This is a genomic window from Fodinibius sp. (genome assembly GCF_034521915.1).
In the GTDB taxonomy this organism is placed as follows: domain Bacteria; phylum Bacteroidota; class Rhodothermia; order Balneolales; family Balneolaceae; genus Fodinibius.
Window position 1 is genome coordinate 52730 of the sequence record NZ_JAXHLU010000002.1, and the last position, 57671, is coordinate 110400.

Sequence of the window (57671 nt, forward strand, 5' to 3'; positions counted from 1 at the left end):
AAAAGATAAACTCATGTAACTATGGATCAGGATTACAGCATTGATCTGTCGAGCATTAAACAAAAGTTCAAAGACCTCGATGCCAGTATTGAAAAGAAAGCCGAAATGCTGGCCGAAAAGGTCGCTCGTGATATCATTAAACATGCTCGAAGCCTGACCAGTGAAACGAAGCCCGGTGTAAATCCCGGTGATGGACCACGGAAAAAGCACCCCGGGAATTGGGCTGACGTGAGAGGACAGCTGGCTAACTCGATTAAACAAAAAGTATTAGTAAAAGGGTTTGTAGTATCGGCCATTGTTGAGGCTACGGCCGAATATGCCGAGGCGTTGGACGATAAAACTGGCTACGATGTATTGGGAGGAGCTGAGACGATTGCTCGTAAGGCATTGCGCAAATACCAGCATTTAATCTTAGAATAATGGCAATTCGTGAACAACTTACGTTAGATACCAGCAAGTACCGCAAAGAGCTGGATAATGCCAACCGTGCTACGATCAAGTACGCGCGGAAACAGGAGCGTTTGCATGAGCAAAACAAGCAGTCGCTTCAATCAATACAAACCGAGCTGCGTCGACTAAAGGCCGCCCGCGAAGCCTCCAACAATCCCAAGGCGGTACGCAAGTACACCGATACCATTCAGAAGCTTGAAGAGCAGGAGCAACTTGTCGAGAAGGAAACGGAACGGTACTGCGGGCGCTGTCAAGAGCTCGTGCGAACCCAGTCGCCCCGTCCAGCATTTCAGAAGATGGGAAAGTCTGCCAAGCGCTGGATTGGCGGCGTTTCGGCGGGAGCATTATCGGCTGCTGGCGAAGCCTTACGGCGCATTAGTGCAGAGCAGATACGATTCGATCAGAAGATGAATGAATCTCTAGCCATTATGGGCGACGTGTCAATGAGAACACGTCGGGAAATGGAAGAAACAGCACGATCTGTATCCACTGATCTTGACATGGCAGTAGACAGGGCCGCGGAATCTATTCCTTGCCTCGGCTGGAACGAACTGCCTATCAAGCATGTAAATGCATCGCCTGCTGGGGCTTGGGTGTGCCAGAGTGATGTTTATATGGCCACGGCTGCTGACCTTGCCACGGCTATCGCGCAAGTGCGCTTGGGTTTGGCGTCTGCAAGATGCCGCTGAAAATCTTAGATACCTTCGACGGGTAATGATGTGCCCCCGTAAACTGGCAATCAGGAGGCCATGCTTTTGTATACAATTTGCGGAAGCCTTAGCAATGACAAGGTGCTACCGGATCGGGCAATGTGAACAAGGCACTTGAGGAGGGGTTGCTGTATTACAGGCGTATGCTGCTCAAGGTATTCAGGAGAAGGCGAAGCCGTTGAATGTTCGCCTCTGGACATTGCGGTTCTTAGCGCGTGCCGCACCAGATGTACAGAGGAGTTCAAAGAGCTTTGGCCATTATTACTGACGAGGGCAACTGGGCGGACTTTCGCGACGATTACTCGAGGCATGAACAAGCTCAGCTGGCTAGGGCTCTTCGGATACAGCCATGACCGGCCCGATGCCGAGCAAATGGGTCTACAGCCGAGGTTCAAGACGCTACGCAAACCGCTGCTTGGTCTTAGCTAAGCGAATACAGAAGTCGCCAAGATAGTGCTTACGGAGCCGCAGGTGCTAGAAAGGAAGTTGCGCAGAATCACCTAAACTCATTCTCGCGAGCAGGCTGGACAACTTTGGAAAACGCTTAAAACAGGCTCGGGCCATGCGTTAATTTGTTATGGATGGCCAGTTTGCCAGGAAGAGATGCTATGCAAGATTGGGTTGACGTGCCGGTCTCTGAGGAGCTGGAAAAGAGCGGGTTAGAACTAAACTCGCTGGTCATGCGGGATTGCCGTCACTGCGGCCTACACGAGTCAGGGAGAAACGAAATGATCTTAATTGACGACGTGACAAACAGAGTATCCAGACTTTCTAGGTAATCTCGATGCCGAAACAGCCTCCAACAAACAGTTGGCAAGTCGGCTGCAAGAGGTCAATGAAAAGTATGCCGAACGTATAATTGTACAGAAGCAGGCAGAGAAAGTTTCTAAAGCAGTAGAGGAGCGTGCAAATGCAATGTCATCTGTTGCAGAAGAACGTATTGCTCTAAATAAACAGTTGGCCAAGGTTATGCAACAGCAAGGCTTAGACCTTGATCTAAGTGGCATGACCGAACTTGAACGATTAAATGCCGTGCGGGAAGAGCTGCGTAAAACAGCAGAGTTTGGTAAAGCTGATACCCCATTTGGTGACCCCAAGCCATTGAATGAATCAGCTAAAGCATTACAAAATTTAAAATTGGAGGGATTGGCTCTTGCTGATGCTCTAGATGAACAGCGAAAGGCCGAAGAAAACCTTGTAGATGTAGAGGAGCATAGAAAAAAAGTATTAGAACAGCTTGGCATATCTGCCAAAAAAGCCAATGAACATCTTCAAGAAAATAGAAGCAAATTTGGCGGAGGGAAATCAGGTGCTAAGTCTGGCGTTACCAAACAGGACTTTCAGTCGTGGGAGTATGGCTATCTGCAGGTGTCAAAAGCTAATGATGTATTAAATAAGTTTTTAGATAATGCTTCGCAGTCCGATATCATCGGCACCTTTATGAAAGAAGCCTCCCGCAATGTCGAGCAGTACAACCAGGCACTGACCGAAGCCCATAATGAGCTGAAATCCGGAGCTATAACCCAACAGGAGTACGAACGGCGCGTGAAGAGCGCTACTGAAACCTTCCGGGGCAATTTGGAGCGCATCTATAAGATGCTGAAGGATAAGCTAACGCCCGAGCAGGAGAAGTTCTTTAAAAAGCTGTTTAATAATTTTGAGGATGCCAATGAAGAAAGTGAAGATATGGGCGATCAGCTTGAAAATATCGCTGATATGGCCGACAGTATCATTAATTTGGCCGATGCTTTTGGCGCTATTGGAGATAACGCGCGTCGATCGTTGACGGGAGTATCTGACCTGCTTCGCAATGCCAGTAAATTGAGTAATCTCGAGTCCGGTGCAGGTTTCCTAAAAAAGGCTGTGCCAACTATTGGAATTGCTTGGGATTGATTACTACGTTTGCAAGTATTCTCCATGGCAGTAGTAAGTCGTATATCCAGCAAGAAATTAAAGACCTTAATGAATCTATCTATGAAAACAAGCTGTATTGCCGGTGTTACCGGAGGTAGTTCAGGGCCGGATCCTAACGAGATTGACAAACTTGAAAACAGCATTAAAGAAAATATTCGGGCTTTAGAGAGAAACACAGAAGCGATATTAGAGTCTACCGTTGTTGGCGGCGATATGTCGAGAGAGCAAGTAAAACAGCTTAAAGATCTTGTATCCACGCTTCGGATGTTCGCGGACTTAGATTCTTATTCTGAGGGTGGTTCGCACTCCCAAGAGTTTATTAACACTCAAATTGAGGATATGCTAACGCAGCTGGAGGAGCAATTCCCCGATTTGTTTTCTGGCGTTACTGATTTATTTGAAGACTTGATAAAGTCGGGCATGTCACCACAGGAAGCTTTAAATGAGCTGCTTACCGGAACAGGTAATTTTGAGGGCATAAACGAGGCCTTTGAGACATTTATAGATAATTTCGGCGAATATGGAGATACCCTTGAGGGAGCTATACAGAAATTCAGGGATGCTATAGAATATGGCGGTAAATCTGTTGAAGAAGCCTTTGACCAGTTTATGAAAGACATTGCAGATGCTGGGCTGGATTTTGGTAACCAGTTTTACTCGACACAAGTTTTTGATGAAGAATTAGGGGTCAATGATACGCTGAGAAATCTGCTTGAAGAAATAGCGGATCCCGAGACAAGCGAAGAACGTGTCGATAATATCATTGCGGCTATATTCAGGAACCGCGAAAGCCTGCAGGGAGACATGAGTGCCAATGAGTTTTCTAAATTTCTTGACTTCCTTAGGGGAATGAGAGATGACTTGGGCGATTCCGCTACCGGCGAAGAGGCCAGCGAGTTTTCAACATCCGTACAGGCCGCCCGGACGATCACTGATGTGCAAGCCAACGAGATCATCATGTTTTTGGAACGTATCGAGAAGTGGACCCGAGATACCGCTGCGGCCCTGGGCAGCGATACGGCTATATCAGTTAATGACAGCGGCGGCATGATGCCCAGCTTCGATATCCCTATTCCACTGCCGGTAACGATTGTTGACGATATGCCGAGTGGCGCGAGTACTACAAATGTTTCCAAGAGCAATTTTTTAAAGAACTTCAACTTTAACGGCGATATCAGCCTGGGCGGTGGCGTGACAGAGCAGGATATTGACGAGCTGACCAGGGAAATGTCGAAAAAACTGAAACAGCAACTCAGAGGTAGTCAGTTTTAATGCCTAACATTTTATCTGAAATACAACTGTGGAAAGCCGACCGATCGGCGCAGATATCTTTGCCGGATGGGAATGGTATTCATAACTACATGGAAAGTGATGCCGAGGTAAAGCGACTGCTTGGCGACGTGGATACCTTAACGCTTACCTTAACGCCCGGTAGTAAGCTGGCCACGGCCACAAGTGACGATGCCTACGAGCTCACTCAGGGAAAAATTGTGCGCTTTGTCTATGATGATGGATCCATCGAGGAGTGGCGCATAAAGTCCAAGAGCAGAGAGTTCTCGGGAGAGAAAAATCCGAAGGTTCGCTGCGAGCCTATTGTCCAAGATCTTAAAACCTATACGGTCCGCAAAACGCTGGCTAACGGACACGCCCGCGCTTCTGTAAGCTTCTATAACCAGAGCTTTACCGATATCATAACAAACCTGCTGTCGAGTGAATATAATTGTCCGGACTTGTTTACGGTGGGATCGATCGCCTCCGGACTGAATGATCAGACGTATAACCTGGTGCTGAACGCCTCCTATATTATGGAGGGGCTGAAAAAGATCTGTCAGCTGGCGGAGGCCGAGTGGGGCGTCTCTTACAATGCTAACAATGACAACTACGAGATTAATTTCTATGAGTCCGGCGGCCTTGGCGGTGGAGAGAGCGAAGCGGCCGACCGACCTATCGCCATGGGGGAGGAAAGGGTAACCGTCTTACGCTTGAAAAGCGCGATGAAACCGAAGAGTATTTTTCGCGCGTCGTACCGCTAATGGGAGAAGGTTCGGAGATCCAGACCGTCGGTGATGCCAAGTGGAATGTGGATACGGTTAACTACAACAGTACCGCCGGTGAAAGTACGGTAACTCTCGAGGAACCGGCGATCGTAAAAGATGGCTATGGCCTTATCGATGGCAAGACGATCTATTTCGGTAATGAAACCGAGGGCTGGCAAGAGGTACTTTCTACCAGCAAGCCCAACCAGCTTACGGTATCCGGGGATGCCTCGGCTATTGCAGAGGGATACTTTAAAGAGGGAGCCAATAAGAATGATGTTATCTTCCTCGAGGACAAAGAGGCGCTTGATAACGTCGGCCTCAAAGAAGAGAAATTCTCTCGTCCGGATATCCCGCCCTATGCCAACTTGACTGATGATGCGGGCATTGCTGCGGCCATGAGTGATTGGAGCAATGGCCTGCCGGTAGGAATAGAAAAGATTGACGGGGCCGAGACGGTATCTCAGGAAGGCAGCGACCTATTTGTGAAGCATGGCACTAACTCGGCCAAGGTGGAATGTAATGCCGAGCAGGGTCTGCAGACTATTGATATTGATCTGAAGCCCGAGGACCTGAATCCGTATTTCAGTACTACGGTGTACCTACAGGTGGAGACCGGCGGCGTGCGCATAGAGCTGATTGATGCTGATGGTAAGACGCATCCGACCGACCAGCTGGCCGAGACCAATGTAAATGAAACCCGGGCTATAAAGATTGGCGGCGCTGAACCTGCTGCAGGGCCGGCCAAGATTAAGATTATTGCCCAGAGTGATAACACGGTATTTTATCTCGATGCGATTACGTTAACGCAAAGCTCGTATGCACTGCCATACGCTCCGCTGATGGGGCCGAAGGCGCTGTGGATCGAGGCCGGCAAGCACCTCAAGAAATATGGTGGTGACCGACCGGATGTGTGGAACGGCCAGGTAATGGATGATGCCTATTTCGGATCCGGATCCAAAGAGATCGAGATCGGCTCGTTTGTAAAGGTGCAAGAGGATTGGAATGAGGGTACGCAAAGCTATGACAGCGAATTTACGGTCCGCGTGGTGGAGCTCTCCTACAGCGAAGATCGTAATAATGGCCGATATAAAAAAACGGTTCGATTGGCTGACAAGAATACGCAGGCCAGCCGCTTCTTCCAAGAGCAGTATTTAACCACTGAGAGCCAACAGCAGAGCCTTGGCGTCCGCGACGTTCCGAACAAGCCTATTATTGACCGCGATAATGCGGTTATCGAAGGCGGTACACCTCGGTTTGAGCAGGTGGAAATTTATCCGGATACCGGCAAGCCGCCCTTAGTGCTCGGATCCAATGCCCAGGGAGAGCTTGTTACCGGGTTTAACGCTGATCTGTTGGGTGGATATCATGCCGCTGATTTTATACGCGAGGATATTGAAAATACTTTTAGTGCGAAGCAAACCTTCAATGATGAAGCGCGGTTTAACTCTTTCGCTCGCTTTAAAACCGACGGCCGTATCCAGGGCGACGGCGGGGGCGCGGTAGAAGTGCTGGCCAACGACGGTACAAATACCGGTATCCTGCGGGTGGATAAGATTATTGTGAATAACCTCGAAGTGGCTGAGGATATCGACCAGACGAATACCAATGAGCTGCGCGTTGAAGATCAATATATTGTTGTTAATGAAGGACAGACAGGAACGCCCTCCCTCGATGGCGGTCTGTATGCGGAGCGCGGCGACCAGTCGGACGCCTACCTGTACTTCGACGAAGGTAACGACGACTGGGGCAAGAAGTTCGGTTCGGCAGGCACCTTCGACAAGGCGATATTCAAAAGTGATATCTTCCCAAATGATTCAATACAGGGGCTTGGGGCAAGTGATAGTCCAACATGGGCTGGGGCTACGTTTACAGGATTTGTAGAGATAACAACTGGTGGAAATCAAAACCTAAATCAGCGAAGAACAAATTGGGATGCAGGTGATTACTTTGGAACTCATGTATCAGGACAGCCTACAAATGCAATATTACAACATAGATTTTGGGATGAATCCGTTTCCTCATACATCAATATTGTTGATTTTAAGCGAAATGGAGATGCTGATTTTTATGGTGATGTAACCACGGAAATGCTTTACACCACAAGCTCCGAAGGTGGATTTTACATTAAAGATTCACGTTCTACACCTAAGTGGTTTGCTGACTTTTTACTCAAGACCACTTCAAACGGCATACCTTATCTTTCTATTGATACTGATAAAACAGAGAGAATTAAAATAGATCATAATTCGGGTATTGTAAATATTATTGAAGGCATTGACATAGCAGGCAATCCTTTTGTCGATAGTGCTTTAGCCTTAACGGCAGGCACGGGTGATTTCAGTGATGATCTATACACTGCAGGAGCGTTGACCGTTGACTTGGACGCTTCTTTAAAAGATGATGTGTTTACCCATGCTACTATTGGAAGCCCTGATTTTGCTTCAAAAACAACAGACTGGCAAATAACGAAAGCAGGACATGGAGATTTTCGAAGTATCTATTCTGATGAAATACGCACCGAAGCCTTTATTGCAGAAATATCAGAAGCCTTAGCAGGAGCTGATTTTTTAACGAAATCACGAGGCGTACTATCTCGAAATTTCCAAGTTCCATCCAATGGGAATACAGGTACGCTCTATGTTGAAGATTTGGAGGGATTTCAAAATTCACGAGTATTCTCTGCTGGTAATACGATACGACTCCGAGTCATTGATAAATCAGGCGGTGGACTTGTTGTAGCCAATATTTGGGGAACAGTATCTAATTATTCTGATCTATCAGGAGGGGAACAAAGCTGGACATTCACCACTACGGATGATGGCGGTTCGGCAGGAGGTACGATCTATGCTGGTTCTGTGGCTCTTGATTACGGTGTTTCAGGAGATGGTTATATTGAACGCACGACCTTAGATCAATCGGGAAGTCCGTATTCCCAAACAGTTACATGGGAAGACACGACAGGGAATAATATTCCTGATAGCTATACGGTACTAACAAGGATTGGCGTTCTTGATGGATTGGCAGGGCTTTCAGGTGCTGGAATGTATGCAAAAGATAACGTCTATTTTGAGTTTGGTAGTGGCGATCTGTTTATCGTTGGGAAAAATGCAGGTGGAACAGGCAAGCATGGCGTTCATATAGATTCAAACAATTACCATTACGGCACGGGAGAATGGAAAGTTGGAGATGGAACTTATTACCTGCAAAAGAAAGCTGATGGTTCGTTAGACTCTCAACTGCAATCCTATCACTGGGATGCTCAAGATCTATCTATTGATAGCACCTATGGCATTGAAGTAGCCAATACACATGAACTTTTAAATGATGGAACCTTTGACTTTGCTGGGGGAATACTCACGGGTACAACTACTTCCATAACAGGCGCTGGCTGGGATTGGACAAGTAGTTCATTAAAGAAGGGTACTGATATTGTCCTTGATGCAACCAATAAACGTATAACTTTAGCAGAAGGTACAACAGATGAAATGTCTTTCGGGTATGGAGTGGGGGGAACAGGACTTCACGGTATGCACTTGGATTCTAATAACTACTGGTATTCAGGAAAGGATTTCAAAGTGCATGTTGATTCCAACAATTTTATATCTGTTCTGCAAGGGTCGGGAGTAAATGTAAAAGCCACTCAATTTCTGCTTGATTCCAGTAATGTTCAAATTGGTGATACTTCGGGCTGGTTGGGAGCTTCAAACATTTTAAGCTACTCAAGTAACTCTGTAGGGTTCGCAGGATTTACAGCTGATAGCAATAAGATTTCAGCTAACACAGGAAGCGATTTTTGGGATGGTGCAAATAATGAGTTTCAGTTTGGTGGTACAGATGGCATAAGTTTTCCTGTAAATGGTAATGTCAAGGTTGGTTCTGGCGTAGATATATTTGGTAATCTTGATGTTTCTACACTTCCAAGAATAAATGATGATGGGCTTGTTGGACTATGGCGATTTGATGAAGGAGATGGAACTACGGTAATTAATTCAACGGGAAACAAAAATGGTACTATTAATGGTGCCACCGATGCAAAAGGTATTTCAGGAAGGAGTTTAGATTTTGATGGTACTAATGACTATGTATCTATTCCAAATTATAGCCAATTAAACAATATTTCTTTCACTATTTCGGCATGGATATATCCAACAGCATCTACAGGAGATCATGTAATATTTTATAAAATTGATGGGGGTAATTCGGGATATGGATTAAGATTGCAAGGTCTTACACCACAATTTTTTGTAATGGATTCTGGGTCTTCATTAATATCATCGACAGAAGATGTTACTGTAAATAAATGGAATCATATTATAGCTACTTATGATGGTAGCAATACTGAAATATTTGTTAACGCAAAATCTACTGCTACTGGTACGGGCACTATCACAACGAATGCTATAGATGCTTCTATAGGTGCAAGGAATGATTCATTATCTCAATATTTTGAAGGAAGAATAGATGAAGTAAGGTTTTATAACAGAGCTATTGATCTATCCGAAGTTAAATCTTTATACGCCAATCCATCTGGCACAAGCGGTGGTCTTATATCTGCCAACCAACTCCGCACAGGACGAATTGAAAGCACGAACCTCAGCTACACAGGAGGAACCTATACTGCTGATGGAATGCTTATTGATCTGGATGCAGGAGTATATTTGCGGAAGAGTTCAGTATCATAAATGGGAATGCTTCATTTAAAGGAGTCTTGGAAGCTCCCAGCGGTGATATCGGAGGATTTCAAGTAGGTGGCAGTGTGATAGAATCCTTTGGAGATGGACAATCATTCGTGAAGATGATATCAGGCACTCGACCTGAATTTCGGTTCCAAGCACAAAATGGAGAGTTGCTCCATATTGGCGGTGATTACAGCTTTGATCAGGAAGATGATACCGCTTATGGAGGGTCTGGGATAGCAGAGTTTAATGCTTTAGTTAGTGTAATAGGTGAAAACAATGATACCACTACTGAAACAAGAAGCTCAACACAAAATATTAATGCTTCGGATATTGGGAAAAGTCTTGATTACGTAGCTACGTATGATGTAAACTTAGATGAGAATGGTACAGCTTCGGCATCAGCAAAAATCACTATTACTATCCAATTTCGTGATAGTAATAACACTGTTTTGAGTTCTGCAAGCAATAGTGATACTCGAACATCAGATGGATTTGGGTTTACAACAGGAACATCAGGACAAGTTCCTACCAATACTGATCATGTAAATGTCATTGTTGAGTTACAAGCAGATGCCACGAGCTTTGACAAGGATGGGAGTGCACAAGCAGAAATAACATTTAAGTCTGATGATATTAATGCGATTGGAGTAAATGAATTTATTTCACCACTCGGGTTCAGCTTTGTAAATGAAGGAAGCACCGCAAGCAGAAAACCACGTATCTTAGGCGATCGTGATATCGGACAGTTGCTTTGCCATGAATTTGTCGTCGAAAATCAAGACGGTGATCAGTTCACCTTAAAGGTAACGACAGGTAGTAATCCGCAGTTGAAGATTTATGATGAAAACGGCGGTGAAGTTCAAGCCTTTGGGTAATTATTTGCAACCAATACCTATTTCTTCAACAATATCGATCATGCCATCAACCCGTATATTATACACGGTTTTTTCTGTGCTGTCTGGACTTAGATATGTCATATTAAGATATTCCTGATTTGACTGAAACTCACCACAGTTTCGGTTGAATACAGCAGTCGCTGTTAATTCAGGATCAGAAAAGCCCGAGCTGTTTGTTTCAGCATCAAAGGCCGTGCTATCAGTTACATATTCGATACTCCATCCGCCCCAGCCATCATAGGGGAAGTTTTTATCTCGTAACTCTAATAATAGATCGTGGTTTATGCTTTCTGTTAAATCATTTTCGGTGATGCTGATATTAATACGGCTATCATCGTTTATATGGAGAGTATCAACGTCAACGGTATCTGCACTGGTAGAGAAACCGTTGCTCTTGGCAAGCATCTGTACCTTGCCCTGGGAATCGATACCTCGGTATTCACCACGATCACTCGATACCTTTTCCCAGGCACCGAAGCGGCCATTCCCATCATCTCCAGAGATGCCGCAGCCTGCGATTAAAAGGGTTATACATAAAGCGCTCAGTAACTTCTTCATAATAGTCTAATTGGTTACGATTCAATAGGTAATCTATAAAAAGTAATGCGAAAAATCCCATAAAAACGGCACTGGTTTTATCTAAAACCCTTGCCTTATTGTTTTCATATAGAAAAATATTACCTTTAAACAGAATATTAATATTAACTATATGAAAAGTCATGGCTAAAGAATCTGATGAGCGTAACGACATAGCAGAGGAGAAGCCCGAAGAAGGACAGGTGGAAAACGAACTCAATGAGCTGCAGCAGTTAATTGATGAGGTTGATCAAAAAGCGAAAGAGTTTGAAGAAGAAAAAAATAAATCGAATCCGGATGGCCGGCTGTCTTGGAATCAGCTATACCAGATGTTTCAACTTATCGAGGGATATGACCCACGGGGCCGAAAACCGCAACAGGTACAGCGCGGAATTATAAACCGGCAGTATCCCAAAAGTGATTTGTTTGCCTCTAAGCTTAAAACAAATAGTACCGAGGTCAGGAATAGTTTTGTCGTGCTTAATGAGGTGATGCCTAAATTTGAGGATACTGATAAAGCCCAGGAGTTTTTTGATAAAAGGGAAGAGCTGCTGCAAGAATATATCGGTGTTAATGATATCTCCAATTTTACGGACCAAGAGATTGAGCGGATGCTTAAAAACCAAAATAAGCTTGAACGGTTTGAAGGAGAGTTTGAGCATCTGCAGTCAGAGTATGAAGATATCGCTGATACATTGGAAGCCCAGCAGGATTTCAAGCGGAAACCGCTTGCCAAATGCGATTTTGATCTAATAACTAAACAGGATACAGCAGGCACTGGGTTAAGTGCTAATGAACTTCGGATATTAGATCCTATGCTTAAGTTTTAATTGCGATAATTTGCAAGGCTTTATAAAAAGAAAACCCCGGCGCTGCCACGCCGGGGCGAAAGCCAAGCAAACCCTTACGAAATCACTCTCATGAAAGTAAGAGCCTACCTGGCCGAAGAGGAGGACATCTTAACGTGTTCCGAAGATTCGGCTCGTCATATCGATTTTACTACCAGCACGGATGATCCCGAGCGCGTGCAATGGATCGTCGAGCTATTATTTGATGATCACGTCAGATATCTTGATCGATTCTGCGACTCCCACGAGCTCGAGCGTTACTGCAGTGAGCATAAGGTTATCCACCACAAACTGTTCTGGACCGGTGCGGGAATGTATCTGCTTTGGCGCCGGATGATCTATCGGTCCGACATATTATTGCAGCGCGAGATTGAATTTATGATAGCACTGGAAGAGAACCTGGACTACAACGATGCCGGTGATCTTGACTATCTTTTCAAAGAGCTGTAAAAAGCTAAAGAAAGTGTTGCATAATCCCCCAAATTCTACGGATTTCTTACCCTATACTTACATGGTATATGCTAAGTCGTTGCGAGCCAATAACTTGAAATCCCCTGCTAAGGGAGTATACCCCCATAAGGGGTATCGAGGGTTCGAATCCCTCCCTCTCCGCTCAACTACGCGCAAGGCTTCGTTGAGCAGGCTCGGAAAAGCTTGCTCGGCGAAGCTTTTTTTAGTTTAAGACTTATTCTTATCTGGATGCAACGCTCTGCGTTGCATCCAATTTTACTCACTCCATCAACAAATCTCGTTTCGAAGCACCGCTGCGGAACATACTTTATTTTTCGCCTACCGATGGAATCAGTGGGCTACATATGTTAAGCTTGCTTAAGCAGCCTGATTTTTAAGGATATCACAGGATGAAATAAATTCCTGATTTGTCATCTTAAACCAAGTTACTGTTCCCCATGCAGGGTGACTACAAGTTTCCGGTTTCCTCCATTATTACGATGCTCACAAAGATAGATCCCCTGCCAGGTCCCCAAATTAAATTTGCCATCAGTGATGGGAATACTAACTGAATGTCCTAATAGCGAACTTTTAATATGGGATGTCATGTCATCGGGACCTTCAAGGGTATGTTCGTAGAGCGAAGTATCTTCGGGAACCATCCTTTTAAAATGAGTGGCAAAGTCACGTCTTACCGATGGATCTGCATTTTCATTGATGGTGAGGCTGGCACTGGTATGCTGAATGAAGATGTGGGCAATGCCTTTGCTTATATTCTCGATTTCAGGAATTTGTTTTAACACTTCATCAGTGATGATGTGAAATCCCCGTGATTTAGCCGAAAGTGTAATTTTTGTCTGATGCCACACAGTGTTCAATTAAGAATTTAAAATGGAGAATTAGGATTTAAGATTGCAACTTACCAATAGTTATGAGCTTTCAGCATCATCCAAAAAGCCCCTGAATATTTCCTCCATCGTGACTGATCGTCTGTCCTGTAACATAAGAAGCATGAGGTGATAAGATCCATCCCGCCAGTGAGGCGATCTCTTCGCCTTTTCCAAAGCGTCCTACCGGGATAGAAGCTTCCATTTCTTCGCGGACTTCCTCCATGGATTTATCAGATTCGTCCGACGCTTTTTTAATTACACGCTCAATAGCGGGTGTATCGTGAGATCCCGGCGCAAGTACATTTACTGTAACACCCTTTTTGGCAACTTCTTGCGATAACGACTTGGCAAATCCCACCATGCCGGCACGGAATGAATTACTGAGCACCAGCGAAGGAATCGGTTGCTTTACTGACTGACTTTCAACAAATAGAATGCGTCCATATTCTTTAGAAGTAAAATAAGAAACCAGCCGCAGTACCAATTCGATTTTCCAGCGCATGACATTCTCATAAGCTTCATCCCAGTCGTAAATAGCTGTTTCGAGCGGACTCAAGGCTGGAGGTCCACCCGCGTTGATGACCACGCCGTGAAGCTGATTGTTACCAATGGCAGCTTCAATTTGGTTATGAGTATCGTCATCCGTTAAATCACCGGCTACAATATCAACTTGGGTATCGTACGCTTCTTTTAGCTCATTGAGTTTCTTCTCGCGACGGGCAACAGCGATTACATTAGCACCTTCATTTAGCAAAAGCTCTGCAATAGCACGTCCAAATCCGCTGCTTGCGCCACAAACAATAAAGCGTTGATCGTCAATTTTTAAATCCATGTAATTGTAGTCTTGTGAGCATTCTTATGACAAATCGATATAAATGGTATATACCAAATCGAGCATCGAGGAGCAACGGTAGAAATGAACTCAAATTAAAAAGAATAATAATTGCTAATAAGGAATTGGATAAATAAAGCCGTATCTTTGCAGGCTAAATTTTATAGGATTGTCGGTACTCATTAACTCTCATCTTTGTCTCATTCTAAGATAAATTCAGGATGGTACTATAGCATCGAAGAGATATCTGAGTCATACAATCCGACTTTAATCAATACCAGTATATGTACGAAGATATCAGAAATATTGCGATTATTGCTCACGTTGACCACGGCAAAACAACGTTGGTCGACGAAATGTTAAAACAGAGCGGAACTTTTCATGAGCATGAAGAAGTGGCCGAGCGGGTGATGGACTCCGGTGATCTGGAGAAAGAAAAAGGCATTACCATTAGCTCTAAGAATACTGCTGTTAAGTGGGGCGATACCAAGATCAATATTGTTGATACGCCCGGTCACGCCGATTTTGGCGGAGAAGTGGAACGTATCCTCAAAATGGTGAATGGGGTTATTATTCTGGTAGATGCCGCAGAAGGTCCGCTGCCACAGACAAAATTTGTGCTCCGAAAGTCACTTCAATTGGGATATGAACCTATTGTCGTGATTAATAAAATTGACCGTAAGGATGCTCGTCCTGATGAGGTGCTCAACGAAATTTTTGATCTCTTTGTGATGCTTGATGCCACCAATGAGCAGCTCGACTTTCCCATTATTTATGCTGAGGGGATAAACGGGATTGCTAAGCATGAGCTTGAAGACGACAGCGACGACTTAAGTCCACTTTTTGAACAAATAATTGAAACCATCCCGGCTCCTGAACAGGTGATGGATGCTCCTTTTAAAATGTTGGTGAGCAGTATGGATTGGAACGACTATGTGGGACGTATCGCCATCGGACGTGTGGAGCAGGGAACCATTGAGCAGGGACAGCAAATTGCACTGCTCGATCGCAATGGAGATCTCAAGGAAAAAGCCAAGGCGACGAAACTTTATACGTTTAACGGATTAAAGCGTGAGCCTGTAGACAAGGCAATAGCCGGAGATATTTTTGCGCTGGCCGGATATGAAAAAGTGGATATTGGCGATACGCTCACCGCCACCGCCGATATGACATCACTGGATTATTATGATATCGACCAGCCGACGATGGCGATGTTTTTCCGCGTGAATGATTCGCCATTTGCGGGATTGGAAGGAGATTACGTTACGTCCAATCAAATTAAAGACCGACTAATGCGTGAGACCCGTACCAATGTTTCTATTGAGGTGGAACAGACCGAAGATCCGGATGTCTATAAAGTTTCTGGGCGTGGTGAGCTCCAGTTGGCTATTCTTATTGAAACAATGCGGCGCGAAGGATATGAGTTTTCTGTATCTCGTCCCGAAGTGCTGTTCAAAGAAATTGATGGTCAAAAGCACGAGCCTTTTGAAGAGGTGGTTGTAGATGTTCATGAAGATTACAGTAATCGTGTGATCGATAACCTTCAGAAGCGGAAGGGAATTATGACATCAATGACACAGGAAGGGGAAAATAACCGACTTATATTTAAAGTGCCTTCACGCGGGCTGATTGGATTTCGTGGCGAAATGCTTACCGAAACCCGCGGCACCGGTATAATGCATCAGCAGTTTGATTCCTATGAACCATTTGCAGGAAAAATTCCGGGTCGTAACAGTGGAACATTAGTTGCCCTTGAAAAAGGAGAAGTAACCAGTTATGCGCTCGAAGGATTGCAAGATCGCGGTACGTTTCTGGTTGAGCCCGGCGACAAGGTTTATGAGGGACAGGTTGTTGGTATCAATAACCGTTCTGATGATCTGGTAGTTAATGTAGTCAAGAAGAAAAATCTGACGAATCATCGTGCGACACAAAGTGCTGATGATGTGAAAATTGCTCCCGCTAAAAAGATGAGTTTGGAGCAGTGCATTGAGTTTGTTGATGATGATGAGCTGCTGGAAGTCACGCCCAAAAGTCTGCGCATCCGTAAAAAATATCTTGATTTCAACGAGCGGAAGCGGGCAAAAAAGAATAAAGAGTTTGCGTAGATAAAGCTCTAATACGTAACAGTGTGTATGGATGCCATTACTTAAAAAGTGATGGCATCTTTTATTTTTGATGTTCTAACACTACAACGATATTGTCTTTTTTGAGATAAGAAATTAAAGGCAACAGTGTCATGCTGAATTTATTTCAGCATCTATAATAATTTAGTTTATAGAGATCCTGAAACGAGTTCAGGATGACATATTGGTTCGATACTTTCCCGAAGATATCTATATAATCTATTACTTGTACAGACTAATTTGGTACACATAAGCTTTTGGGAGCAGAGTAGATTTTTAGATTTCGATTTTCGATCTAAAGAAATATACCATGACAAATAAAGAACAAACACCTACCAAAGAGTTTGCTACACTTCTCGACAGCAAATTTACCATCCCCGGCACCAATATTCGTTTTGGGATTGACCCTATTGTAGGACTCATTCCTGGTGCTGGCGATGTGTTAGCTGGTGGCATTTCCCTATACTTTTTGATTCAAGCAGCCCTTCTTAAAGCAAAAGTTTCTGTGCTGACCCGCATGTTTATCAACATTTTGTTGGATGTGTTAATTGGGTCGATCCCAGTGATTGGTGAGGTGTTTGATGTCTATTGGAAAGCAAATTTACGAAATGCCCGCATTTTGGATGACCTGCAAAAGCATCCCGAAAAAACAACCAGCGAAAGTCAATGGTGGATTTGGTTCTTGGTAGCACAGTTTATGGCTATACTTATAGGGATGATTCTACTCATTGGATGGGCACTTGCCGAAATTATTGGACTGCTGCTATAAGTTGTTGCAGTTTATCATTGATAATTAATAACAATGCACCGGTCATCTGTTCACCCAATTCCGTACAGTTTACTTCTCTCTTTATAATAGGGCATAAACACTTTTTTTAATTCCTGGTGCTCCGACTTTTGTAGGTCAGGATCATCGTCCATAACCTCCCAAGCTGCTGATTTCGCCTGCTCCAGGATCCACTGATCTTCAATAATATCGGCCACACGAAATTCCGGTAGCCCGCTTTGCTTGGTACCCAGAAAATCGCCCGGTCCCCGGAGCTCGAGATCCGCTTCTGCGATTTCAAACCCATCACTTGTTTGTGCCATTTTTCGAAGGCGGAATTTTCCTTCTTTACTCACTTTTTGTCCGTGAATCAAAATACAGTAGCTCTGTCGCTTGCCGCGACCAATGCGTCCCCTTAGCTGATGGAGCTGAGAAAGCCCAAATCGCTCGGCGTGCTCCACAATCATGATGCTGGCATTTGGCACGTCAACGCCTACCTCAATGACAGTCGTTGAAACAAGTACCTGAATTTCATTATTAATAAACTGCTGCATTACAGCTTCCTTTTCCTCGGATTTCATTTGTCCATGGAGCAATCCGACTTCAAAATCCGAAAAACGTTTTTTGAGTTTCTTATATCCGGCAGTAGCATCTTTAAGATCCATTTTCTCTGATTCCTCCACTAACGGATAAACCACATAGGCCTGTCCCCCTTCCTCGAGTTCTTGTTCTACAAAGTTATAAATATCATCGTGTTTGCTTTGATGACGAACAGCCGTCTTAACGGGTTTGCGTCCGCCGGGCAGCCCTTTAATAATAGAGATATCTAGATCACTGTACAGCGTCATGGCCAGTGATCGGGGAATAGGGGTAGCTGACATAACCAATACATGCGGATGCGATCCTTTGGTAAGAATTTCGGCGCGTTGCTTTACACCAAAGCGGTGCTGCTCATCGATGACCGCCAATCCGAGGTTATTAAAATTAACCTCATCTTGAATTACGGCATGTGTTCCCACAACGATATTACAATTCCCGCCTTCAATATCAGTGAGGATATCGGTTCGCAAGCTTGCTTTCTGATTACCAACCAAGAGTCGCACATTTATATCAAGCGGATCTAAAAAATTAGAGAGTGTGCGAAAGTGCTGCTCAGCCAGAATTTCCGTCGGAGCCATAAAAGCAGCCTGGTAACCATTATCCAGTGCCATCAAAATAGCACCAAGAGCAACGATCGTTTTTCCGGATCCCACGTCGCCCTGTATAAGTCGATTCATTTGTTTGCCCGACCGCACATCTTTTTTGATATCCGAAAGGGCCAACTTCTGCCCATCGGTTAGTTCAAACGGGAGATGCTCGTTAAAAAATCGTTGCGTGTAGTTACCCAAATCATCAAAAAGAGGACCTTGAGCTTTTTCGATAATTTCATGTTTGGTTTTGGCCACACTTAGCTCAAAAAGAAACAGCTCCTCAAATTTAAATCGTTTAAAGGCCTGTTTGTATTCCGATTGGGATTTGGGAAAATGAATCATGCGGTAACCTTCGTGCCGCTGGGGAAGATTATGTTGATTCCGGACTTTATCAGGTAAAAATTCAGGCGGATGCTCATGTTTCAGGATAACCTTTTGCCACTGGTGTATAAGTTTGCTGGTGATACGGCGTTTCGAAAATGCTTTATTACTGGGATAGATGGGTACTATTTGTTTTAGATCCTGTATATCTGTCGTGTCATCAATTTTATCCCATTCTGGATGGGCCATCGATACATAGCGTCCATACTGTTTGGCCTTTCCAAAAAAGGCAACTGCATCGCCTTCAGAAAACTGCTTCTTTATATAATACCCTCCTTTAAACCATACGCCTTTCAGAGATGCAGTATCATCCTGTAAAATCACTTCTAGTCTTTTCTTTTTCCCGTATCCCTTTTGCTGTATTTTTTTGATGCGTCCAACGACGGTTACTTCTTCGCCCTGACCTTTAACTTGGCGAATAGGGAGCACGGTTGTACGGTCTAAATACCGGTTTGGAAACCAATTTAACAGGTCCAGCAAGGAATCGATTCCACTCTCAGAAAGAGCCTTTAATCGCTTGGTACTTAAGTTTGGAAGATCGACTAATTTCAAAATAGATATACTGATATATTACTTTATACTACTTATTTGAGCAAAATTGAGCTACATTATGGGTGTTTTGCAAACCAAAGAGTCCGATGGGATAAAAATAGAAATAAATCACATTTTTTTCTTGCATGTATAGGTGCAAAATCCTTATCATTGGCAACTCTTGTTCGACCGAAAAATCAATTAAGCGTTTATAAATCGTGCCTACAATACAACAACTTATTCGCAAAGGTAGAAAAAGCAAGCCGAGTAAAACAACGGCGCCTGCCTTGGAAAACTGCCCACAAAAACGTGGGGTCTGCGTTCGAGTTTATACTACTACGCCCAAAAAGCCAAATTCGGCTTTGCGTAAGGTTGCTCGTGTGCGTTTGACAAATGGATATGAGGTAACTGCATATATTCCCGGTGAGGGACATAACCTGCAAGAGCACAGTATTGTGCTTGTTCGTGGCGGTCGTGTTAAAGACTTGCCTGGTGTTCGTTACCATATCGTAAGGGGAACACTCGATACTGCTGGTGTTGAAGATCGTAAGCAGGGTCGCAGCCTTTACGGTACCAAAAAGCCTAATTAGAAATAATTGTTGAGTAGGAAATAAACCGATAAGAATATGAGAAGAAAGACAGCAGATAAGCGTGATGTTCAGCCGGATCCGGTATTTGGTGATAAGCTGGTAACGCGCTTCGTAAATAATCTGATGAGAGACGGTAAAAAGAATGTTGCCCGAAAAATTCTTTATCAGGCTTTTGAAATAATTGAAGAAGAAACCGGTGAAGAGGGTATGGAAGTATTTAAGGAAGCTCTCAGTAATGTAACACCGGTTGTTGAGGTTCGCGCACGACGAGTGGGCGGTTCGACATACCAGGTACCTGTGGAGGTTCGTCCCGATCGCGGTACTGCGCTTGGAATGCGTTGGTTGATTTCGGCCAGCAAGGGGCGAAATGATAAGTCGATGGCTAAACGAATATCTCGTGAGCTGTTGGATGCATCAAATAATGAAGGCGGAGCGGTAAGAAAGAAGGATGAAGTTCACCGCATGGCTGAAGCAAATAAAGCATTTGCACACTTTAGATTTTAAACGATTTACGATACTAATTTATAGTAATGGCTGAGACGAAGACAAAAACAGATCCAAAAGTAGTAGACCGCATTAAGCGTACCCGTAATATTGGTATTGCGGCTCACGTAGATGCGGGTAAAACCACGATTACAGAACGTATCCTGTATTATACAGGTATTACTCATCGTATTGGTGAAACACATGATGGTGCCTCCCAGATGGACTGGATGGATCAGGAGAAGGAACGAGGTATTACAATTACATCTGCTGCTACGCATTGTATCTGGAAGGATCATCGCATTAACATTATTGATACTCCCGGTCACGTTGACTTTACCGTAGAGGTAGAGCGTTCGCTTCGTGTATTGGATGGTATGATCGGTGTCTTTGACTCGGTTGGTGCTGTTCAGCCACAGTCTGAAACGGTATGGCGACAAGCTAATAAGTACGGTGTGCCTCGGATGGCCTTTGTAAATAAGATGGATCGGGTCGGTGCTGATTTCTTCAATGTTGTTGAGGAAATGAGGGACAAGTTGAATGCGAATCCCGTTCCAATTCAGATTCCAATCGGAGTCGAAGATACGTTCCGTGGGGTTGTTGACCTTATTAAGATGAAAGGTATTATCTGGGATGAGGAGTCGCTCGGAATGGAATATGATGAGATTGAAATTCCGGATGATCTTAAAGAGAAGGCCGCGGAGTATCGCAAGTTAATGATCGAGTCTATTGCTGATCATGACGATGCTCTCATGGAGAACTATCTCATGGATGAAGAGATTAGTGAAGAAGAAATTGAGAATGCTCTTCGTGAAGCTACACTGAACAGAGATATTACTGTGGTAATGTGTGGTTCTGCTCTTAAGAATAAGGGTGTGCAAACGGTGCTTGATAAAGTGATTAAATATTTGCCGAGTCCGTACGACATACCTCCAATTGTGGGTAAGGACCCTAATGATCATGACAAAAAATTAGAGCGTAAGCCGAGCGTACAGGAACCGTTTTCTGCTTTGGCATTCAAAATCATGACTGATGCTTATGTGGGTAAGTTGACATTCTTCCGTGTGTATTCGGGAGAATTGGAAAAGGGTTCTTATATATATAATGCCACGACGGGTGAGAAGGAGCGAGTTGGTCGCATTCTTGAAATGCACGCCAATGAGAAGAAAGATCTTGAAATTGTACGTGCCGGTGATATTGCGGCAGCAGTTGGGGTAAAGCAGGTGAGAACAGGAGATTCTTTCTGTGATCTGGATAACCCAATACTCCTTGAGGATATTACATTTCCTGAGCCGGTTATCAAGTTGGCTGTAGAGCCTAAATCAAAGGCTGATGCCGAAAAGTTACAGAACGGATTAATTAAATTGGCTGAAGAGGATCCTACATTCCAGGTAAATACTGATGAAGAAACGGGCCAGACCGTTATTGCTGGAATGGGAGAGCTTCATTTGGAAATTATTGTTGATCGATTGAAGCGCGAGTTTAAGGTTGAGGCTAATGTTGGTGCTCCCCAGGTTTCTTATCGGGAGACTATTACCTCAAGCGTTACCCATCGCGAAACATATAAGAAGCAATCTGGTGGACGTGGTAAGTTTGCCGATATGGAATTTGAAATTGGTCCGCTCGAGCATTTTGAAGAATTTGATCCGGAGGATAAAAACGTATCGGTTGATGAAGAAGAAGGATTTAAATTCATCAATGAAATTAAAGGTGGTAATATCCCAACTGAGTTTATTCCTTCTGTAGAAAAAGGATTTAAGGAGGCTATGAATTTTGGTATTCAGGCTGATTATCCGGTCGAAGATATTGGGGTTAGGTTGTATGACGGTTCATATCACGATGTAGACTCTGACCAGGTGAGTTTCGAGCTTTGTGCAAAAATGGCATTTCGACGCTCAACCAAGAAGGCTTCACCGAAGATTCTTGAGCCGATTATGGATGTCGAGGTAATTACTCCCGAAGATTTTATGGGAGATGTGATTGGTGATCTTAATGGACGGCGAGGTATTATTGGGAAAATGGATAACAACAAAGAAGGTTCAGTTGTGAAAGCCAAAGTACCTCTGTCAGAAATGTTTGGATATACGACTGATCTTAGATCAATGACTCAGGGACGTGCAACTTCCACAATGGAATTTGCTGAGTTTAAGATTGTCCCTGACAATGTAGAAAAAGAGATTCTGGAAGAACGATCTTAAACATCATTAACTAATAGTATTATGGCAAAAGAGACATTTCAGCGAAACAAGCCACACGTAAACATAGGAACGATAGGTCACGTAGACCACGGGAAGACGACCCTGACGGCGGCGATTACGACGGTAATGGCCAAGCACCACGGCGGGGTGGCCAAGAAGTTTGTCGACATCGACAACGCCCCCGAGGAGAAAGAGCGGGGGATAACGATCTCGACGGCGCACGTCGAGTACGAAACCGAAGCGCGCCACTACGCGCACGTGGACTGTCCGGGCCACGCCGACTACGTCAAGAATATGGTGACGGGGGCGGCCCAGATGGACGGGGCGATTTTGGTGGTAGCGGCCACCGACGGTCCGATGCCGCAGACCCGCGAGCATATTCTGCTGGCCCGCCAGGTAGGCGTCCCGCAGATTGTGGTCTTCATGAACAAGACCGACCTGGTCGACGACGAAGAGCTGATCGAGCTGGTGGAGCTGGAAGTCCGTGAGCTGCTGAGCTCCTATGAGTTTGACGGGGACAATATTCCCGTAGTGCAGGGATCGGCCCTGAAAGCCCTGGAGGGCGACGAGGAGGCCGAGCAGAACATCCTGGATCTGATGGACGCCGTCGACGAGACGATTCCGACGCCCGAGCGCGACGTGGACAAGCCGTTTTTGATGCCGGTCGAGGATATCTTCTCGATCACCGGCCGCGGTACTGTGGCGACAGGCCGTATCGAGCGCGGAGTGGTGAAGCTGAACGACGAGATTGAGATTGTAGGTATTATCGAAGACCCGATGGAATCGGTCGTCACCGGCATTGAGATGTTCCGGCGGATGCTCGACGAGGGCCAGGCCGGCGACAACGCCGGGATCCTGCTGCGCGGGGTGGACAAAGAAGAGCTCCAGCGCGGGATGGTACTCTGCGAGCCGGGCTCGATTACCCCGCACAAGAAGTTCGAATGCGAGGTATACGTGCTGAGCAAGGACGAAGGCGGCCGACACACCCCGTTTTTTGACGGCTACCGCCCGCAGTTCTACTTCCGGACCACGGACGTGACCGGATCCTGCGAGCTGCCCGATGGGGTAGAGATGGTGATGCCGGGCGACAATGTGACGATGGAAGTGAGCCTGATTCAGCCGGTAGCGATGGAAGAAGGCCTGCGTTTTGCGATCCGCGAGGGCGGCCGCACGGTAGGCGCCGGTGTTGTAACTGAAATTATAGAATAAAAAAGTTCTGATAAGTGGCTACTCAACAAAAAATCAGAATTAAACTTAAGTCGTACGATCACAACTTGATCGACAAATCGGCTGAAAAGATAATTCAGACAGTAAAGTCAACGGGAGCTGTGGTATCGGGTCCGATACCGCTTCCGACGAAGAAAAATATTATTACAGTGAACCGATCTGTTAATGTTAACAAAACTGCCCGAGAGCAGTTTGAGTATCGTTCTCACAAACGTTTGATCGATATTCTTTCAACAGGATCGCAAACTGTAGATGCATTAATGAAGCTGGAGTTGCCCTCTGGTGTGGACGTAGAAATTAAAGTGTAACATTTATAATCACTGAACAATGAGTAGTGGTTTGATAGGAAAAAAGATTGGCATGACCAATGTCTTTGATGACAATGGTAAAAATTATGCCGTAACGGTTATAGAAGTTGATCCCAATGTTATTACGGAGATCAAAACCAATGAAGAAAACGGCTATGAAGCTGTACAGCTTTCTGCTTTTGATAAAAAGGAGAAAAGTACCTCAAAACCGTTAAAAGGACATTTTGAAAAGGCTGGAACATCACCAAAAAAATACATCAAGGAATTCAGGGATTTTATTCCTGAAGATGCTGAACTCGGAGACGAGTTGAATATTGAAGATGTATTCAGCATTGGTGACAATGTTGATGTTGTTGGTGTCTCAAAAGGAAAGGGATTTACCGGTGTGGTAAAGCGACACAATTTTAAGGGTGTTGGCGAAGCGACACACGGTCAGCACGACCGACAACGACATCCGGGATCTATTGGTCAGGCCTCTGATCCATCTCGAGTATTTCCGGGAATTAAGATGGGCGGCCGAAGTGGTAACGAACGTAATAAGATAAAGAACTTGACTGTAGCTAAGGTATTTAGTGAGTCAAACTTGATGATGGTTACTGGTTCTGTACCCGGTCCTAATGGACGATTTGTTGAAATTTACAATAGACAGTAATAGATAATTTGCAATGAAGCTTTCGATATTAACAACTGGAGGTAAAGATAGCGGAGATCAGATTGAGTTGGCTGATTCTATATTTGGAATCGAGCCGAATGAAACTGCTATCTATGAAGATGTTCGCCGATACATGGCTAATCAGCGCCAGGGAACATCAAATACGAAAGAACGTGGACAGGTTCGCGGTGGTGGTCGTAAGGCTTATCGCCAGAAGGGAACGGGACAGGCTCGACGAGGTTCTATCCGATCCCCGCTCTTGAAAGGTGGTGGAACGGTATTTGGTCCAAGTCCGCGAGATTATTCGTTTAAAATACCTAAAAAGACAAAACAATTGGCTCGGAAATCAGCATGGTCTGCAAAGGCAGCTGATAAAGCGATCAAGATTATAGATGATTTTACATTTGATGAGCCCAAAACCCGAAAAGTTGCTGATATTCTTAAGAGTCTGGATATAGAAGAACAAAAGGTACTCATTTTGACTGCAGACACTGATAAAGTGCTTTATAAGTCTGCGAGAAATATTCCAAATGTAGAAGTACTGGAAGCAAACAAACCAACGACATATCAGATTCTTGATGCTGATGTTATTTTAATTCAAAAAAGTGCTGTTGAAGTACTGCAAGGATCAATTGAATCTGCTGAGGAGGCTGTAGCATGAAACAAGTATTAAAGAAACCATTAATTACAGAAAAACTTACTCGGCTTCAGGAAGAAGGCAAGTATGCTTTTAAAGTAGATAAGCATGCATCAAAAGCGGATATCAAGCAAGCTGTTATTGATAGATATCCGGAAGTGAAGATTAAGAAGATCAATACTATGATTATGCCTTCTAAGCCTAAAGGTCGATATACCCAGAGTGGATATATCGTTGGCCGAGAAAAAGTTTGGAAGAAAGCAATTGTAACACTTAAAGAAGGTGAGATAGACTTCTTTAGCGAAATTTAGAAACTAATAGTTCAATGGCTACTAAGAAATCAAAACCATCTACACCCGGTTCCAGACACAGAATTTCACCTGTGTTTGACGATGTGACCGTTAGCAAGCCGACTGTTAAACGGCTTGTTAAAGGTAAAGGTCAATCCGGTGGACGAAATAAGCAGGGACGGATGACATCACGCCATCGCGGTGGAGGTCATAAGCGTCGCTATCGTCAGATTGATTTTTATCGCGATAAGCATGATATCCCTGCTAAAGTTCAAACTATTGAATACGATCCCAACAGATCAGCACGAATTGCACTTGTTGCTTATGCTGATGGAGAAAAGCGCTACATTATTGCTCCTAATAAGTTGAGTGTTGGAGATACTATTATTAGTGGAACAACAGGTGTTGAGCCGGATGTAGGAAACGCAATGCCTATGAAGCATATGCCGCCCGGTACTTTTATCCATAATATTGAGTTGCACCCTGGACAGGGAGCACAATTATGCAGAAGTGCCGGTACGTCTGCACAAATGGTAGCAAAGACAGATCGTTATGTAACAGTTAAGTTACCTTCGAGTGAAGTACGAATGATTTTAGGTAACTGTATAGCAACTGTTGGATCAACCAGTAATCCCGATCACTTTAATACAACAATGGGTAAAGCGGGACGAAATCGTTGGAAAGGGAAGCGACCTCATACACGTGGTGTTGCGATGAACCCGATTGATCACCCAATGGGTGGTGGTGAAGGTAAAGCTTCAGGTGGACATCCGCGTTCACCTTGGGGGCAATCTTCTAAAGGATTGAAGACAAGAAAACGCAAGAAACTCTCGGATCGATATATCGTTCGGAGTCGCAAAAAGTCTAAAAAGTAATTAGTTATGCCAAGATCGCTAAGAAAAGGACCTTACGTATATTACAAGTTGCAGCGTAAGATCGATGCAATGAATGAGAGCGGCAAGAAGAATGTCATTAAAACATGGTCGCGTAGCTCTATGGTTACGCCTGATTTTGTTGGACTGACATTAGCTGTTCATAACGGGAAACAATTTATACCCGTATATATTACTGAAGAAATGGTGGGTCACAAGTTGGGAGAATTTGCTCCTACAAGAACGTTCCGTGGACACCCAGTGAAGTCTAAAGCAACGCGTGAAGCACCGAAAAAACCAGGACAATAAAGTATTATGGCTGAAGAAAAATTTGAAGCTCGAGCTACGCAAAAACATCTTCGCAGGTCGCCTCGCAAAGTACGATTAGTTGTTGATTCTGTGAGAGGAGATCGTGTAGATAAAGCCCTTAAGAAACTTGAATTTACCAATAAAGGGGCTGCAGATGAAGTAGCAAAAGTTGTTAAGTCAGCAGCTGCAAACATACGCGATAAGTTTCAGGAAGCACGACTTGATAATCATGAGATTTACATTACAGAAATTTTTGTAAACGAAGGTGCGACACTGAAACGCATACAGCCAAGAGCAATGGGCCGTGCTAATCAGATACGCAAACGTACAAGTCACATCACTGTTGTTGTGGCTAATAACAAAGAATTAGTTAATCAATAAACGAATAATACCTTGGGACAGAAATCACATCCAGTAGGTTTACGACTCGGAATCATTCGCGGTTGGGATTCCAATTGGTATTCCGAAGAGAATGAACCCGAAATTTTATACGAAGACACGAAGTTGCGCGAGTATTTGCACACGCGACTTGAAAATGGAGGGCTTTCTCGAGTCATAATCGAACGTACACCAAAACGAATACTCCTTACACTTAAAACCAGCCGCCCCGGTGTTATTATCGGTAAAGGCGGTGAACAAATTGAGCTTCTGCGCGAAGAGCTTAAAACAATTACTGATAAGGAAGTTCAAATTAATGTAAGTGAAATTAAACGACCCGAAACAGATGCAAGTTTGGTTGCTCAAAATATTGCACAACAGCTCGAGGCTCGGATTTCATTCCGGCGTGCAATGAAAACAGCAATTTCCTCTGCCATGCGTATGGGGGCTGAAGGAATTAAAATTCGCTGTGCTGGTCGATTAGGCGGTGCTGAAATGGCACGTACTGAGCAATATCGCGAAGGACGTGTGCCATTGCATACACTCCGTGCTGATATTGACTATTACAATACAACAGCGAACACTATTTACGGATCAATTGGTGTAAAAGTTTGGATATTTAAAGGTGAAATACTCGGAGATATTGAGTTGACACCTGGAGATGCTCATACCCAGCAGAAGGATGATTCACGAGGACGACGTGGAAAAGGAGGCGGTAAGCGCCGATCTCGTCGACGTAGAAGAAATTAAAATTAATACTGTAAATAAATAGAATCATGTTAGAACCAAGAAATGTACGACGCCGCAGGCAGCATCGTCGCAGCCTTAAAGGTACTGCGCAACGTGGACATACGCTTGCACATGGCGATTTTGGTTTAAAGGCAATGGAACCTAAGTACATCACTTCTCGGCAGATTGAATCATGCCGTATTGCAATTGCTCGTCAATTGCAGCGTGATGGGCAAACCTGGATCCGAATTTTCCCGGATATGCCTAAAACTGCCCAACCCGCTGAAACACGAATGGGTAAGGGTAAAGGAGCTGTTGAGGAATATGTTGCTGTAGTAAAGCCAGGTCGCATTCTATTTGAGATTGCTGGTGTACCAGAGGATTTAGCTTGGGAAGCAATGCGTCGAGCAGATTACAAGCTTCCTATTAAAACGAAATTTATTGTTCGTCGAGATTACGATGGACCATAATTAATAAGGTATTTGATAAATCATGAAAGCACACGAATTACGAGATAAATCAATTGCTGAATTGGAGGCCCGGCTGGATGATGAAAAGCAGGCGTTGCAAGATATGAAGTTTAATCGTGCAATTGCTGGCCAGCTAGAAAATCCCGCGCGTATTACGATGACACGCCGCGAGATTGCCCGAATTCATACGATCATTACTGAAAAACAACAAGAAAGTGCTGAATAATTAATACAATGGCACAAACTGAACGAGTACAACGAAGAGAAAGAAAAGGTCGCGTGGTCAGCAACAAAATGGATAAGACCATTACCGTTGCTGTAGATCGAAAAGTAAAACACGCGATTTACGGAAAATATATTACAAAGACGACGAAGTACATGGCCCATGATGAAAGTAATGAGGCCAATGAGGGTGACTTAGTACAAATCATGTCAACCCGTCCGCTTTCAAAGCGTAAATCTTGGCGTCTTGTAGAAATAATTGAACGAGCAAAATAACTGGATATATTTTAGGAATCTGCAATGATACAAGCACAAACACAATTAAATGTTGCTGATAACAGCGGCGCTCGTCAGCTGAACTGCATTAAGGTTCTTGGTGATTCAAAGCGTCGATACGCAAGAATAGGCGATATTATTTCCTGCTCAGTAAAAACTGCTATCCCTGGAGGTAATGTTAAAAAAGGGGAAGTAGTAAAGGCTGTAGTTGTAAGAACGAAAAAGGAGATACGTCGCCAGGATGGCAGCTACATTCGATTTGACGAAAATGCGGCTGTTATTATTAATAAAGAAAGTGAACCGGTAGGTACGCGAATATTTGGACCGGTAGCTCGCGAACTTCGTGAGCGAAATTACATGCGTATTGTATCACTTGCTCCAGAAGTGCTTTAAAAACGAATTTTATTATGCCACGTACTAAAAACAAAAAGAAGAAATTACACGTTAAAAAAGGCGATGAAGTACGAGTAATCGCTGGTAACGAAAAAGGGAAGGAAGGCCGTATTTTGGCTGTATTTCCTGAGAAAGAACGCGTATTGGTTGAGGGAATCAACATGCGGGTCCATCACGATCAGCCAACCCAGGAAAATCCCCAGGGAGGCCGTATTGAACGAGAAGTAGCAATACATGTATCCAATGTGATGTTGTTAGATCCTGCAACAGGAGAACCTACTCGTATAGGCCGCAAACGAATTGAGGATGATAGCGGTGGCCGGTGGGTACGATACGCAAAGAAAAGTGGCGAGATCATTGATAAATAAGAAGGAATTATAGAATGTCAGAAGCAAGACTTTATACACAGTACAAAGACGAAATTATTTCGAACTTGTTCGAACAGTTTGACTACGAAAACGTTATGGCTGTTCCGAAACTCGAAAAGATTGTAATCAACAGTGGTGTTGGTGAAGCAGTGGAAAATGAGAAAGTGTTAGACACTGTTACTGATAACCTTGCAAAGATTACAGGGCAGAAACCGGTAACCACAAAGGCAAAGAAATCTATCTCTAATTTTAAAACCAGAGATGGAATGCCCATTGGTTGTAAGGTTACTCTGAGAAAGAAAAAGATGTATGAATTTTTGGATCGCTTGATTAATCTTGCGCTACCAAGAACGCGAGACTTTCAAGGAGTGCCCGATAAAAGTTTTGACGGTAGAGGGAATTATACACTTGGTGTTAAGGAGCATACAATATTCCCTGAAATTAATACAGATGATGTTGAAAATATTCATGGAATGGATATTACGTTTGTAACTACAGCGGATAGCGATGAAGAAGCTTATGCTCTGCTGAAGGAATTTGGAATGCCGTTTCAGAAACGAGATTAAATTAACAAGCATATACAATTATGGCTAAGAAATGTTGGATAGCACGTAACGAAAAAAGAAAAAGAACGGTAAAGAAATACGCCGAAAAGCGAAAAAAACTTAAAGAAGAGGGAAAGTGGGAAGAGTTACAAAAGCTTCCTCGCGATGCCAGCCCTACACGCGTAAACAATCGCTGTAACTTAACGGGCCGATGTCGCGGATATATTCGCAAGTACGGTATATCTCGAATTAAATTTCGTGAACTTGCACTCGACGGGAAAATTCCTGGCGTACGAAAAGCAAGTTGGTAACAATTTAACGAAGAACTTTTATGTTTGATCCAATTTCAGATTATTTAACAAGAATACGAAACGCTCAACAAGCTGGACATCGACGGGTAGATATTCCCGCGTCCAAGCTGAAGCGGGCTATGACCAAAATCCTTCTGGATAAAGGTTATATAAATAAGTTTATCAATATTGATGATGGAAAACAGGGAGTGCTTCGCCTGTTTTTGAAATACGATGCGTATGGTCAACCGGTTATTAAGAAAATGAAGCGTCGTTCTAAGCCGGGACTTCGTGAGTATTGTGGAGCGGATAACATTCCCAGAGCTCTTAACGGATTGGGAATTGTTATACTCTCAACTTCTCGTGGAGTAATGACTGATAAAGAAGCCCGCAAAGTTAAAGTGGGTGGCGAAGTATTGTGCACTGTTTATTAAAACTAAGGTAATTGAATTATGTCTCGTATCGGAAATCAACCGATTGAATTAAAAGAAGATGTTGAGTTTAGCATTGATGCTGATAATGTGGTCACCCTGAAAGGGGAGAAGGGCAGTGATACACTGCAATTGGATCCCAGCATTAATGTTGAGAAAAAAGACGGTGAAATAATCGTCAATCGAACTGGTGAGCAGAAAATTGATCGTTCACTACACGGGCTTTATCGATCTCTGATCAGCAATATGATGATTGGAGTATCGGAAGGATATAAAAAAGAGCTTGAAATGATTGGCGTTGGTTACCGCGCATCTTTAAGTAATGGCGTTCTTGAAATGCAATTGGGTTTTTCACACCCAATTTACTTTGTAGCACCTGATGGAGTTGATCTTGAAGTTGATACAAAGACAAAAAAGAATCCCATGATAATTGTTTCTGGAATTAACAAAGAATTAGTTGGACAGGTTGCCGCTAAAATACGTTCATTACGTCCCCCTGAGCCCTATAAAGGCAAGGGAATACGATATGTTGACGAATGGGTCCGTAGAAAAGCTGGTAAATCTGCTGCTAAAGCTTAATAGGAATTATTTACGATGGATAAGAATATTAAAAAAACATTACGTCGCGATAGGATACGTCGCCGTATTCGATCAACAATAAAAGGTACGGCAGATCGACCAAGACTGTGTGTGTATAAAAGTAATAAGAATATTTATGCACAACTTGTTAATGATCGTTTGGGACATACTTTGGCTGGGGTTTCTACCGAGTCTGAAGAAGTGGCCGACGAAGTAAAGGATATGAGCAAGAAAGAAGCTGCTGAAGTTGTTGGTAAACGTTTAGCTGAACTTGCTACAGATCAAGGATTAGAAAAAGCCGTGTTTGATCGAAGTGGTTATAAGTATCACGGTGTTGTTAAAGCCCTTGCAGAGGGTGCTCGCGAAGGAGGTTTAGACTTTTAAAAAAGAATAATTATGCCAAAAGTAAGAAGACGACATAACATAACGCCTACAAATCTTAACCTCGAAGAGAAACTGGTTCATATTAACCGTGTTTCAAAAGTGGTAAAAGGTGGCCGCCGCTTTAGCTTTAATGCTATTGTGGTTGTTGGTAATAAAGACGGTGTTGTAGGACACGGTCTTGGAAAAGCCAACGAGGTTTCTGACGCCATTCAAAAAGGATTTGATAATGCGAAGAAGAATCTTATCAGAGTACCGATGACAAAAACCGGTAGTATTTATCATACGATAACCGGAAAGGAAGGTGCCGGCGAAGTGTTGCTTCGACCCGCATCAGAAGGTACCGGTGTGATTGCAGGGGGACCTGTTAAGGCGTTGCTTGATATTGCCGGATTGCAGAATATCCTTACCAAATCTGTGGGATCTTCAAATCCACATAATATGGTTAAAGCTACTTATAATGGATTAAAGAATTTGACTGATCCATTTGAGGTTGCTGAGCGACGGGGTATTTCAATGAATAAAGTATTTGAAGGCTAATAGATCTAAGGAATTTAATCAGGATAAGATAATGGATTTAAGTAATTTAAACGCTCCAGAACCCAATAAGAAAAAGGCCAGACGTATTGGTCGCGGACAAGGTTCTGGCAGAGGCGGACACACTGTTGGTAAAGGACACAATGGTCAACGTTCACGCAGTGGTTTTAAGGAAAAGTTTTGGTTTGAAGGTGGACAGATGCCTTTACAGCGTCGCGTGCCCAAGTGGGGTTTTAATAATAAATTCCGCAAAGAGTATGTAGCTGTTAATACAGGCACTATTCAACTATTTGTCGAGCACGGCAAACTTGAAGAGGCGATTACTCTTGAAGATCTTCGTAATGCTGGACTTGCAGGTAAAAATGATCTTGTGAAATTACTTGGCGATGGTGATATCGAAGCATCAATTGATATCGAAGTACACAACGCCAGTAAATCTGCTCAGGAAAAAGTTGAAGAGGCCGGTGGAAACATCACATTCGTTAAGAATAATCAATAAAAAAAGATAAGCCACCTTCTAAATGAGTTTAGTTGAAAACTTTCGCAACATCTTTAAAATAGAAGAGCTGAAAAATCGCATCTTCTATGTCATCGGCATCTTGATGGTTTATCGCATAGGGAGCTTTGTAACACTTCCTGGTGTTGATGCTACTCAATTAACACAACAGGCCGGAGACGCCTCAAGTCTTCTTGGTCTATTCGACATGTTTGTTGGTGGTGCCTTTTCGCGTGCGGGGGTATTTGCACTTGGAATTATGCCTTATATTACTGCTGCTATTATCATTCAATTGATGGGGGCCGTTGTACCATATTTTCAAAAATTGCAGCGCGAAGGGGAAGAGGGCAGGCGTAAGATAAATAGACTTACGCGCTATGGTACGGTAGGTATTACCTTAGTACAGTCTATAGGTTTTGCTATAAACCTGATGGCTACATCGCCAAACGCTATTGTGGTAAGTAACTTTACGTTTGTACTTACTTCAATGATTATTTTAACGGCGGGTACTACTTTTGTGATGTGGTTGGGGGAACGAATTTCTGACCGCGGTATTGGTAATGGTATTTCAATCATTATTATGATTGGTATTATCGCCCGATTACCTGCTAGTTTGATCAATGAGGTAACGACCAAGGGTAATCTCATTATTGTTATTATTGAGATCGCAGCTTTGATTCTGGTAATTGCTGCATGTGTGCTGTTGACACAAGGCGTACGTAAAGTTCCCGTCCAGTATGCTAAACGAGTAGTAGGACGCAAGGTGTACGGAGGGACAACACAATATTTGCCGCTCCGGTTGAATGCTGCTGGGGTGATGCCGATTATTTTTGCACAGTCTATTATGTTTATTCCAAGTACGATCGGGACGTTTTTCCCCAATAATGAGACCGTGCAAATGTTGACTGCCTGGTCGAGTGATTTTACAGGAATTACCTATTCTATTATCTTTGGAATTATTGTGGTGTTCTTTACATACTTCTATACAGCTATTACGGTTAATCCTCGTGAAATGGCAGATACTATGAAACGCCAAGGAGGATTTATACCGGGAGTTCGACCGGGAAATCAGACGGTCGAGTTTATTGATAATATTTTGACGAAGGTCACACTGCCAGGGTCTATTTTCTTGGCAATTATTGCAATTATGCCGGCTATTGTGGCCAGGATGGGAGTTACACCGGGATTCGCTTTGTTCTATGGTGGAACCAGTTTGTTGATTATAGTTGGTGTAGCTCTTGATACGTTGCAACAGATTGAAAGCCACTTGATGATGCGTCATTATGATGGCTTTATGAAAACTGGTAAGATGAAAGGCCGACGTAGAGCGTAAGATGATTTTTCTTAAAAGCGAATCTGAAATAGAGAAAATGCGCGAAAGCGCACAAATTGTTTCTCGCACACTGGGTGAAGTTGCAAAACATATTGAGCCTGGTGTTACAACGGGGAAGCTCGACAGAATCGCAGAAGAGTATATAAAAAAGAATGATGGTCGCCCTGCTTTTAAAGGTTATGGGCCAAAAGGGAATGAATTCCCGGGAACGCTATGTATCTCGATTAACGAAGAGGTAGTACACGGTATTCCCAGTGATAAACGGGAGCTGAAGGAAGGTGATATTGTTTCCATTGATTGTGGTGTTGAAAAGAATGGATACTTCGGCGATCATGCTTATACATTTGCCGTTGGTGAATGTGAAGACGAGAAAATTCGTTTATTACGTGCAACGCTAGAATCACTATACAAAGGAATTGAGAAGGCTGTGCACGGGAATAGAATTGGAGATATTTCACAGGCTGTGCAAAGCCATTGTGAGAGTGAAGGTTTTGGAGTAGTTAGAGACTTGGTAGGTCACGGTCTCGGAAAATCACTCCATGAAGATCCTTCGGTACCGAATTTTGGAAAAGCCGGAAGAGGGGAGCGTCTCCGATCCGGAATGACACTTGCTGTCGAACCAATGATTACGCTAGGTTCTTGGCAAGTAGAAACATTAGATGATGGCTGGACGGTTGTTACAGCCGATCGAAAAGTTTCTGCACATTACGAACACGATATTGTTGTGAGAGAAGGAAAGGCTGAAATTTTAAGTACTTTTGATTATATTAGAGAGATAACGAAAAGTCGAATAAATGCAAATATTTAGCAATGGCTAAAGAAGAGCCAATTAAGCAAGATGGCGAAATTATTGAAGCATTACCCAATGCACAATTTCGCGTAGAACTGGATAATGGGCATGAGATATTGGCTCATGTATCCGGAAAAATGAGAATGTACTATATTAAAATTCTTCCCGGCGACCGAGTCGCTGTGGAAATGTCTCCTTACGATTTAACGAAGGGACGTATCACGTATCGTTACAAATAAATTCTAATTAAAAGAGTTTAGTATTATGAAGACTCGATCTTCAGTAAAGAAAAGAAGCGAAGACGACAAAATTGTGCGACGCAATGGTCGTGTTTATGTAATTAACAAGAAGAATCCACGCCACAAGCAACGGCAAGGATAATTAATTCGGATAGTTTTTATGGCTAGAATTGCTGGAATAGACTTACCTAAAAATAAACGCGGTGAGATAGGTCTGACCTACATCCATGGTATCGGCCGGTCAACAGCTCAAGATATTCTTGATGAACTTGAAATTGACCGGGATACGAAAGTTGTGGATTGGACTGATGAAGAAGTATCAAAGCTCCGTCAAAAAATTGACAATGAGTATAAGGTTGAAGGGGCATTACGAAGTGAGGTGAAAGCCAATATACGGCGGTTAATTGAGATTGGTTCTTATCGTGGTAATCGACATCGTAAAGGATTACCCGTACGAGGACAACGTACTCAAACTAATGCACGTACCCGAAAAGGGAAGCGCCGAACCGTTGCAGGTAAGAAATCAGCTCCTCGAAAATAATTAAACGAGATAATTAAATGGCAAAGCGAGAACGAAAATCTGGAAAGAAGAAACGACGAAAACAGCTTTCAGATCCTAATGGAATGGCTTTTATCAAGGCAACATTTAATAATGTCTTGGTAACGGTTACTGATGCTGATGGGAATGCACTTTCTTGGTCCTCAGCTGGTAAAGAAGGTTTTAAAGGATCACGAAAAAACACACCATATGCAGCACAATTGAGTGCTGAAACGGCAGCAACTGCAGCCTATGAAATGGGATTGCGAAGAGTTGAGGTTTTTGTAAAAGGTCCCGGCTCTGGACGTGAAGCGGCAGTTCGTGCTTTAGCATCAAGTGGATTGGAAGTAACGGAAATTAAAGATCGTACTCCCATTCCTCATAATGGTTGCAGACCACCTAAAAGACGAAGAGTATAACGAAGTAAATTATTAGTTAATCATGGCAAGATACACAGGCCCAAAACAAAAGAAAGCAAGACGTTTTCGAGAACCAATTTTTGGTCCCAGCAAGGCGCTGGAGCGAAAACCATATGGACCCGGTCAACATGGCCGATCCAGATATTCGAGAAAATCAGAGTATGCTATTCAGCTTGAAGAAAAGCAGAAAGCAAAATATACCTACGGCTTGCTGGAAAGACAGTTTTCAAATCTGTTTGATAAAGCAAATGCCAAGGATGGTGTAACAGGTGAAATTCTGTTGCAACTGCTTGAGAGCCGTCTTGATAATACCGTCTACCGTCTAGGTTTTGCAAGAACGCGTCGACAGGCAAGACAATTAGTGAGCCATAAGCATATAGTAGTTAATGGAGAAGTTGTAAATATCCCATCGTTCCAGCTTAAGCCTGGTGATGTGGTAAGTGTACGACCAAAATCAAAGACTTTAGAAGTTATAAATGAGTCTTTACAGCACGCTCCTTCCAGTAAGTATAAGTGGATAGAAATCGATAAGAAGGATATGCAGGGTAAGTTCTTGAATGTGCCCGAGATGGAAGAAATTCCTGAAAATATTAATGTACAGCTTATCGTTGAACTCTACTCTAAGTAATTTAAATTAATTTAGTTAACGCGATTGATATGAGTAATTATAGTATACAAATGCCTGAACCGCTTGAGGTTGAAGAAGCAAACGATACCTTTGGTACATTTATTTTACAACCATTGGAACGAGGGTTTGGGGTTACCATCGGTAACTCATTTCGGAGAATATTGCTTTCTTCTTTACCGGGAATTGCTATCAATGCTGTTAAAATTAATGGAGTTGAGCATGAGTATTCCAGTATTGATGGTGTAAAAGAGGATGTTTATGAAATTATCCTCAACCTAAAAGAGGTACGTTTCAAACAGATTGAACAGAGCAGTGGAATTGTTCATATCTCAAAATCCGGAGAAGGGTCACTTAAGGCCGAAGATATTTCTGAGGCAACGGCAGATTATGAAGTTCTTAACCCCGACCAGCTTATTGCTACTATGGCTGAAGACGCCGATATCGAAATGGAATTACATGTTGGCAGAGGTCGTGGTTATGTTCCAGCAGAGGAGCAAAATGTAGATACCGAAGAGGATGTGAGTCTTATTCCTATTGATGCTATTTATACTCCAATCAAACAGGTACAATTTGATGTCGATAATGTTCGTGTTGGTCAACGTACCGACTACGAGAAATTAGTTATGGATATAACTACTGATGGCTCAATAAATTCAAAAGAAGCTCTTACTATAGCAGGTAAGATTTTGAAAGAGCATATTGAAAAGTTTATTACAGAAGAAATTGACGAGCCATTTACACAAGAGGAAGAAGAAGTTGATGCAGAAAAGCAGCGTATTAAAAACTTGTTGAAAACAAGTATTGAAGATCTGAACTTAAGTGTACGCTCTTATAACTGTTTGAAATCGGCTAATATTAACACTATCGGTGAATTAGTAGCCAGAGATGAACAGGACTTGTTAAAATTCCGAAACTTTGGTAAGAAATCTTTAGCTGAATTGGTAGAAGTTATTGAAGGCAAAGATCTGCATTTTGGAATGGATGTAACAAAGTATTTAGATAAATCATAAAGGTATTATAAAAAGAAATGCGTCATTTAAATAAAGGTAGAAAGCTAGGTAGAACACCATCGCACCGTAAAGCAACATTAAGTGCGCTTTCTGTAGCTTTAATTAAAGAACATAGAATAGTAACGACAGTACCTAAGGCCAAAGAGCTCAGAACATTTGTTGAGCCATTAATTACGAAGGCCAAAGAAGACACTTCTCACAATCGTAGACAAGTGTTTTCGAAATTAAAGGATAAAGCTGCAGTTTCACATCTCTTTGAGGAAGTGGCACAAAAGGCTATGGATCGACCTGGTGGATATACCCGGGTTGTAAAACTTGGATATCGATCTGGCGACAATGCACAGATGGGTGTTATAGAATTGGTTGATTATAATGATATAAAACCTAAAGACAGCCAAAAGAAGAAAGGTACACGCCGGGCTGGTAAATCCAAGAGTACTACTTCTTCAGGAACTAAGAAAAAAGAAGAATCAGCTTCCGAAGAAGAATAGCTAACCTAAATTTTCAAAGTTTTAGTTAATTAACTTACCTTTTTGATAAGCAAAATTGTTTGAAATAATATTTGTTTTATAAAGGATAAGTTCTTATCATTGCACCGCGCTGAAACAAGGCGCAAGTGAAATGGAAATAATCGCTTTAAGCTCTATTTATAACGAGCATTATTTCGTTCTTTGACAGACTGAGAACATACAGACGATCGCACGTCGAGCCCTTGTCGGCCCCGCCTTCGGGTGGGGCCAGATAAGAGATCAATTGATAGAAGTACAGTGAAGCCGAGGCCAGAGACTCAAACAATTTATTAGGTGTATTTACCATGGAGAGTTTGATCCTGGCTCAGGACGAACGCTGGCGGCGGGCTTAACACATGCAAGTCGCGGGAGAAGGAACCCTTCGGGGTTCTGGAGACCGGCGGATGGGTGAGTAACGCGTAGGTAATCTGCCTTCAGGACTGGGATAACCCACCGAAAGGTGAGCTAATACCGGATGATGCAGCGGGGCCGCATGGCCACAGTTGTTAAATCCTTCGGGAGCCTGGAGATGAACCTGCGTGCCATTAGCTAGTTGGTAGGGTCAAAGCCTACCAAGGCAATGATGGCTAGGGGGTCTGAGAGGATGATCCCCCACACTGGGACTGAGACACGGCCCAGACTCCTACGGGAGGCAGCAGTGAGGAATCTTGCGCAATGGGGGCAACCCTGACGCAGCCACGCCGCGTGCTGGAAGACGGCCCTATGGGTTGTAAACAGCTTTTACTGGGGAAGAACCTGGACCTTTCGAGGACCACTGACGGTACCCAGTGAATAAGCACCGGCTAACTCCGTGCCAGCAGCCGCGGTAATACGGAGGGTGCAAGCGTTGTCCGGAATCATTGGGTGTAAAGGGTGTGCAGGCGGAAGTCTAAGTCGGAGGTGAAATCTTGCCGCTTAACGGTAAAAGGGCCTTCGAAACTGGATTTCTTGAGTTCGGAAGAGGTTGGTGGAATTCGTGGTGTAGCGGTGAAATGCATAGATATCACGAAGAACACCGGTGGCGAAGGCGGCCAACTGGTCCGATACTGACGCTGAGACACGAGAGCGTGGGGAGCGAACAGGATTAGATACCCTGGTAGTCCACGCTGTAAACGATGCATGCTAGTTGTTGTCCCTTCGGGGGCAGTGACGCAGTTAACGCAGTAAGCATGCCACCTGGGGAGTACGTTCGCAAGAATGAAACTCAAAGGAATTGACGGGGGCCCGCACAAGCGGTGGAGCATGTGGCTTAATTCGATGCAACGCGAAGAACCTTACCTAGGCTAAATCTGCGGTGACCGCTCCTGAAAGGGAGCTTCCCTTCGGGGCACCACAGAAGGTGCTGCATGGCTGTCGTCAGCTCGTGCCGTGAGGTGTTGGGTTAAGTCCCGCAACGAGCGCAACCCCTGTGGTTAGTTACCAGCACGTAATGGTGGGGACTCTAGCCAGACTGCCTACGCAAGTAGTGAGGAAGGTGGGGACGACGTCAAGTCATCATGGCCCTTACGTCTAGGGCTGCACACGTGCTACAATGGACGGTTCAATGGGAAGCGAGCCCGCGAGGGTCAGCAGATCCCCGAACACCGTTCCCAGTTCGGATTGGAGTCTGCAACTCGACTCCATGAAGTCGGAATCGCTAGTAATCGCGTATCAGCAATGTCGCGGTGAATACGTTCCCGGGCCTTGTACACACCGCCCGTCAAGCGATGGAAGTCAGGAGTACCTGATACGGCCGTACCAACCCTTCGGGGAGGTAGGTCTTTAGGGTAAGCCTGGTGACTGGCGCTAAGTCGTAACAAGGTAGCCGTACCGGAAGGTGCGGCTGGATCACCTCCTTTTTAAGGAGAGCCTTGGCCTTGGCGGCTCGCCGTGTGATCGTCTGTATGTTCTAGTCTCTGGTCGCAGAGTGCCCCCGCAAACGTGAGAGGCGGGCGCCGGCCGGCCACCCATGGGCTTGTAGCTCAGGCTGGTTAGAGCGCACGCCTGATAAGCGTGAGGTCGCAGGTTCAACTCCTGCCAAGCCCACATCGGGGCTATAGCTCAGTTGGCTAGAGCACCTGCTTTGCAAGCAGGGGGTCCGGGGTTCGAGTCCCCGTAGCTCCACGGAGTTTTTGTGGATGGTGTTGTTGTAGGGAGTCTGGGCACGCATGTGCTCGCCGCTGGTTGCCAGCAGCGAGCAGATCCGTGCCGGAAGGCACGCGTTCTTTCAAGTATGGTGTAGGTTGTATCTAGTTGGCAGGCGGCAGTGTGTTTTTGTGAAACTGCAGCCTGCCAACAACAAACAGGTACGTGCCCTGCACGAGTTCTTTGATGTTCTTGTAGTGACGGTTGTGGGTTGATGATCGTTGGCGTTGCGTAAAGCAGCCGGCGAAACCGACCAGCAGCCACACCTGCAAGGTGTTCTTTGACATAGTGATAGCTGATAGGTAAGAAAGGTTAAGATCGAGGTTATTTTTTTAGAAATAACACCAAAGCGAAACGCTCATTGTTTTTCGAGGCTTGCCCGCCGAGGGGTGGTGCAAGTCATATAAGTGAAAGCAGAAAAGGGCGTATGGTGGATGCCTAGGCATAACCAGGCGATGAAGGACGTGTAAAGCTGCGAAAAGCTGCGGGGAGCTGCACCAAAGCACAGATCCGCAGGTATCCGAATGGGGAAACCCATCTGCTTTCGGGCAGATATTCTTTCGAGAAGGCCAACCCGGGGAACTGAAACATCTAAGTACCCGGAGGAAGAGAAAACAATACAGTGATTCCGCAAGTAGTGGCGAGCGAACGCGGAACAGCCCAAACCCTGCTGCTACGGCGGCAGGGGGTTGCAGGGCCCACACAAGCCAACCCAAGCGAAGACGAAGCGGACTGGAAAGCCGCCCCACAGAAGGTGACAGGCCTGTAGACGTAAGCGAGGCGCGGTGGTGGGATCCCCTGAGTAGGACGGGACCGGAGAAATCCTGTCTGAAGCTGCCGGCACCATCCGGCAAGGCTAAATACTGGTTATGACCGATAGTGAACAAGTACCGTGAGGGAAAGGTGAAAAGAACGCCGAGAAGGCGAGTGAAATAGTACCTGAAACCATACGCTTACAAGCGGTCGGAGGTCCGATTTATCGGACTGACGGCGTGCCTTTTGCATAATGAGCCTACAAGTTGCACCTGTCGTGCAAGGTTAATCTCCTCAGGAGAGCAGCCGAAGCGAAAGCGAGTCCGAACAGGGCGAAAGTACGGCGGGGCAGACGCGAAACCGAGTGAGCTATCTATGGCCAGGATGAAGCGTGGGTAAGACCACGTGGAGGTCCGAACCGACGGGCGTTGAAAAGCCCCCGGATGAGCTGTGGATAGGGGTGAAAGGCCAATCAAACTCGGAAATAGCTCGTTCTCCTCGAAATATATTTAGGTATAGCATCTGGCGCCAAGCGGCCCGGAGGTAGAGCACTGATTAGACTAGGGGGCTTCACCGCCTACCAAATCTAGACAAACTCCGAATGCCGGCCCGTGTTGCCAGGTAGTCAGCGTGGGGGCGATAACGTCCTCCCGCAAGAGGGAAACAACCCAGACCACCAGCTAAGGCCCCTAAATCCAAACTAAGTTGAACAAAGAAAGTTGGGTTGCCCAGACAACTAGGAGGTTGGCTTAGAAGCAGCCATTCCTTGAAAGAGTGCGTAATAGCTCACTAGTCGAGCGGCCCGGCGTCGATAATTCGCGGGCATAAGTTTGGTGCCGAAGCTGTGGATTGTACCGATTCGTCGGTACAGTGGTAGAGGAGCATTCCAGCGCCATCGAAGTTGGTCTGTAAGGACCAGTGGAGGCTCTGGAAGCGAAACTGTAGGCATGAGTAACGATAAGAGGGGTGCGAACCCCCTCCACCGAAAATCTAAGGGTTCCTGATCAACGCAAATCGGATCAGGGTTAGTCGAGACCTAAGGCGTAGCCGACAGGCGAAGCCGATGGAAAACCGGTTAAATATTCCGGTACCGCTATCCAGCTATAGATGAAGGCGTCACGCAGAAGTGACACTACCGCCTGCTGATGGAATAGCAGGTTAAAGGCAGTAGGCCGGTGGGTAGGCAAATCCGCCCACCACCAAGGCTGAACGCCGACAGTACGGGGAGCCTACGGGCAAACCGATAGCGTAGGTAATCTTGCTGCCAAGAAACCCGTCGTCATCTGCTGGCATAGCGCTCGTACCAAAACCGACACAGGTAGATGAGGAGAGGATCCTCAGGTGCTCGAGCGAATCGTGGCTAAGGAACTCGGCAAATTAGATCCGTAACTTCGGGAGAAGGATCCCCCCGGCCGGCTTCGGCCCGTCGGGGGCGCAGTGACCAGGTCCAATCGACTGTTTACCAAAAACACATGCCTCTGCTAAGTCGTAAGACGATGTATAGGGGCTGACACCTGCCCGGTGCTGGAAGGTTAAGGAAGGCTGTTAATCGCTTCGGCGATGAAGCGGCCAACTGAAGCCCCAGTAAACGGCGGCCGTAACTATAACGGTCCTAAGGTAGCGAAATTCCTTGTCGGGTAAGTTCCGACCTGCACGAATGGTGCAACGAATTGGACACTGTCTCAGCCACGAGCTCGGTGAAATTGTGGTATCGGTGATGACGCCGATTACCCGCAGCGGGACGGAAAGACCCCGTGAACCTTTACTACAACTTTACATTGGCTTTAGCTGCCCGATGTGCAGGATAGGTGGGAGACCCGGAAGCGCCAGCGCCAGCTGGCGTGGAGTCGTCCGTGAAATACCACCCTTTGGGCCGCTGAATTCTAATCCCGAGGATTCGGGAGACAGTGTATGGTGGGTAGTTTGACTGGGGCGGTCGCCTCCTAAACAGTAACGGAGGCTCCCAAAGGTACCCTCAGCACGGTCGGCAATCGTGCGCAGAGTGTAAAAGCATAAGGGTGCTTGACTGCAAGACATACAGGTCGAGCAGCTGCGAAAGCAGGGTTTAGTGATCCGGCGGTTTTCCGAATGGAAGGGCCGTCGCTCAAAGGATAAAAGGTACTCCGGGGATAACAGGCTTATCTCCCCCAAGAGTTCACATCGACGGGGAGGTTTGGCACCTCGATGTCGGCTCATCGCATCCTGGGGCTGGAGAAGGTCCCAAGGGTATGGCTGTTCGCCATTTAAAGCGGTACGCGAGCTGGGTTCAGAACGTCGTGAGACAGTTCGGTCCCTATCTGCTGTGGGCGTTGGAATGTTGCGGAGAGCTGCTCCTAGTACGAGAGGACCGGAGTGGACGCACCGCTGGTGGACCTGTTGTCCGGCCACGGGCATCGCAGGGTAGCTATGTGCGGAAGTGATAAGCCGCTGAAAGCATCTAAGCGCGAAGCACGCTCCAAGATAAACATTCCCTTTACAGCCTTCTGGAAGACGACCAGATCGATAGGCGGCAGGTGTAAGCGCGGTAACGCGTGCAGCCGAGCCGTACTAATAAGGCTACCGGCTTCCGCTTATATGGCTTGCACGACCCGTTGGGTCGGGCAGCTCGAAAGCGAGGCAACGAGCAAGCAGCAACCTCCGATCTACCCCTTACCCCAGCTATCACTACGTCGAAGACCACCCTTTGACATACTGTTTTTACACATTTTTGAGCAGGCGGGCCAAGCGCCGGGGCTCCACCCGTTCCCATCCCGAACACGGCCGTGACACCCGGCAGCGCCGATGGTACTTCCCGACCGGGAGGAAGCGTAGGTCCCCGCCCGCTCTCTTTTTTTATTTAGTTGTATAAAAGGTGATCCCATCACGGATCACCTTTTTTATTTTAAAGTGTAAAATCGATAAATAAGCCCTTAACACGTTTTTACCAAGGGATATTATTCGGTATATTATAAGCTTAAAAGCACGTTTGTTATCCAAAGGATACAGACGTTTAAAACTCTCTCAAAAATTGCTACCGGTTTATGGATTTTTCTGATTTTATAAATCAATACAAAAACAAGTTGCACAATCTCTTTAATGTCCAAAGTGATATTGATGAATTAAGCTTAAGCCGTGGTTTGCCTGATGAAATATTAAAGCAAGTAATGGATTGCAAACCGCTAAGTGTATTTATCCCTGAAGAATATGGTGGACGTGGAGCAGAAACGCATGAGGCATTGGCAATGTTAGAAGCCAGTTCATACGAATCGCTTCCTCTTTCATTAATGATGGGGATTAATGGAGCACTTTTTCTGCAACCAGTAGCTAATTACGGACGTGAAGAAGTTAAACAACCCATATTTGACCGCTTTTTGTATGAGAATAATATGGGTGGACTAATGATTACAGAGCCAGATTTTGGTTCTGATGCTTTACATATGGAGACATCTTTTAAGAAAGTTAAATCTGATGAGGGAGATGCATTCCGAATTAGTGGAACTAAGCATTGGGCCGGTTTGACTGGGGCCGCGGACTTTTGGTTGATAACGGCTCGAAAAGAAAATAGTAACGGTGATTTAGGGCGTGATATCGGGTTCTTTATTCATGATAGCAAACGTGGAGGCATTGAAGTAGAAGAATATTATAAAAATTTAGGGCTGTATATGCTGCCGTATGGCAGAAATAAGATCGATATTACAGTACCCGAAGAGTATAAATTACAGCCTAAATCGATCGGTATTAAAATGATGCTGGATGTGCTGCATCGAAGTCGATTGCAATTTCCGGGAATGGGTATTGGCTTTTTGAAGCGATTAATGGATGAAGCCATTACCCACTGTAAAGAACGTTATGTGGGGGGACAAAGCTTATTCAATTATGATCAGGTGAAAAAACGATTAAACAGATTGCAATCTTCATTTACAGTCTGTTCCGCAATGTGTGCATTTACCAGTACAAATGTACCGCTTACCAAAGATGTGTCGAATATGGATCTTACGGCTAATGCAATTAAGACCTATACTACGGATATGATGCAGCAGGCAGCACAGTCTTTGTTACAGTTAACGGGGGCCAAGGGATATCGATTGGATCATATTGCCGGAAGAGCACTTATTGACAGTCGTCCTTTCCAGATTTTTGAAGGTTCAAATGATATTCTTTATCAGCAAATTTCAGAATCAGTATTGAAAAATATGCGTAAGCTGAAACTCAAAAATCTCCATAAGTTCTTAAGTGAGTTTAAGCTTACAGAACGTGCGTCTGATTATTTTTCTGATTTGTTGGACTTTAAAATTGATCACACTTTAGCCCAAGATCGCTTAGTTGAATTGGGAAAAATATTGAGCCGTGTAATTTCTCTGGAGTTTACATTACGTCTTAGTGACAAAGGTTTTAACAAAGATCTGATTAATAATGCTATAAGTGTTCTTAAATCAGATGTAGAAAGAATGGTAGCCTCTTTTACTCACGATAAAGCTCCAAGAGTTGTTGAGAATTATGAAGAGTCAAGCTCGTGGCTGGATTCTATTTTACCCCAACACGCTCATAGTCAATAAGCGTTCTGCCAATCTAACATAAACGCTATGGAGAAGGTGGTAGTTTTAACCGGCGCTGGTATGAGTGCCGATAGTGGATTAAAAACCTTCAGGGATTCTGATGGCCTTTGGGAAGGTCATGACATTGAAGAAGTGGCTACACCACAGGCTTGGAAACGAGATAAAGAACTTGTTTTAGAGTTTTATAATGAGCGGCGTCAACAACTGCATAGCGTAGACCCCAATTCCGGACATCAGGCTTTGGCGGAGTTAGAAGAGCAATACGATGTGACGATCATTACACAAAATGTAGATGATTTGCATGAACGCGCTGGCTCATCCGATGTGGTTCATTTACATGGTGAGCTTTCGAAGGTTCGCAGCGAAGACGATCCATCACTGATATATGATATCGGTGGTGATACCATTGAAGTAGGTGACACGGCTGAAGATGGAGCACAGCTAAGACCTCATGTAGTCTGGTTTGGAGAACCAGTTCCAAATATGCAAAAAGCTACAAATATAGTTCCTGAGGCTGATATATTAATTGTGATTGGTACTTCACTTGTCGTATATCCTGCAGCGGGATTAGTGGATTTAGTAGAACAAAATATCCCGAAATATATTATTGATCCAGCCACTCCCGAACTTCGATCGTTTAAAGGATGGGAACATATGCAAGAGCGTGCAGCAGAAGGAACGCCGAAGTTGGTTCAGGATTTATTAGAGAATTAGAAAAATAATTTTTGATACAGTATACTTTTATGAGTGAGCATAAAGCAAGCAAAGAAGAGAAAGAAGTTTTAGAGAACTATTTATTACAATTTCTAAACCTCGAGAAACGGTATCCTTTACTACCCGGCATTGAAAATGAAGAAGCTATGGCCGGATTGATGGGATTAGAAAAAGAGGAGCTAAAAAAGCTTCGAGATCGTTTTTCTTCTAATGCCAAAGATGCTGCAATTGAGTTACTAGAAGATGGCGAAGTAGCAGAATGGATTGAAGATCTTCCCTTTGAACAAGGGGATACTATTGTTGCTATTGGAGATTCTCTGACTGATGATTTGCAAAGCTGGTTTAATATCTTTCAGCATGTGTTAGAGATTGGACTCGAGGATGCAGATTTGACCTTCGTGAACAGTGGGGTATCCTATGATACTTCTACTGATGCACTTAAACGATTAAACCGAGATGTGCTGGATCACGATCCGGATTGGGTAATTGTGGCGTTAGGCACGTTTGATGCACAGCGCTTGCACGTATCACCCGATCGTACATTGGTGCCACTGGCCGATTTCTGGGAAAATCTCAATACCATTGAAACAGTGGTTAATGAGGTGACAGATAATCCGCTAATCTGGCTTACTCCTCCTCCCGTTATTACCGAAATGCAGCAGCAGATGCGACTTTTCCATTTTGATCTGTTTGAGGAAGATTTGAAACAGTATCGTGAAATATTAACCGGCAAAAAAGGATATATTGTTGATCCTCTTGGAGAACGAATGAAGGATAAAGATGACAGTGTAGAAGATCAGGAGGAGGAAGAGCCCGGACCGGCTGCGTGGAATTATTTGAGTGATGGAGTGCATCCGTCACTTTCGGGGCATTCTAATACGGTAAAAGAGCTTATTCGGTACTTGGCACTGGCTAAAGAACCCGAAGAAGGTGCCCAATTTGATACTCCCGATGATTATGATGCGGAAGTTGAAGATAATTAAAGATTAATATTTACTTCCAAAATATTGAGGGTAGGTTTGTAGCTGGTACTAAAACGCTTGCTGGAAAGTTGTTTTTTTGCAATAAATCCGGGATTAATCATACCTACTTGTATCGATTGATTGGCATTGTTATAGGTTACAAGTCCATTAACGCGTTGTTGTTTTAATGAAATGTTAGAAGCCTGTAGATTAGCAGGCTTTTCAGCAAGCACAAAAGCATCGATTAGTCCAAATCCCATACCCAGCCATGCACCGGTACCTGCACCGTATTGCAATCCCTTTTCAATTCTTTCTTGCATGATTAAGGTGATTGAAGATCCAACTACCATTCCTCCGACAGCACCATAAATAGTATCGAGTAATACGAGTATTGATCGGTTGGTTCCATCATTAAATGTACCTGAAATATAAAACTGTTCCCCCTTTTCAATCTGGGACATATCATAAGCGCCTATTCCAATGCCATAAAGGGTTCCTGCACCAAGTCCTACTTCAACAGGTCTATAATCATTGGAATTTTGAAGCGCCATCGTAGCTCCACCGACCAGAACACCGTTCATAGCCCCATTTAGGGTGCTACTTCCTAAAAGTTTGATTGATTGTCCTTTTACTATGTTTTGGGATAAAGTGATACTGAAAATTATAATGAGTAATGGTATGAAATGTTTTTTCACGATCCTTGATTACTATGTAATTAAAATTACAGCGTTAATGTAGAAAATATAGGATAAGAATCCATTTACTTTTATTCGGGATCTTCGAGTGCTACTGGTAGAATTTTTCCGTTATAAAAAGCAGATCCTTCGATGGCAAAATTGGCAATATAGGATCCCATTTCTTGTGCAGTTAATGGGGCTTCGATACCGGGAAAAGCTTCTTCGAGCATTTCGGTTTGTACAGCTCCAAGGCACAAGGCGTTTGCCTTAATACTTTTGTCTGATAGTTCAACAGAAAGGCACTCCGTTAAAATACTTAATGCTCCCTTTGAAACGCTATATGCCGCAAGACCCGGAAATTTTGCACTGCCTTGAAATCCCCCCATACTGCTTATATTAATAATATGAGCGTTGTTACTAAATAAGGAGAGCATTTCTTTTGTTATATGCACAGCACTGATTAAATTGCTTTCGAGTTGTGACCGCCAATCATCCAGCGTTAGTTCTTTAAATGATTTATTAATTAAGGCTCCCGCATTGTTAATAAGAATATCAACAGTGCTAAAATCATTTTTAAGCTGTGTTATAAGTTTGTCAACATCTTTTTGATCCGTAAGATCGGTTGGAATAGCAGAAATATTAGAATAAGAATTGGCCAATGTTGTCAGTGGTTTTTCCGATCGGGCAACAGCTATAGCATGATGCCCCTTATTAGCAAGCTCTTTACAAATTTCTCGACCTATTCCACGACTTGCTCCAGTAACGACAGCAACTTTTGACATAATATTAGTTTAATTTTTTAATGAATGTACAAATCCAAATTAGACCTTACAACGTAGATCTACATTTAAAAAGTTTTGACCTCATCGCGTTGTTAAAGTGACCTAATTTATTCATATTTATAGCCGAAAATTATGCGTATATCGTCCCAAATTGAAGTTTAAATTTTAGTTGCTAAATTGGTATTTATGGCTGATTCTAGTGAGCGCCCCTTAGTGCCATTTAATATTCGTGATTTATCTCCTTATGTGGCAGGCAAAACCATTACAGAAGTCGAGGAAGAATATCAGCCGCCGCAAATATCCAAGCTGGCATCTAACGAAAATAGACTGGGATGCAGCCCAAATGTAAAGCATGAAGTTGTGAAGGCCATGCAGGAAATTCAAGACTATCCGGATCCTATTTCCAGGCAGCTTCGCGAAGTTCTGGCTGATCATAACAATGTAGAGCCGGAAAATATTATGATTGCTGCAGGATCTGAAAGTGTCATTGCAAATCTTTGCCGCACTTTTTTCCTGAATCATGAAGAAGCTATTACTGCCGATGCTACATTTGTTGGTTTCTTTGTTCAGGCAAATATTCGAGGAGTTACAATCAACAAGGTACCGGTGACCAACGACTATCGCTTTGATCTCGATGCAATGGCAGAGCGTATCACCGATCGGACAAAAATGATTTATATCGCCAATCCTAACAATCCCACTGGCACATATATTACTGATTCGGAGTTTAAGCGCTTTATGCGCAAGGTTCCGAGTGATGTTTTAGTGGTTATGGATGAGGCTTATTTCGAATATGCCAAGAAGGTGGCAGATTATCCTCATTCACTTGATTATGATTACGACAACGTAATTACTCTTCGCACCTTTTCTAAGGCCTATGGTCTGGCGGGATTTCGCATTGGCTATGCTATAGCATCTGAAAAGATTATCAGCGAGATGATGAAAACGAAATTGACTTTTGAACCAACAACTCCGGCACAGGCGGCGGCCCTTGCAGCACTTGGAGATCAGCAGTTTATAAAGAAGACGAAAGATGTAGTAGAAGAAGGAAAAAATAGGCTTTATCAGTTTTTTGAAAAACATAACGTTAATTACGTTCCTTCTATTTCAAATTCGGTGATGATAATTTTACCCGATGAACAGCAGGCTATCAAATTTACACAGGCAATGTTGGAAGAAGGAGTAATTTTACGGCGAATTAATGCTTTTGGATTACCGAACTGCGTGCGAATTACTATTGGTCGCAAAAAAGAAATGAAGCACTTCGAACACAGTTTTGAAAAAGTGATGAACGCATAGAAATTATTTGAAATAATCTGATAAGAAAGTAAAAGTTATGCCCACTAAAAAAGAACAACAGAAAGAAGTGCCCGAAGTGATATCATCGATTGACTGGAGTTGGTTGGCCAAGCTGATGTTGACCTCTCGAGCTATGGATGATAAAGAGGAAAATGAACTTGTTCCCAATAAGGATGTGCTGTATCAATTTTCGGCACGGGGGCATGAATTGGGGCAGATTTTATTAGGTTCACAGCTTACCCACGAGCACGATGCGGCCAGCGCCTATTATCGCTCTCGTCCGTTAATGCTTTCACTTGGATTAAGTCTGGAGGATGCTATGGCAGCGCCCATGGCGAAGTCGGGCGGATACAGTGACGGTCGGGATATTGGAGTAGTTTGCAATAAACCAGGTATTGACGGTCCTACAGTATTGCCTATGGCCGGCGATGTGGGATCGCAATATACCCCCGCCGTTGGTTGGGCTCAGGGCATCCAATTTCATCAAAACCAGCTGGATGAGGAAGAATATGAGCGAGCAATTTCTGTCGTTTTGGGCGGTGAGGGCTCGGTTGCTACCAATGGATTTTGGTCGGCCTTGACGATTGCTACAACTCAGGATTTACCCATTCTATTTTATATTGAAGACAACGGTTATGGGATCTCGGTTCCCGGTGACTTTCAGACACCCGGTGGTAATATTGCCAAGAACCTGTATTCTTTTAAAAATATCAGAATTTTTGACGGTGATGGGACCGATCCGGTAGAAGCGGCAGATCTTATCAGTCAATCGGTAAATTATGTACGAGACCGAAAAGGTCCGGCTTTAATACACCTTACCATGCCGCGTTTGAATGGTCACTCATATCAGGATAACCAAGCCTATAAACCGGACGAATTAATCGAAGAGGAACAGCAGAACGATCCGCTGGATCATCTAAAAACGTTTTTAGTTCCCGACCGGCTTTCTGATGATGACTGGAAGGAACTGCAAACACAGGCTGATGAAGATATTGAAGAAGCTGCTGAAGCGGCCTTGGCACGTCCCGAACCCGATCCCCGGGAAACAGAGCGCTATGCTTTTTCAGAAACGGATGCCGATGGAAATTTGGATACTCAGAAGGTTGGTGGATTAGCTCCATCAGACCACAATTTTCCCAAAAGTTCGGAAACGCCCAGTCCCGGGAAACAGCGAATTAATATTGTGGAGGCAATCCGTAAAACCTTGGATTACGAGCTTGAAACAAATCCCAAGTTAATGGTTTTTGGTGAAGATGTGGGAGCAAAAGGAGGAGTCCATGCCGTGACTATGGGACTCCAGACCAAGCACGGTGAATCCCGTGTTTTTGATACCAGCCTTTCCGAAGAGGGAATCACCGGTCGTTCTGTAGGGCTGGCTTATCAGGGATTAATGCCTGTAGCAGAAATTCAGTTTCGGAAGTACGCCGATCCGGCTACTGAACAACTTAATAATTGTGGAACCATTCGCTGGCGTACAGCCAATCAGTTTGCAGCGCCCATCGTGGTGCGTATGCCGGGTGGTTTCGCGAAGTGCGGTGACCCGTGGCACAGCCTTAGCAACGAAGTATTCTTCGCTCACGCTGTGGGATGGCAGCTCGTGATGCCTAGTAATGCAAAGGATGCCGTAGGGCTGCTCCGTTCTGCGATGCGAAGTAATAATCCAACCATTTTCTTTGAGCATCGTAATTTGCTGGATGCCAAGTATGCTCGTAAACCATATCCGGGCGATGAGTTTGTAGTGCCGATTGGCAAAGCCAATAAATTACAAGAGGGTGAAGATCTTACCATCGTAACTTGGGGCGCAATGTGTGAACAAGTAGAAATTGCTGTAAATGAAATGGACATTTCTGCTGATATCCTGGATCTTCGCTCCATCATGCCGTGGGACAAAGAGGCTGTGTTACAATCCGTCCAAAAGACCAATCGCTGTTTGATTGTTCATGAGGATACGAAGACGGGCGGCTTTGGTGCTGAAATAAGTGCTGTCTTATCGCAAGAGGCATTTAAATATTTGGATGCCCCTATTGAGCGGATTACAATGCCTGATATTCCTGTTCCATATAATGTTGAATTGATGGATGCGGTATTACCAACATCCGAAAAAATTGTAAAAAAAATAGAAGCGTTAGTAGCTTTTTAGGTCAATAATTTTCAAAAATGGTTGAAAATAGCTTCCTTTAGAAGTTATTACTCATTGATAATATGCAATTGATTAATTGTTTACTATTGTTAATCAATAATTTTGTTGGGTTGGGGATATAGCACGTTAAATGTTATTAGTTTATCCATCGTTGCTATACTACTTAAGAAAACGGGTACACAGGTAAATTTATATTTTTATGAAACTCAGTACCAAGTTAATTGGCAGTTTTTCAATTGTAGTCCTTTTTATGGGGGGAATTGGATTGACTGCATCATATTTTAATGATGTGGTTAAAGATCAAGTAACATTCGAAAGTGAAAAGGCGATTCAGGAGGTTACCTTAGCCGGAGAACTTGGATTACAGCTTTTTAAAAGCTTGACAAGAACGCAATATTTGTTGGAGGATAGCTATCGCGAAACTCTCTCCATGGATTATAGCAGAAGCAATAGAACCAAAGAGGTTCAAATTGCAGAGATTGATAAATCTCTTGAAGAGTTTGAGAAAAGCTTAGAAGAGTTGAGAACCCTGGTGAAGTCGAATCAGAAGAATATTTTTGAACCTTCTGCGGATACATCGAAAGTACTTAGCCTGTTAGAGAACTTGGAAAAAAAGTACAAAAATTACTCGGCGCTGCTCACTCAATTCCAAAATATCAGTACCAAAAACTACCAAGATCGCAAAGAGTTTTTCACGGTTACAATAGAGCCTTACTTCCGATCCAATTTATTGCCTGAGATCGACCAGCTTCGAAATCACATCCAGCAAACTCATCAACAACAAATTGCGGGGTTAAATAGTCAGCTCGATAGGGTAGGTTATATTTTAGTTATTGCCACTGGTATAGCTTTAATTATTGCAATTGTTCTCTCTTTATTTATTTATCGATCGATAGCAAATCCTATTGCAAAGATTGCAGATGCTGCCCAGAGCGTGGGACAGGGGAATTTGCAAAATCGTATTGATTACGATTCTAATGACGAGTTGGGACAACTGAGTTCTACCTTCGATCAGATGGCGGAAAACCTCAGCAGGACGACAGTGTCGCGTGACTACGTGGATAGTATTATTGAAGCTATGGCCGATCTGCTGGTTGTAACCGATGAAGATTTAAAAATTACGCGAGTTAATTCAGCGGTGTCGGATATTCTTGGATATACTGAGGAGGAGCTGTTGGATAAAACGATTGATACCTTATTCAATGAGGTGCCTGATGAAACTTTTAAAGAACAACATACGGATAGCAACAAAACGTATACCGGTGAGCTAATTGGAAAAAATGAGAATGTTATTCCCGTTAGTATTTCAAGGGGAAAAATTAGGGATAAAGATAGGACAGTTGAGGGATATGTTTTTGTCGCCAGTGATATAAGTTCCGAGAAAAAAGCACAACAAAAAATTACAGAATCCCTTCGAGAGAAAGAAGTTTTACTGGCAGAAATCCATCACCGGGTAAAAAATAATTTAGCTGTAATTTCCGGCCTGCTTCAAATGCAGATGTGGGAATCAGAGAACGAAAATGCCAAATCTGCTCTTCAACAGAGTCATTTGCGCGTGCAAAGTATTGCCCTGGTACACGAGAAGCTCTATCAATCAGAATCGCTTTCGTATATCCAGTTTGATCGCTATCTGCAAGATTTGCTACAAACAATCGCAGATATTTATATAGGCGGTGAATCTGATATCGATATAAACTCGAATCTTAATGCGCTTACTCTAAATGTAAATCAAGCAATTCCATGTGCATTATTAATTAACGAATTAGTCATCAATGCATTTAAATATGCTTTTGAAGATACAGATGAGGGAACAATTAACATTTTAGTCCAAAAAGATGACCAGCAGGTATTGGTAAAGGTAAGTGATAATGGCCATGGATTTGATGAAGGTAACGACTTAGGTGACAATCCCTCTTTGGGATTAGAACTCGTTGATACATTGGTTGAACAACTGAATGGAGAACTCAAACTTTATAATAGGGATGGGGCGCATATTGAGTTTAGATTTACTCCCGAAGGGGTCTCGAATACTACGTAACGGGTATTCTCTGTTCGTAAATAGTCACGTTCCTTTTAAGATAATCTGCAGATACTATTTGTATCGCTGATTTCTTTAACAAATGATTTAAAAAATAAGCTCATTGTTAAAATGTTGGGACAGCAGCTTGAAGAGGAGACACCGTTATACTTGAGTTTAAAAGAATCTCTTCTGTTTGTCCTACCTTCGTAGTAAGATTATTTACTTTTAAATTCCTCGATAAAGTTTTTGGTGAAATCTGATAATACCAGTCGTCCACTTATTTCAGCGCGTTCTTCCAGCAGTTGATCCCAGTTCTCTGTTCCTTTCCAGAGTAAGTTCTTGAGTTCTTTCATGGCATCGGGACTATATCCAGCCAATTGTTTGGCTAATGATTCTACTTCTTCATCCAGATCAAAGTGATTTTTACAGACTTTCGAAAAGAGTCCCTTTTCGCGGGCCCATTCGGCCGAGTTCCAGCTTGAAGCATCAACCGAGAGCGTGCTAAATGCTGAAGGACCTACTTTTCGCTCAACAGCGGGGCCCACTACAAACGGACCGATGCCTAAAGCGAGTTCACTGAGCTTAATAGCCGCAGATTCGTGCGCTATGGTGTAATCTCCGGCAGATGCAATACCAACACCCCCGCCTACCGTTTTGCCCTGTACGCGGACGATAATCAACTTTGAACATTGACGCATGGCGTTGAGCACCAGCGCGAATCCCATAAAGAATTTTTTTCCTTCTTCGTAGTTGTCGATGGCAATGAGCTCATCAAACGAAGCCCCGGCACAAAAAGCACCATCACCACGACTTTTCAACACCAGTACATGCGCATCGGGGTTGTTGCCCATCTCCGTGATGGTATCGGCTAAATCCCGCAGCATTTGTCCCGGCAGGGAATTCCCCTTGGGATGATAAAATTCAATGGTTCCTATGTTGTTTTTGATGTTGGTTGTAATTTCTCCGTTATCAGACATGTTATCGAGTTAATACGTTTTTAATTTTTGCAATTGAAGAATTCTGGACTCAGGAGTCAGAATTCAGAATAGCTTTAGAGTAAGCATCAATAAGCTTGCTAACTTCTTGTAGTTTTTGATTCAATTCTGATTCCTTACTATATCCTAAATCTTTTGAGAGGATAATATAATATCTGCATTCTTCAAGTGAACCCTGAGAGATATTAAGAAATCGAGCTTTGTCTCTTTTTCCTCGCTTTTTAAATCCTTCAGCAATGTTAGCAGCTATAGAAACAGCTGCTCTACGAAATTGTGAAGTTAAACCATACATTTCTGATTTTGGAAAATCTTCAGTTTGGGAATAAACTTCCAGCACAAATTCATGTGCTTTTTGCCATACTATCAGGTCTTTAAATGTTTTAGCTGGTTTTCTCATAATATGTAAGTTTTATTTTGATTTCTGAATTCAGAATCCTGAATTACTTTTAAGTATGACCGAGTTGAAAGCCGATCCTTACATATATGAGTCTTTCTATAATTCACAGTCCTTATTCTTCTTCAAAAATATCCATATCCAGTACATCGCGACGTTTGATAAGTGTCAAAATGGTATATTCGGCTACCAATTCATCATCTTGGTTGGTGACTTCCACATCCCAATAGACAATTCCAAAGGGAAACTTATCTTTGGCTTTCTTTTGTCGGACGGTTTTCCGTTTTACAATGAGTTTTGCCTGGATGGTATCACCGGGGGCAACCGGGTTTGTGAATCGAAGATTTTCCAATCCATAGTTTAGGATTACAGGCCCCTCATCGGGATGCACAAAAAGTCCCGCCGCGCGTGAAAGTACAAAATAGCCGTGTGCCACAATTTCGCCAAAGAGGGAACGTTCGGCCGCATCCGGATCGGTATGCGCATAGAATTCATCGCCGGATAAATCAGCAAATCGTTCAATGTCTTCTTCCGTTACCGTATGTGTTTCAGTAGTCCGTGCTTCCCCCACTGCCAGATCTTCAAAATACTGCTGGAAAGGATGGACATCAGCTTCTTTTGTTTCAGCTCCTTTGATGTATTGATTGGTAATATTGGTTAATGTTGTTGGTGATCCCTGCAAAGCAACCCGCTGCATATTATGGATGACCGCCCGTGCTCCGCCCAGTTCTTCACCTCCACCCGCATGACCGGGTCCGCCGTGCACCATGTGCGGCATGGGCGATCCGTGTCCCGTAGATTCTTCAGCCGAATCCCGATTGATAACCATAAAGCGTCCGTGATAAGGAGCACAGCCCAGCGTGATTTCTCGGGCAATATCATCATTCGCCGTAAAGAGCGAGCCCACTAGTGAGCCATCGGCTTTGTTGGCCAGCTCAATGGCTTCTTCATTGGACTCATACGGCATCACGGTAGTCACCGGACCAAAAGCCTCAACCGTATGGACTTCGTCTACTTCCAAAGGTTTGTGGCATAGCAGTACTTTGGGATCGGTAAAAGCTCCATTATTCTGACCATTACCGTTACTGTACACCGATTCGGTGGTTTCCAAAAGTGAGGAAATTTGTTCTTTAAAACGATCGGCTTGGGTAGCACTGGCAAGCGGACCCATTTTTGTTTCTTTCTTCGAGGGATCACCAACGGTTGTTTTGTTTAGTCGCTTCTTGAGCGCATCGATAACATCCTGCACCCGCTCTTTGGGGACGATGGTCCGACGTATAGCCGTACATTTTTGACCCGTTTTTACGGTCATCTCATTAGCAACCTCTTTAACAAAGAGATCAAATTCTTCCATGTCGGGCGTAACATCCGATCCCAGAATAGAACAATTCAGTGAGTCGGCTTCGAGATTAAATCTTACGTTATTTGCAAGAATGTTGGGATGGGATTTGAGCTTTTGTCCCGTTTCTGCCGAGCCGGTAAAGGAAACAGAATCTTGGCTGGCTAGGTGGTCCAGCAGATCGCCCGGTACATCGGCTGCAATAAATTGAATAGCTCCTTCGGGTAACAGATCCGACTCCAGCATATCCTTAAAAACTTTGTACGCTAAATAAGAACCAATTGGCGACGGCTTAACGATGGCAGGCATTCCTGAAATAATCGCAGGGGCCAGCTTTTCCAACATTCCCCAAACGGGGAAGTTAAAAGCGTTGATATGCACGGCCACACCGTGACGAGGCACGCAGATATGCTGTCCTACAAAAGTACCTTCACGTGAGAGTTGCTCATGACTGCCTTCCACATGATAGGGCAGGTCCGAAAGCTCAATTCGGGATTTGCTGGACAGTGTAAACATGCTTCCAATACCACCCTCG

At 44.0% G+C, this 57671-nt stretch carries 61 protein-coding genes, 2 tRNA genes and 3 rRNA genes (2 of these 66 running past the window's edge); 56 read left to right on the top strand and 10 right to left on the bottom strand.

Annotation, left to right across the window (positions count from 1 at the left end; translation table 11 throughout):
* From U5J89_RS02245 to U5J89_RS02280, 8 genes are all read left to right on the top strand, one after another.
* On the top strand, nucleotides 1-19 hold the 3' portion of the coding sequence (locus tag U5J89_RS02245; RefSeq protein ID WP_322573986.1) for a hypothetical protein. The gene continues 629 nt to the left of window position 1, outside the view; only the last 19 of its 648 coding nucleotides appear in the window; its start codon lies beyond the left edge, outside the window; its stop codon occupies nucleotides 17-19.
* Between the two features lie 2 nt (nucleotides 20-21).
* Nucleotides 22-420: a hypothetical protein gene (locus U5J89_RS02250; RefSeq protein ID WP_322573987.1), complete on the top strand. Its 399-nt coding sequence runs from the start codon at nucleotides 22-24 to the stop codon at nucleotides 418-420.
* Entirely contained in the window at nucleotides 420-1139 is a 720-nt protein-coding gene (locus U5J89_RS02255; RefSeq protein ID WP_322573988.1) for a hypothetical protein, read from the top strand. Before U5J89_RS02250 ends, U5J89_RS02255 begins: the two co-directional genes overlap by 1 nt.
* Nucleotides 1140-1970: 831 nt before the next feature.
* The gene (locus U5J89_RS02260; RefSeq protein WP_322573989.1) at nucleotides 1971-3053 is read left to right on the top strand and encodes a hypothetical protein; all 1083 of its coding nucleotides are present in this window, start codon (nucleotides 1971-1973) and stop codon (nucleotides 3051-3053) included.
* 81 nt (nucleotides 3054-3134) lie between these two features.
* On the top strand, nucleotides 3135-4346 hold the full coding sequence (locus tag U5J89_RS02265; protein ID WP_322573990.1) for a hypothetical protein: 1212 nt from the start codon (nucleotides 3135-3137) through the stop codon (nucleotides 4344-4346).
* The gene (locus U5J89_RS02270) at nucleotides 4346-5107 is read left to right on the top strand and encodes a hypothetical protein (RefSeq protein WP_322573991.1); all 762 of its coding nucleotides are present in this window, start codon (nucleotides 4346-4348) and stop codon (nucleotides 5105-5107) included. Before U5J89_RS02265 ends, U5J89_RS02270 begins: the two co-directional genes overlap by 1 nt.
* Nucleotides 5107-9795 (top strand): LamG domain-containing protein, encoded by a 4689-nt coding sequence (locus tag U5J89_RS02275; protein ID WP_322573992.1) that lies wholly within the window; start codon nucleotides 5107-5109, stop codon nucleotides 9793-9795. The genes U5J89_RS02270 and U5J89_RS02275 overlap by 1 nt, the downstream gene beginning before the upstream one ends.
* Nucleotides 9796-9821: 26 nt before the next feature.
* Nucleotides 9822-10667: a hypothetical protein gene (locus tag U5J89_RS02280; protein WP_322573993.1), complete on the top strand. Its 846-nt coding sequence runs from the start codon at nucleotides 9822-9824 to the stop codon at nucleotides 10665-10667.
* Here U5J89_RS02280 and U5J89_RS02285 read toward each other — a convergent pair whose 3' ends face one another.
* A complete protein-coding gene (locus U5J89_RS02285) occupies nucleotides 10668-11246 on the bottom strand; it encodes a hypothetical protein (RefSeq protein ID WP_322573994.1) in 579 nt (192 codons plus the stop codon).
* 161 nt (nucleotides 11247-11407) lie between these two features.
* Between U5J89_RS02285 and U5J89_RS02290 the strand changes: the two genes are divergently transcribed.
* Both U5J89_RS02290 and U5J89_RS02295 read left to right on the top strand, forming a co-directional pair.
* Nucleotides 11408-12094 carry a hypothetical protein gene (locus tag U5J89_RS02290; RefSeq protein ID WP_322573995.1) on the top strand — a complete coding sequence of 229 codons (687 nt, stop codon included), beginning with the start codon at nucleotides 11408-11410 and terminating at the stop codon, nucleotides 12092-12094.
* 90 nt (nucleotides 12095-12184) lie between these two features.
* The gene (locus tag U5J89_RS02295) at nucleotides 12185-12562 is read left to right on the top strand and encodes a hypothetical protein (RefSeq protein ID WP_322573996.1); all 378 of its coding nucleotides are present in this window, start codon (nucleotides 12185-12187) and stop codon (nucleotides 12560-12562) included.
* 446 nt (nucleotides 12563-13008) lie between these two features.
* On the opposite strand, the gene U5J89_RS02300 is transcribed toward U5J89_RS02295, so the two are convergent.
* Both U5J89_RS02300 and U5J89_RS02305 read right to left on the bottom strand, forming a co-directional pair.
* The gene (locus tag U5J89_RS02300; RefSeq protein ID WP_322573997.1) at nucleotides 13009-13431 is read right to left on the bottom strand and encodes a secondary thiamine-phosphate synthase enzyme YjbQ; all 423 of its coding nucleotides are present in this window, start codon (nucleotides 13429-13431) and stop codon (nucleotides 13009-13011) included.
* Nucleotides 13432-13507: 76 nt separating this feature from the next.
* Complete coding sequence (locus tag U5J89_RS02305; RefSeq protein ID WP_322573998.1) at nucleotides 13508-14284, bottom strand: SDR family oxidoreductase; 777 nt, start codon at nucleotides 14282-14284, stop codon at nucleotides 13508-13510.
* A gap of 284 nt (nucleotides 14285-14568) precedes the next feature.
* Between U5J89_RS02305 and typA the strand changes: the two genes are divergently transcribed.
* Nucleotides 14569-16389, top strand: coding sequence for a translational GTPase TypA (gene typA, locus U5J89_RS02310; protein WP_322573999.1), 1821 nt, complete (start codon nucleotides 14569-14571; stop codon nucleotides 16387-16389).
* Between the two features lie 328 nt (nucleotides 16390-16717).
* Complete coding sequence (locus U5J89_RS02315; protein ID WP_322574000.1) at nucleotides 16718-17176, top strand: DUF4112 domain-containing protein; 459 nt, start codon at nucleotides 16718-16720, stop codon at nucleotides 17174-17176.
* A gap of 50 nt (nucleotides 17177-17226) precedes the next feature.
* Here U5J89_RS02315 and recG read toward each other — a convergent pair whose 3' ends face one another.
* Nucleotides 17227-19296, bottom strand: a complete 2070-nt coding sequence (recG, locus tag U5J89_RS02320) for an ATP-dependent DNA helicase RecG (RefSeq protein WP_322574001.1) — start codon at nucleotides 19294-19296, stop codon at nucleotides 17227-17229.
* A 197-nt stretch (nucleotides 19297-19493) separates the two neighbouring features.
* Here recG and rpsL point away from each other — a divergent pair, with 197 nt between their 5' ends.
* The 36 genes from rpsL to U5J89_RS02500 all read left to right on the top strand — a co-directional run bounded on the left by rpsL (nucleotide 19494) and on the right by U5J89_RS02500 (nucleotide 40505).
* Nucleotides 19494-19865 carry a 30S ribosomal protein S12 gene (rpsL, locus tag U5J89_RS02325; protein ID WP_095607485.1) on the top strand — a complete coding sequence of 124 codons (372 nt, stop codon included), beginning with the start codon at nucleotides 19494-19496 and terminating at the stop codon, nucleotides 19863-19865.
* 36 nt (nucleotides 19866-19901) lie between these two features.
* The gene (gene rpsG / locus U5J89_RS02330) at nucleotides 19902-20369 is read left to right on the top strand and encodes a 30S ribosomal protein S7 (RefSeq protein ID WP_322574002.1); all 468 of its coding nucleotides are present in this window, start codon (nucleotides 19902-19904) and stop codon (nucleotides 20367-20369) included.
* A gap of 26 nt (nucleotides 20370-20395) precedes the next feature.
* On the top strand, nucleotides 20396-22546 hold the full coding sequence (gene fusA / locus U5J89_RS02335) for an elongation factor G (RefSeq protein WP_322574003.1): 2151 nt from the start codon (nucleotides 20396-20398) through the stop codon (nucleotides 22544-22546).
* Nucleotides 22547-22567: 21 nt separating this feature from the next.
* Nucleotides 22568-23755 carry an elongation factor Tu gene (tuf, locus tag U5J89_RS02340; RefSeq protein WP_322574004.1) on the top strand — a complete coding sequence of 396 codons (1188 nt, stop codon included), beginning with the start codon at nucleotides 22568-22570 and terminating at the stop codon, nucleotides 23753-23755.
* Between the two features lie 14 nt (nucleotides 23756-23769).
* The gene (gene rpsJ, locus U5J89_RS02345) at nucleotides 23770-24081 is read left to right on the top strand and encodes a 30S ribosomal protein S10 (protein WP_322574005.1); all 312 of its coding nucleotides are present in this window, start codon (nucleotides 23770-23772) and stop codon (nucleotides 24079-24081) included.
* Nucleotides 24082-24100: 19 nt separating this feature from the next.
* Nucleotides 24101-24733 carry a 50S ribosomal protein L3 gene (gene rplC / locus U5J89_RS02350; protein ID WP_322574006.1) on the top strand — a complete coding sequence of 211 codons (633 nt, stop codon included), beginning with the start codon at nucleotides 24101-24103 and terminating at the stop codon, nucleotides 24731-24733.
* Nucleotides 24734-24746: 13 nt separating this feature from the next.
* Nucleotides 24747-25394, top strand: coding sequence for a 50S ribosomal protein L4 (rplD, locus tag U5J89_RS02355; RefSeq protein ID WP_322574007.1), 648 nt, complete (start codon nucleotides 24747-24749; stop codon nucleotides 25392-25394).
* A complete protein-coding gene (gene rplW, locus U5J89_RS02360) occupies nucleotides 25391-25681 on the top strand; it encodes a 50S ribosomal protein L23 (protein WP_095607735.1) in 291 nt (96 codons plus the stop codon). Before rplD ends, rplW begins: the two co-directional genes overlap by 4 nt.
* A gap of 14 nt (nucleotides 25682-25695) precedes the next feature.
* A complete protein-coding gene (gene rplB, locus U5J89_RS02365) occupies nucleotides 25696-26535 on the top strand; it encodes a 50S ribosomal protein L2 (protein WP_322574008.1) in 840 nt (279 codons plus the stop codon).
* A gap of 6 nt (nucleotides 26536-26541) precedes the next feature.
* The gene (rpsS, locus tag U5J89_RS02370) at nucleotides 26542-26841 is read left to right on the top strand and encodes a 30S ribosomal protein S19 (RefSeq protein ID WP_322574009.1); all 300 of its coding nucleotides are present in this window, start codon (nucleotides 26542-26544) and stop codon (nucleotides 26839-26841) included.
* Between the two features lie 6 nt (nucleotides 26842-26847).
* A complete protein-coding gene (gene rplV / locus U5J89_RS02375; RefSeq protein WP_322574010.1) occupies nucleotides 26848-27222 on the top strand; it encodes a 50S ribosomal protein L22 in 375 nt (124 codons plus the stop codon).
* A gap of 12 nt (nucleotides 27223-27234) precedes the next feature.
* Nucleotides 27235-27969, top strand: a complete 735-nt coding sequence (gene rpsC, locus U5J89_RS02380) for a 30S ribosomal protein S3 (protein ID WP_322574011.1) — start codon at nucleotides 27235-27237, stop codon at nucleotides 27967-27969.
* Nucleotides 27970-27995: 26 nt separating this feature from the next.
* Nucleotides 27996-28418: a 50S ribosomal protein L16 gene (rplP, locus tag U5J89_RS02385; RefSeq protein WP_322574012.1), complete on the top strand. Its 423-nt coding sequence runs from the start codon at nucleotides 27996-27998 to the stop codon at nucleotides 28416-28418.
* 22 nt (nucleotides 28419-28440) lie between these two features.
* Complete coding sequence (gene rpmC, locus U5J89_RS02390; RefSeq protein WP_322574013.1) at nucleotides 28441-28644, top strand: 50S ribosomal protein L29; 204 nt, start codon at nucleotides 28441-28443, stop codon at nucleotides 28642-28644.
* Nucleotides 28645-28652: 8 nt separating this feature from the next.
* Nucleotides 28653-28916: a 30S ribosomal protein S17 gene (rpsQ, locus tag U5J89_RS02395; RefSeq protein WP_095607742.1), complete on the top strand. Its 264-nt coding sequence runs from the start codon at nucleotides 28653-28655 to the stop codon at nucleotides 28914-28916.
* A 24-nt stretch (nucleotides 28917-28940) separates the two neighbouring features.
* On the top strand, nucleotides 28941-29309 hold the full coding sequence (gene rplN, locus U5J89_RS02400; RefSeq protein ID WP_322574014.1) for a 50S ribosomal protein L14: 369 nt from the start codon (nucleotides 28941-28943) through the stop codon (nucleotides 29307-29309).
* 14 nt (nucleotides 29310-29323) lie between these two features.
* A complete protein-coding gene (rplX, locus tag U5J89_RS02405) occupies nucleotides 29324-29677 on the top strand; it encodes a 50S ribosomal protein L24 (protein ID WP_322574015.1) in 354 nt (117 codons plus the stop codon).
* A gap of 14 nt (nucleotides 29678-29691) precedes the next feature.
* A complete protein-coding gene (gene rplE, locus U5J89_RS02410) occupies nucleotides 29692-30243 on the top strand; it encodes a 50S ribosomal protein L5 (RefSeq protein WP_322574016.1) in 552 nt (183 codons plus the stop codon).
* A gap of 20 nt (nucleotides 30244-30263) precedes the next feature.
* Entirely contained in the window at nucleotides 30264-30533 is a 270-nt protein-coding gene (gene rpsN / locus U5J89_RS02415; protein WP_322574017.1) for a 30S ribosomal protein S14, read from the top strand.
* A gap of 20 nt (nucleotides 30534-30553) precedes the next feature.
* Entirely contained in the window at nucleotides 30554-30946 is a 393-nt protein-coding gene (gene rpsH, locus U5J89_RS02420; protein WP_322574018.1) for a 30S ribosomal protein S8, read from the top strand.
* Nucleotides 30947-30964: 18 nt separating this feature from the next.
* On the top strand, nucleotides 30965-31522 hold the full coding sequence (gene rplF / locus U5J89_RS02425; RefSeq protein WP_322574019.1) for a 50S ribosomal protein L6: 558 nt from the start codon (nucleotides 30965-30967) through the stop codon (nucleotides 31520-31522).
* 15 nt (nucleotides 31523-31537) lie between these two features.
* On the top strand, nucleotides 31538-31906 hold the full coding sequence (gene rplR / locus U5J89_RS02430) for a 50S ribosomal protein L18 (protein ID WP_322574020.1): 369 nt from the start codon (nucleotides 31538-31540) through the stop codon (nucleotides 31904-31906).
* Nucleotides 31907-31918: 12 nt separating this feature from the next.
* Nucleotides 31919-32443, top strand: a complete 525-nt coding sequence (gene rpsE, locus U5J89_RS02435) for a 30S ribosomal protein S5 (RefSeq protein ID WP_095607750.1) — start codon at nucleotides 31919-31921, stop codon at nucleotides 32441-32443.
* Between the two features lie 31 nt (nucleotides 32444-32474).
* Nucleotides 32475-32939: a 50S ribosomal protein L15 gene (gene rplO, locus U5J89_RS02440; RefSeq protein WP_322574021.1), complete on the top strand. Its 465-nt coding sequence runs from the start codon at nucleotides 32475-32477 to the stop codon at nucleotides 32937-32939.
* A 22-nt stretch (nucleotides 32940-32961) separates the two neighbouring features.
* Nucleotides 32962-34269: a preprotein translocase subunit SecY gene (gene secY, locus U5J89_RS02445; protein ID WP_322574022.1), complete on the top strand. Its 1308-nt coding sequence runs from the start codon at nucleotides 32962-32964 to the stop codon at nucleotides 34267-34269.
* A gap of 1 nt (nucleotide 34270) precedes the next feature.
* Nucleotides 34271-35077, top strand: coding sequence for a type I methionyl aminopeptidase (map, locus tag U5J89_RS02450; protein WP_322574023.1), 807 nt, complete (start codon nucleotides 34271-34273; stop codon nucleotides 35075-35077).
* 2 nt (nucleotides 35078-35079) lie between these two features.
* A complete protein-coding gene (gene infA, locus U5J89_RS02455; RefSeq protein WP_095607754.1) occupies nucleotides 35080-35298 on the top strand; it encodes a translation initiation factor IF-1 in 219 nt (72 codons plus the stop codon).
* Between the two features lie 25 nt (nucleotides 35299-35323).
* Nucleotides 35324-35440 (top strand): 50S ribosomal protein L36, encoded by a 117-nt coding sequence (gene rpmJ, locus U5J89_RS02460; RefSeq protein ID WP_095607755.1) that lies wholly within the window; start codon nucleotides 35324-35326, stop codon nucleotides 35438-35440.
* A gap of 18 nt (nucleotides 35441-35458) precedes the next feature.
* Nucleotides 35459-35839, top strand: a complete 381-nt coding sequence (gene rpsM, locus U5J89_RS02465; protein WP_322574024.1) for a 30S ribosomal protein S13 — start codon at nucleotides 35459-35461, stop codon at nucleotides 35837-35839.
* 17 nt (nucleotides 35840-35856) lie between these two features.
* Nucleotides 35857-36255, top strand: coding sequence for a 30S ribosomal protein S11 (gene rpsK, locus U5J89_RS02470; RefSeq protein ID WP_322574025.1), 399 nt, complete (start codon nucleotides 35857-35859; stop codon nucleotides 36253-36255).
* A gap of 22 nt (nucleotides 36256-36277) precedes the next feature.
* Nucleotides 36278-36883, top strand: coding sequence for a 30S ribosomal protein S4 (rpsD, locus tag U5J89_RS02475; protein WP_322574026.1), 606 nt, complete (start codon nucleotides 36278-36280; stop codon nucleotides 36881-36883).
* A 29-nt stretch (nucleotides 36884-36912) separates the two neighbouring features.
* Complete coding sequence (locus tag U5J89_RS02480; RefSeq protein WP_322574027.1) at nucleotides 36913-37893, top strand: DNA-directed RNA polymerase subunit alpha; 981 nt, start codon at nucleotides 36913-36915, stop codon at nucleotides 37891-37893.
* Between the two features lie 17 nt (nucleotides 37894-37910).
* On the top strand, nucleotides 37911-38384 hold the full coding sequence (rplQ, locus tag U5J89_RS02485; RefSeq protein WP_416208492.1) for a 50S ribosomal protein L17: 474 nt from the start codon (nucleotides 37911-37913) through the stop codon (nucleotides 38382-38384).
* Nucleotides 38385-38704: 320 nt separating this feature from the next.
* Nucleotides 38705-40240 (top strand): 16S ribosomal RNA (locus tag U5J89_RS02490).
* Between the two features lie 112 nt (nucleotides 40241-40352).
* A tRNA-Ile gene (locus tag U5J89_RS02495) sits at nucleotides 40353-40427 on the top strand.
* A 4-nt stretch (nucleotides 40428-40431) separates the two neighbouring features.
* Nucleotides 40432-40505 (top strand) — tRNA-Ala (locus U5J89_RS02500).
* Between the two features lie 125 nt (nucleotides 40506-40630).
* Here the strand turns inward: U5J89_RS02500 and U5J89_RS02505 are convergent.
* On the bottom strand, nucleotides 40631-40813 hold the full coding sequence (locus tag U5J89_RS02505) for a hypothetical protein (RefSeq protein ID WP_322574028.1): 183 nt from the start codon (nucleotides 40811-40813) through the stop codon (nucleotides 40631-40633).
* Nucleotides 40814-40933: 120 nt separating this feature from the next.
* Here U5J89_RS02505 and U5J89_RS02510 point away from each other — a divergent pair.
* From U5J89_RS02510 to U5J89_RS02530, 5 genes are all read left to right on the top strand, one after another.
* Nucleotides 40934-43851, top strand: a 23S ribosomal RNA gene (locus tag U5J89_RS02510).
* A 139-nt stretch (nucleotides 43852-43990) separates the two neighbouring features.
* Nucleotides 43991-44103: ribosomal RNA gene (gene rrf, locus U5J89_RS02515) — 5S ribosomal RNA — on the top strand.
* The 16S, 23S and 5S rRNA genes sit together here with 2 tRNA genes alongside, the layout of an rRNA operon.
* A 196-nt stretch (nucleotides 44104-44299) precedes the next feature.
* On the top strand, nucleotides 44300-45814 hold the full coding sequence (locus U5J89_RS02520) for an acyl-CoA dehydrogenase family protein (protein WP_322574029.1): 1515 nt from the start codon (nucleotides 44300-44302) through the stop codon (nucleotides 45812-45814).
* Nucleotides 45815-45841: 27 nt separating this feature from the next.
* Nucleotides 45842-46528, top strand: a complete 687-nt coding sequence (locus U5J89_RS02525) for an NAD-dependent deacylase (RefSeq protein ID WP_322574030.1) — start codon at nucleotides 45842-45844, stop codon at nucleotides 46526-46528.
* A 29-nt stretch (nucleotides 46529-46557) separates the two neighbouring features.
* Nucleotides 46558-47511: an SGNH/GDSL hydrolase family protein gene (locus U5J89_RS02530; protein WP_322574031.1), complete on the top strand. Its 954-nt coding sequence runs from the start codon at nucleotides 46558-46560 to the stop codon at nucleotides 47509-47511.
* Here the strand turns inward: U5J89_RS02530 and U5J89_RS02535 are convergent.
* Complete coding sequence (locus tag U5J89_RS02535; RefSeq protein ID WP_322574032.1) at nucleotides 47508-48071, bottom strand: hypothetical protein; 564 nt, start codon at nucleotides 48069-48071, stop codon at nucleotides 47508-47510. The two genes, U5J89_RS02530 and U5J89_RS02535, sit on opposite strands and share 4 nt — an antisense overlap.
* 185 nt (nucleotides 48072-48256) lie before the next feature.
* Nucleotides 48257-48949 carry an SDR family oxidoreductase gene (locus U5J89_RS02540; protein WP_322574033.1) on the bottom strand — a complete coding sequence of 231 codons (693 nt, stop codon included), beginning with the start codon at nucleotides 48947-48949 and terminating at the stop codon, nucleotides 48257-48259.
* Between the two features lie 186 nt (nucleotides 48950-49135).
* Between U5J89_RS02540 and hisC the strand changes: the two genes are divergently transcribed.
* The 3 genes from hisC (at nucleotide 49136) to U5J89_RS02555 (ending at nucleotide 54426) form a co-directional block, all read left to right on the top strand.
* Nucleotides 49136-50248 (top strand): histidinol-phosphate transaminase, encoded by a 1113-nt coding sequence (gene hisC / locus U5J89_RS02545; protein WP_322574034.1) that lies wholly within the window; start codon nucleotides 49136-49138, stop codon nucleotides 50246-50248.
* A gap of 37 nt (nucleotides 50249-50285) precedes the next feature.
* Nucleotides 50286-52388, top strand: a complete 2103-nt coding sequence (locus tag U5J89_RS02550; protein WP_322574035.1) for an alpha-ketoacid dehydrogenase subunit alpha/beta — start codon at nucleotides 50286-50288, stop codon at nucleotides 52386-52388.
* Nucleotides 52389-52587: 199 nt separating this feature from the next.
* Nucleotides 52588-54426, top strand: coding sequence for a histidine kinase dimerization/phosphoacceptor domain -containing protein (locus U5J89_RS02555; RefSeq protein WP_322574036.1), 1839 nt, complete (start codon nucleotides 52588-52590; stop codon nucleotides 54424-54426).
* A gap of 197 nt (nucleotides 54427-54623) precedes the next feature.
* Here U5J89_RS02555 and U5J89_RS02560 read toward each other — a convergent pair whose 3' ends face one another.
* From U5J89_RS02560 to paaZ, 3 genes are all read right to left on the bottom strand, one after another.
* Nucleotides 54624-55385, bottom strand: a complete 762-nt coding sequence (locus U5J89_RS02560; RefSeq protein ID WP_322574037.1) for an enoyl-CoA hydratase/isomerase family protein — start codon at nucleotides 55383-55385, stop codon at nucleotides 54624-54626.
* A gap of 49 nt (nucleotides 55386-55434) precedes the next feature.
* Nucleotides 55435-55800, bottom strand: coding sequence for a four helix bundle protein (locus tag U5J89_RS02565; protein ID WP_322574038.1), 366 nt, complete (start codon nucleotides 55798-55800; stop codon nucleotides 55435-55437).
* A 112-nt stretch (nucleotides 55801-55912) separates the two neighbouring features.
* Nucleotides 55913-57671 carry the 3' portion of a phenylacetic acid degradation bifunctional protein PaaZ gene (gene paaZ / locus U5J89_RS02570; protein WP_322574039.1) on the bottom strand. Its footprint extends 293 nt past the window's final position, so 1759 of the gene's 2052 nt are visible here — the last part of the coding sequence; its start codon lies off the right edge, out of view; its stop codon occupies nucleotides 55913-55915.

Bases quoted from the DNA above. Each gene is read 5' to 3' on its own strand.
- U5J89_RS02505 (WP_322574028.1), bottom strand. From the start codon at position 40,813: ATGTCAAAGAACACCTTGCAGGTGTGGCTGCTGGTCGGTTTCGCCGGC.
- U5J89_RS02250 (WP_322573987.1), top strand. From the start codon at position 22: ATGGATCAGGATTACAGCATTGATCTGTCGAGCATTAAACAAAAGTTC.
- fusA (WP_322574003.1), top strand. From the start codon at position 20,396: ATGGCTGAGACGAAGACAAAAACAGATCCAAAAGTAGTAGACCGCATT.
- rpsH (WP_322574018.1), top strand. From the start codon at position 30,554: ATGTTTGATCCAATTTCAGATTATTTAACAAGAATACGAAACGCTCAA.
- rplQ (WP_416208492.1), top strand. From the start codon at position 37,911: ATGCGTCATTTAAATAAAGGTAGAAAGCTAGGTAGAACACCATCGCAC.
- rplN (WP_322574014.1), top strand. From the start codon at position 28,941: ATGATACAAGCACAAACACAATTAAATGTTGCTGATAACAGCGGCGCT.
- U5J89_RS02560 (WP_322574037.1), bottom strand. From the start codon at position 55,385: ATGTCTGATAACGGAGAAATTACAACCAACATCAAAAACAACATAGGA.
- rpsM (WP_322574024.1), top strand. From the start codon at position 35,459: ATGGCTAGAATTGCTGGAATAGACTTACCTAAAAATAAACGCGGTGAG.
- infA (WP_095607754.1), top strand. From the start codon at position 35,080: ATGGCTAAAGAAGAGCCAATTAAGCAAGATGGCGAAATTATTGAAGCA.
- U5J89_RS02480 (WP_322574027.1), top strand. From the start codon at position 36,913: ATGAGTAATTATAGTATACAAATGCCTGAACCGCTTGAGGTTGAAGAA.
- U5J89_RS02525 (WP_322574030.1), top strand. From the start codon at position 45,842: ATGGAGAAGGTGGTAGTTTTAACCGGCGCTGGTATGAGTGCCGATAGT.
- map (WP_322574023.1), top strand. From the start codon at position 34,271: ATGATTTTTCTTAAAAGCGAATCTGAAATAGAGAAAATGCGCGAAAGC.
- rplE (WP_322574016.1), top strand. From the start codon at position 29,692: ATGTCAGAAGCAAGACTTTATACACAGTACAAAGACGAAATTATTTCG.
- rplX (WP_322574015.1), top strand. From the start codon at position 29,324: ATGCCACGTACTAAAAACAAAAAGAAGAAATTACACGTTAAAAAAGGC.
- U5J89_RS02275 (WP_322573992.1), top strand. From the start codon at position 5,107: ATGGGAGAAGGTTCGGAGATCCAGACCGTCGGTGATGCCAAGTGGAAT.
- rpsN (WP_322574017.1), top strand. From the start codon at position 30,264: ATGGCTAAGAAATGTTGGATAGCACGTAACGAAAAAAGAAAAAGAACG.
- U5J89_RS02315 (WP_322574000.1), top strand. From the start codon at position 16,718: ATGACAAATAAAGAACAAACACCTACCAAAGAGTTTGCTACACTTCTC.
- rplR (WP_322574020.1), top strand. From the start codon at position 31,538: ATGGATAAGAATATTAAAAAAACATTACGTCGCGATAGGATACGTCGC.
- typA (WP_322573999.1), top strand. From the start codon at position 14,569: ATGTACGAAGATATCAGAAATATTGCGATTATTGCTCACGTTGACCAC.
- U5J89_RS02540 (WP_322574033.1), bottom strand. From the start codon at position 48,949: ATGTCAAAAGTTGCTGTCGTTACTGGAGCAAGTCGTGGAATAGGTCGA.
- rpsD (WP_322574026.1), top strand. From the start codon at position 36,278: ATGGCAAGATACACAGGCCCAAAACAAAAGAAAGCAAGACGTTTTCGA.
- U5J89_RS02270 (WP_322573991.1), top strand. From the start codon at position 4,346: ATGCCTAACATTTTATCTGAAATACAACTGTGGAAAGCCGACCGATCG.
- U5J89_RS02535 (WP_322574032.1), bottom strand. From the start codon at position 48,071: ATGAACGGTGTTCTGGTCGGTGGAGCTACGATGGCGCTTCAAAATTCC.
- U5J89_RS02305 (WP_322573998.1), bottom strand. From the start codon at position 14,284: ATGGATTTAAAAATTGACGATCAACGCTTTATTGTTTGTGGCGCAAGC.
- U5J89_RS02550 (WP_322574035.1), top strand. From the start codon at position 50,286: ATGCCCACTAAAAAAGAACAACAGAAAGAAGTGCCCGAAGTGATATCA.
- rpmC (WP_322574013.1), top strand. From the start codon at position 28,441: ATGAAAGCACACGAATTACGAGATAAATCAATTGCTGAATTGGAGGCC.
- tuf (WP_322574004.1), top strand. From the start codon at position 22,568: ATGGCAAAAGAGACATTTCAGCGAAACAAGCCACACGTAAACATAGGA.
- rplO (WP_322574021.1), top strand. From the start codon at position 32,475: ATGGATTTAAGTAATTTAAACGCTCCAGAACCCAATAAGAAAAAGGCC.
- U5J89_RS02555 (WP_322574036.1), top strand. From the start codon at position 52,588: ATGAAACTCAGTACCAAGTTAATTGGCAGTTTTTCAATTGTAGTCCTT.
- rplV (WP_322574010.1), top strand. From the start codon at position 26,848: ATGGCTGAAGAAAAATTTGAAGCTCGAGCTACGCAAAAACATCTTCGC.
- U5J89_RS02530 (WP_322574031.1), top strand. From the start codon at position 46,558: ATGAGTGAGCATAAAGCAAGCAAAGAAGAGAAAGAAGTTTTAGAGAAC.
- U5J89_RS02520 (WP_322574029.1), top strand. From the start codon at position 44,300: ATGGATTTTTCTGATTTTATAAATCAATACAAAAACAAGTTGCACAAT.
- U5J89_RS02285 (WP_322573994.1), bottom strand. From the start codon at position 11,246: ATGAAGAAGTTACTGAGCGCTTTATGTATAACCCTTTTAATCGCAGGC.
- secY (WP_322574022.1), top strand. From the start codon at position 32,962: ATGAGTTTAGTTGAAAACTTTCGCAACATCTTTAAAATAGAAGAGCTG.
- rpsG (WP_322574002.1), top strand. From the start codon at position 19,902: ATGAGAAGAAAGACAGCAGATAAGCGTGATGTTCAGCCGGATCCGGTA.
- hisC (WP_322574034.1), top strand. From the start codon at position 49,136: ATGGCTGATTCTAGTGAGCGCCCCTTAGTGCCATTTAATATTCGTGAT.
- rpsE (WP_095607750.1), top strand. From the start codon at position 31,919: ATGCCAAAAGTAAGAAGACGACATAACATAACGCCTACAAATCTTAAC.
- U5J89_RS02290 (WP_322573995.1), top strand. From the start codon at position 11,408: ATGGCTAAAGAATCTGATGAGCGTAACGACATAGCAGAGGAGAAGCCC.
- rpsS (WP_322574009.1), top strand. From the start codon at position 26,542: ATGCCAAGATCGCTAAGAAAAGGACCTTACGTATATTACAAGTTGCAG.
- U5J89_RS02255 (WP_322573988.1), top strand. From the start codon at position 420: ATGGCAATTCGTGAACAACTTACGTTAGATACCAGCAAGTACCGCAAA.
- rplC (WP_322574006.1), top strand. From the start codon at position 24,101: ATGAGTAGTGGTTTGATAGGAAAAAAGATTGGCATGACCAATGTCTTT.
- U5J89_RS02265 (WP_322573990.1), top strand. From the start codon at position 3,135: ATGAAAACAAGCTGTATTGCCGGTGTTACCGGAGGTAGTTCAGGGCCG.
- rplP (WP_322574012.1), top strand. From the start codon at position 27,996: ATGTTAGAACCAAGAAATGTACGACGCCGCAGGCAGCATCGTCGCAGC.
- rplF (WP_322574019.1), top strand. From the start codon at position 30,965: ATGTCTCGTATCGGAAATCAACCGATTGAATTAAAAGAAGATGTTGAG.
- U5J89_RS02565 (WP_322574038.1), bottom strand. From the start codon at position 55,800: ATGAGAAAACCAGCTAAAACATTTAAAGACCTGATAGTATGGCAAAAA.
- rpsK (WP_322574025.1), top strand. From the start codon at position 35,857: ATGGCAAAGCGAGAACGAAAATCTGGAAAGAAGAAACGACGAAAACAG.
- rpmJ (WP_095607755.1), top strand. From the start codon at position 35,324: ATGAAGACTCGATCTTCAGTAAAGAAAAGAAGCGAAGACGACAAAATT.
- rplW (WP_095607735.1), top strand. From the start codon at position 25,391: ATGAAACAAGTATTAAAGAAACCATTAATTACAGAAAAACTTACTCGG.
- rplB (WP_322574008.1), top strand. From the start codon at position 25,696: ATGGCTACTAAGAAATCAAAACCATCTACACCCGGTTCCAGACACAGA.
- rplD (WP_322574007.1), top strand. From the start codon at position 24,747: ATGAAGCTTTCGATATTAACAACTGGAGGTAAAGATAGCGGAGATCAG.
- U5J89_RS02295 (WP_322573996.1), top strand. From the start codon at position 12,185: ATGAAAGTAAGAGCCTACCTGGCCGAAGAGGAGGACATCTTAACGTGT.
- rpsQ (WP_095607742.1), top strand. From the start codon at position 28,653: ATGGCACAAACTGAACGAGTACAACGAAGAGAAAGAAAAGGTCGCGTG.